Annotated in this window: 30 protein-coding genes and 1 tRNA gene (1 of these 31 cut by a window edge); 9 read left to right on the forward strand and 22 right to left on the reverse strand. The window is 65.7% G+C overall.

Annotated elements, in window-relative coordinates; genetic code table 11:
• Positions 1–58, forward strand: a tRNA-Thr gene (locus tag AC07X6_RS19300); it begins 18 nt to the left of the window's first position.
• A gap of 83 nt (positions 59–141) precedes the next feature.
• On the opposite strand, the gene AC07X6_RS19305 is transcribed toward AC07X6_RS19300, so the two are convergent.
• The 6 genes from AC07X6_RS19305 to AC07X6_RS19330 form a co-directional block, all read right to left on the reverse strand.
• Positions 142–1,947 carry a methyl-accepting chemotaxis protein gene (locus AC07X6_RS19305; protein ID WP_474292609.1) on the reverse strand — a complete coding sequence of 602 codons (1,806 nt, stop codon included), beginning with the start codon at positions 1,945–1,947 and terminating at the stop codon, positions 142–144.
• Positions 1,944–2,219 carry a hypothetical protein gene (locus AC07X6_RS19310; protein ID WP_494792044.1) on the reverse strand — a complete coding sequence of 92 codons (276 nt, stop codon included), beginning with the start codon at positions 2,217–2,219 and terminating at the stop codon, positions 1,944–1,946. Before AC07X6_RS19310 ends, AC07X6_RS19305 begins: the two co-directional genes overlap by 4 nt.
• A 79-nt stretch (positions 2,220–2,298) precedes the next feature.
• Positions 2,299–5,010, reverse strand: a complete 2,712-nt coding sequence (locus AC07X6_RS19315; RefSeq protein WP_494792045.1) for a bifunctional diguanylate cyclase/phosphodiesterase — start codon at positions 5,008–5,010, stop codon at positions 2,299–2,301.
• A 64-nt stretch (positions 5,011–5,074) separates the two neighbouring features.
• Positions 5,075–5,755: a Crp/Fnr family transcriptional regulator gene (locus tag AC07X6_RS19320; RefSeq protein ID WP_494792046.1), complete on the reverse strand. Its 681-nt coding sequence runs from the start codon at positions 5,753–5,755 to the stop codon at positions 5,075–5,077.
• Positions 5,756–5,784: 29 nt separating this feature from the next.
• Positions 5,785–6,927 (reverse strand): GGDEF domain-containing protein, encoded by a 1,143-nt coding sequence (locus AC07X6_RS19325; protein ID WP_494792047.1) that lies wholly within the window; start codon positions 6,925–6,927, stop codon positions 5,785–5,787.
• A 136-nt stretch (positions 6,928–7,063) separates the two neighbouring features.
• A complete protein-coding gene (locus AC07X6_RS19330) occupies positions 7,064–9,655 on the reverse strand; it encodes a winged helix-turn-helix domain-containing protein (protein WP_494792048.1) in 2,592 nt (863 codons plus the stop codon).
• A gap of 217 nt (positions 9,656–9,872) precedes the next feature.
• On the opposite strand from AC07X6_RS19330, the gene AC07X6_RS19335 reads away from it, so the two are divergent.
• A complete protein-coding gene (locus tag AC07X6_RS19335) occupies positions 9,873–10,616 on the forward strand; it encodes a substrate-binding periplasmic protein (RefSeq protein ID WP_494792049.1) in 744 nt (247 codons plus the stop codon).
• A 32-nt stretch (positions 10,617–10,648) separates the two neighbouring features.
• Here AC07X6_RS19335 and AC07X6_RS19340 read toward each other — a convergent pair whose 3' ends face one another.
• Both AC07X6_RS19340 and AC07X6_RS19345 read right to left on the reverse strand, forming a co-directional pair.
• Positions 10,649–13,252: a winged helix-turn-helix domain-containing protein gene (locus AC07X6_RS19340; protein WP_494792050.1), complete on the reverse strand. Its 2,604-nt coding sequence runs from the start codon at positions 13,250–13,252 to the stop codon at positions 10,649–10,651.
• A gap of 503 nt (positions 13,253–13,755) precedes the next feature.
• Positions 13,756–14,097 carry a hypothetical protein gene (locus AC07X6_RS19345; RefSeq protein ID WP_494792069.1) on the reverse strand — a complete coding sequence of 114 codons (342 nt, stop codon included), beginning with the start codon at positions 14,095–14,097 and terminating at the stop codon, positions 13,756–13,758.
• 271 nt (positions 14,098–14,368) lie between these two features.
• On the opposite strand from AC07X6_RS19345, the gene AC07X6_RS19350 reads away from it, so the two are divergent.
• The 5 genes from AC07X6_RS19350 to AC07X6_RS19370 all read left to right on the forward strand — a co-directional run bounded on the left by AC07X6_RS19350 (position 14,369) and on the right by AC07X6_RS19370 (position 22,046).
• Positions 14,369–16,780, forward strand: a complete 2,412-nt coding sequence (locus AC07X6_RS19350) for a catalase (RefSeq protein WP_494792051.1) — start codon at positions 14,369–14,371, stop codon at positions 16,778–16,780.
• Positions 16,781–16,968: 188 nt separating this feature from the next.
• Positions 16,969–18,663: an MFS transporter gene (locus tag AC07X6_RS19355; protein ID WP_494792052.1), complete on the forward strand. Its 1,695-nt coding sequence runs from the start codon at positions 16,969–16,971 to the stop codon at positions 18,661–18,663.
• Positions 18,650–19,819, forward strand: a complete 1,170-nt coding sequence (locus AC07X6_RS19360; protein WP_494792053.1) for an HlyD family secretion protein — start codon at positions 18,650–18,652, stop codon at positions 19,817–19,819. The genes AC07X6_RS19355 and AC07X6_RS19360 overlap by 14 nt, the downstream gene beginning before the upstream one ends.
• Positions 19,816–21,210: an efflux transporter outer membrane subunit gene (locus AC07X6_RS19365; RefSeq protein WP_494792054.1), complete on the forward strand. Its 1,395-nt coding sequence runs from the start codon at positions 19,816–19,818 to the stop codon at positions 21,208–21,210. The genes AC07X6_RS19360 and AC07X6_RS19365 overlap by 4 nt, the downstream gene beginning before the upstream one ends.
• 95 nt (positions 21,211–21,305) lie before the next feature.
• Positions 21,306–22,046 carry a tetratricopeptide repeat protein gene (locus tag AC07X6_RS19370; RefSeq protein WP_494792055.1) on the forward strand — a complete coding sequence of 247 codons (741 nt, stop codon included), beginning with the start codon at positions 21,306–21,308 and terminating at the stop codon, positions 22,044–22,046.
• Between the two features lie 18 nt (positions 22,047–22,064).
• Here the strand turns inward: AC07X6_RS19370 and AC07X6_RS19375 are convergent, their stop codons facing one another.
• The 13 genes from AC07X6_RS19375 to AC07X6_RS19435 form a co-directional block, all read right to left on the reverse strand.
• Entirely contained in the window at positions 22,065–23,024 is a 960-nt protein-coding gene (locus tag AC07X6_RS19375) for a hypothetical protein (RefSeq protein ID WP_494792056.1), read from the reverse strand.
• A gap of 131 nt (positions 23,025–23,155) precedes the next feature.
• On the reverse strand, positions 23,156–26,272 hold the full coding sequence (locus AC07X6_RS19380) for an efflux RND transporter permease subunit (protein ID WP_494792057.1): 3,117 nt from the start codon (positions 26,270–26,272) through the stop codon (positions 23,156–23,158).
• Positions 26,273–26,281: 9 nt separating this feature from the next.
• Positions 26,282–27,439: an efflux RND transporter periplasmic adaptor subunit gene (locus AC07X6_RS19385; protein ID WP_494792058.1), complete on the reverse strand. Its 1,158-nt coding sequence runs from the start codon at positions 27,437–27,439 to the stop codon at positions 26,282–26,284.
• Between the two features lie 13 nt (positions 27,440–27,452).
• Positions 27,453–28,868, reverse strand: a complete 1,416-nt coding sequence (locus AC07X6_RS19390; RefSeq protein ID WP_494792059.1) for an efflux transporter outer membrane subunit — start codon at positions 28,866–28,868, stop codon at positions 27,453–27,455.
• Positions 28,869–28,885: 17 nt separating this feature from the next.
• The gene (locus tag AC07X6_RS19395; protein WP_494792060.1) at positions 28,886–29,593 is read right to left on the reverse strand and encodes a CerR family C-terminal domain-containing protein; all 708 of its coding nucleotides are present in this window, start codon (positions 29,591–29,593) and stop codon (positions 28,886–28,888) included.
• A gap of 261 nt (positions 29,594–29,854) precedes the next feature.
• Positions 29,855–31,216, reverse strand: coding sequence for a hybrid sensor histidine kinase/response regulator (locus AC07X6_RS19400; protein ID WP_230539831.1), 1,362 nt, complete (start codon positions 31,214–31,216; stop codon positions 29,855–29,857).
• Positions 31,217–31,358: 142 nt separating this feature from the next.
• Positions 31,359–32,093: a 2OG-Fe dioxygenase family protein gene (locus AC07X6_RS19405; protein WP_494792061.1), complete on the reverse strand. Its 735-nt coding sequence runs from the start codon at positions 32,091–32,093 to the stop codon at positions 31,359–31,361.
• A gap of 105 nt (positions 32,094–32,198) precedes the next feature.
• Entirely contained in the window at positions 32,199–34,235 is a 2,037-nt protein-coding gene (locus tag AC07X6_RS19410; RefSeq protein WP_494792062.1) for a TonB-dependent receptor, read from the reverse strand.
• Complete coding sequence (locus AC07X6_RS19415) at positions 34,232–34,738, reverse strand: DUF6702 family protein (RefSeq protein WP_230539828.1); 507 nt, start codon at positions 34,736–34,738, stop codon at positions 34,232–34,234. The genes AC07X6_RS19410 and AC07X6_RS19415 overlap by 4 nt, the downstream gene beginning before the upstream one ends.
• Positions 34,735–37,110, reverse strand: coding sequence for a M1 family metallopeptidase (locus AC07X6_RS19420; protein ID WP_494792063.1), 2,376 nt, complete (start codon positions 37,108–37,110; stop codon positions 34,735–34,737). Before AC07X6_RS19420 ends, AC07X6_RS19415 begins: the two co-directional genes overlap by 4 nt.
• 165 nt (positions 37,111–37,275) lie before the next feature.
• Positions 37,276–37,737, reverse strand: coding sequence for a MarR family winged helix-turn-helix transcriptional regulator (locus AC07X6_RS19425; RefSeq protein WP_494792064.1), 462 nt, complete (start codon positions 37,735–37,737; stop codon positions 37,276–37,278).
• A gap of 80 nt (positions 37,738–37,817) precedes the next feature.
• Positions 37,818–38,636, reverse strand: a complete 819-nt coding sequence (locus AC07X6_RS19430; protein WP_494792065.1) for a sugar phosphate isomerase/epimerase family protein — start codon at positions 38,634–38,636, stop codon at positions 37,818–37,820.
• Positions 38,636–39,475, reverse strand: coding sequence for a phytanoyl-CoA dioxygenase family protein (locus AC07X6_RS19435; RefSeq protein WP_494792066.1), 840 nt, complete (start codon positions 39,473–39,475; stop codon positions 38,636–38,638). Before AC07X6_RS19435 ends, AC07X6_RS19430 begins: the two co-directional genes overlap by 1 nt.
• 110 nt (positions 39,476–39,585) lie before the next feature.
• On the opposite strand from AC07X6_RS19435, the gene AC07X6_RS19440 reads away from it, so the two are divergent.
• Entirely contained in the window at positions 39,586–40,545 is a 960-nt protein-coding gene (locus tag AC07X6_RS19440) for a LysR family transcriptional regulator (protein WP_230539823.1), read from the forward strand.
• A gap of 3 nt (positions 40,546–40,548) precedes the next feature.
• Here the strand turns inward: AC07X6_RS19440 and AC07X6_RS19445 are convergent, their stop codons facing one another.
• Positions 40,549–41,619, reverse strand: a complete 1,071-nt coding sequence (locus AC07X6_RS19445; protein ID WP_494792067.1) for a M29 family metallopeptidase — start codon at positions 41,617–41,619, stop codon at positions 40,549–40,551.
• 306 nt (positions 41,620–41,925) lie between these two features.
• On the opposite strand from AC07X6_RS19445, the gene AC07X6_RS19450 reads away from it, so the two are divergent.
• The gene (locus tag AC07X6_RS19450) at positions 41,926–42,345 is read left to right on the forward strand and encodes a hypothetical protein (protein ID WP_494792068.1); all 420 of its coding nucleotides are present in this window, start codon (positions 41,926–41,928) and stop codon (positions 42,343–42,345) included.
• Positions 42,346–42,418: the final 73 nt, after the last annotated feature.

Raw genomic sequence — 42,418 nt, forward strand, 5'->3', positions numbered from 1 at the left:
GTAGAGCAGCACATTCGTAATGTGAAGGTCGCCAGTTCGATTCCGGCCAACGGCACCAAGTTTCATCAGAAAACCCGCTTACCTGCAAAGGTCAGCGGGTTTTTTGTTTGCCGGCCATCGGCACTTCATCGCTGCCGCCGCTTAAAACTCTTCCCAGTCAGGCTCCGTGGTCTTGCGGCGCGTGGCCGGCCTGGCGCTGCTGATACGCGCCACCTGCGTCCCGGGCGTGGTGCCGGGGCGCCGGGCAGGGACGGCGTTCGTTTGCGGCGTGGAGGCAGCAGCGGGCGCCGCCAGGCGGAACACGCTGACGGCCTGCACCAGTTCCCCGGCCTGCTGCTTCAGGCTGATGGCTGCCGCCGCCATCTGTTCCACCAGGGCTGCGTTCTGCTGCGTCACTTCATCCATCTGCGTCACCGCCTCGCCGATCTGTGCAACGCCGGCGCTCTGCTCGACGCTGGCCGAGCTGATTTCGGCCATGATGTCGGTGACGCGGGTGATGCTGTCGACGACCCGCGTCATGGTGCTGCCGGCCTGGTCGACCAGGGTCGTGCCCTGTTCGACGCGGGCCACGCTGTCGTTGATCAGCAACTTGATTTCCTTGGCCGCTTCGGCGCTGCGTCCGGCCAGGCTGCGTACCTCCGTAGCGACGACGGCAAAGCCGCGTCCCTGCTCGCCGGCGCGTGCTGCTTCCACTGCCGCATTGAGCGCCAGGATATTCGTCTGGAAGGCGATGCCGTCGATGACGTTGATGATGTCGGCGATGCGCTTGCTGGCGGCGTGGATGCCGCGCATGGTCTCTACTACCTGGGCGACCACGGCGCCGCCGGCCAGTGCCACCTGCGATGCCTGCTGCGCCAGGGTGTTGGCCTGGCGCGCGTTATCGGCATTCTGGTTGACGGTGGAGCTGAGTTCTTCCATCGAGGCGGCGGTCTGCTCGAGTGCACTGGCCTGGCTTTCGGTGCGGGCGCTTAGGTCCTGGTTGCCAGCGGCGATTTCGGCGCTGCCCAGCGCCACGCTTTCCGAGTTGTGGCGCACCGTCGCGACCACGGCAGTCAGGCTGTCGCGCATGCTGGCCAGTGCCCCCAGCAGCCGGGCCACTTCGGCCGGCCCCTGGCGCCGGATGTCGGCCGACAGGTCGCCCGAAGCCATCACGTCGGACAGGCGTACCGCGTGGTCGAGCGAAACGGCGATCTGGCGATACACATACCAGAGGGCCGCCGCCAGCGTGGCGATCAGCAGCACGGCGACGGCGCTCAGCGCGCCGAACCAGAAGTGCTTGGCCTGCTCCGCTTCTTCAATGGCCTGGCTCGTGCGGCGGTCCAGCATGCCGAGGAACTCGTCGACCGGGCGCATGATGCGGGCCTTGGCTGCATGGTAGGCCGCGTCGTGCATCATGCTGCGCGCCTTGGCCAGGTCGGGGGCATCCTGGCGCGTGAAGGCGCCGCTCTGGTCCGCGTACAGGCCCTTGACCATGTTCATGGCCACCGTTTCAGTGCGTACCAGCTCGTTGGAATTGACTTCCGCTTCCTTGAGCTTGGCGAATTCGGCCTCACTGAAGCCGGCCGCCTTCATCAGGCTCGTCAGCGCGATGGCCTTGTCCGAGCCCTTGCCCGGGTCGATGTCCGCGGCGCGGAAGTCCCAGTAGATTTTTTCGTACTGCGCGGGGCGCGCCTTCTTGCCGCTGCGGATAGCGAGAATTTCCAGGTATTGCTGTTCCCATTTCGGCTCGCCCGACACGACATAGGTACGCGCCAGGCGGGTCAGGTCGTCGGAACTTTGACGCATTTCGTCCGCCAGCAGGTAGGAGGCATAGCGCGAATCGTGGGCGGCGCTGACGGCCGCCGATGCCAGGCTGACGCGGTAGATGCCGAAACCCACCAGGGCAATGACGAGGCCGACGACGGCCAGGGCCGTGGCGAACATGAACTTGATGCTGGACGATTTCATGGTTTTCTTCCTTGTTGTTGTTGTTGTTGTTGTTGTTGTTGTTGTTGTTGTTGTTGAACGGGTGGCGCGCCATACATGCGCGACAGTTTGTCCAGTAGCATGCTGGTGTCTTCCAGCGCGGCGCGGCGCGCCGGCGTATTCTGTTCAAAGTGCATGTCGCGCAGGGTCTGCGCGGCGGTGACCAGCGTGTCGCGCAAGCGCAGCAGATGGCTGATCGTCGCCTCGAGGTCGGTGGGCGGGCCTGGCATGGCCTTCTGCGTATGGTCTGTCAATGCATTCTCCTGTAACGATGGCGCGCATGGCGCTGTGGTATTGCCCAGTCTAAATAGAATTGGGCGTGGTAAAAATCAACTAGTTGAAGTTGGGAATCAATTGCCGCGCGGGCCACTGGGCGATGGGCACTGGTTTGCCGAACAGATAGCCCTGGAAGGCATGGCAGCCTTTTTCCGCGAGGAAGCGGTACTGCGGTTCGGTCTCGACGCCTTCGGCGATCACGTGCAGGCCGAGCGACTGGCTCATGACGATGATGGCGTGGACGATGGCGGCGTCGCTGGCGTTGGCGGTGACGTCGTGCACGAAGGATTGGTCGATTTTCAACTGGTCCAGGGGCAGGCGGCGCAAGTAGGACAGCGAGGAAAAGCCGGTGCCGAAGTCGTCCATCGACATCCTGACGCCGAGCGCGCGGATGTCGTGCATGCGTTCGATGACGTCGTCGACACTGTCGAGCAGCACGCTCTCGGTCAGTTCCAGCTTCAGCAGCGCCGGCCGCACCTGGTACTGCTGCAGCGCCTCGCGCACCTGCTCGACGAAGTCGCGGCGGCGGAACTGGCGTGCGCTGACGTTGATGGACAGGGTCAGTTGCGCGCTGTCCGGCGCGCCGGCCCAGGCTTGCAATTGGGCGCAGGCCGTATGCAGCACCCACAGGCCCAGCGGCACGATCAGGCCGCTTTCCTCGGCCAGCGGAATGAATTGGGCTGGCGACACCGACGGCCGGTCCGGCGGCAGCCAGCGCAGCAGCGCTTCGGCCCCGACCAGGCGGCCGGCCAGGTCCACCTGGGGCTGGTAATACAGCTGGAATTCATCGCGGTGCAGGCCCTTGCCGAGCGCCGCCTCGAGCAGCGCGCGCGATTCGATCTCCGCCAGCATCGCCGTGTTGAAAAAGCAGATGCCATTGCGTCCTCCCTGCTTGGCGTGCGCCAGCGCCGCTTCGCCCTGGCGCAGGATGTCGTCGATGGACAGGCGCTGGCCGCGGTACAGCGTGATGCCGATGCCGGCCGTGGCATGGCAGAACTGGGCGTCGGCGCAGAACTGGTAAGGGTGGCACAGTTCGCCACGGATGCGCTGCGCCACGGCACCGGCCTGTGCGGCAGCGTCCGCTTCGTCGCACGCGAGATTGGCCAGCAGGATGATGAATTCATCGGCGCCCACGCGCGCAACCGTATCGGCCGGGGTGGCGCAGTCGCGCAGACGCTGCGCCACCTCGCACAGCAGGCGGTCGCCGGCGGCGCGCCCCTCGATGTCATTGAGGCTCCTGAAACTGTCGAGGTTGATGACGAGCATGGCGCCGTAGGCCTGCTGATTGACGGCCACGGCCTGGCCCAGGCGCTCCATCATCATGCGCCGGTTCGGCAAATCGGTCAGGCCGTCATAGTAAGCCAGGTGGCGGATGCGTTCTTCGGCCAGCTTGCGCTCGCTGATATCGCGCACGACGGCCTGGACGACCGGCGCGCCTTCCAGTTCTATCGCGCTCAGCAGCACTTCGGCGTGGAAGTCGCGGCCCGTGTCGAGGCGGCGGTAGACCCAGTCGTAGCGCACGACGCGCTGCGCCAGCGCCACCGCGATCTGCGATTCGAACAGGGCCACCGAGCCGCTGCCACATGGCTGCTGCGTGGGCGACAGGTCGCCGGGACTGTTGGCCAGGAAGGCGGGCTTGCTGCCGCAGCCGAAGACGTCCAGAGTGGCGCGGTTGCAGTCGAGCAGGCCGCGTGCGTCGACCAGCCAGACGGCGTCGCTGATCGAGTTGTACAAGGTGCGCAATTTCAATTCGGAGTGCTGCAGCTCTTCCCGGTTGCCGCGCAGCTCGGCCATCGCCGCCAGTTCGGCCTTGCGCCGGCGGTAAGCCTTGCGTCCCTGGATGATGGTCGAGGCGGTGAAGGCGGCGGCCAGCAGCGACAGCACCGCCAGCTGCTGCCACCAGGGCTGCAGATAGTCCTGCGTGGCCAGGCCGACGAAGATGTAGAAGGGCTGGCGCGGACTCTTGCGGTAGGCCATGCGCCGCGCGATGCCGTCCAGCGCGACCACGGTGCGGTAGCTGCCTGCCGCCGGCGCCGCCGCGATGTGGGCGCGCGTGGCCGGCGAAACCGTGCGGCTGCCGATGACCAGCCGATTCCACGCCTGTTCGGGAAAGCGCGCCACCAGCGCCATGTCGGCGCTGCGCAGGGAAATGATGCCGTGGCGGCCGACGTCGAAGGCGGCGATCAGGCGTGCCAGGTAGTCCAGCGGCAGCTCCGCGTAGACGACGCCGGCGAAACTGCCATCGCTGTGGCTCAGGCGCCGCGCCATCAGCACTACGCGCTTGCCGCTGGCGCTGCTGCTGCCCGGCGCGGCGATGATCAGCTGCGACTGCGGGTCGCGCGCGGCGCGCAGGATATCGTCGCGCAGGCGCAGCGGCGGCTGCCCGGCCGGCGCCTGCGGGCCGTACAGGATGGCACCGCTGGCGTCGGCCACGCCGACCGTTTCGACTTCATGGATCTGCGCGCGCTGCTGCAGCATGCTGGCATGCAGTGTCGCGGCGTCGATGCCGTGCGCGGCGAGCTGCTGTTGCGCCTCGCTCTGGATGCCGAGCAGGACGAGGTCGACCTTGCCGAAGACCTCGGCGACGCTCGTTTCGAGCGCGTAGGCGAGGTTTTGCGTGGCGAGGGCGGCCTGTTCTTCGTAGTGCCGTGCGCTGTGGAACAGGGTCAGGGCCGCCAGCGCATAAAACGCAATGTTGCTGAAGGAAACCTTCAGTACCTTGCGCATGTAAGGCGAACCGGTCCAACTGCGCCATTTGTTTGCGTTCATCCTTGTCGTCTCCGTGGAGCCCGGGCGGCGGTTCAGCGCGGTCGCGCTGGCGCGCCGGCGCGCGTCATGCCATCAGCCTGGCCATGGGCCGGATGGGACTGTCTTGCCTGGGTTCATCCTTGCGCCTGCCCTTGTTCAAGAGCTGGGACAGGTATTGCAGCGTGATCTCCAGATACGAGGACAGCGTCTTTTGCGAGATGCGCCTCTCGAGTCCGGGGTAGTCGCGCAGGAACGAGGCAAGCCGGGTTTGCGCCGACGCGCCGTACTGGGCATGGCTGCGCCGCGACTGCTGCTTGAGCATGTATTCGATCACCTTGAGGTGATAAGCGTCGAGCACGCTGTGGCTGGCGCGCAGGGTGACGACCTTGTCCCAATCGAGGCGAAAGGCTTCCACCGCCGTTTCGGCCGTCAGCGAGTGCAGCGCGGGCAAGCCGCTGGCGCCCTGCAGCAGGTCGTGGTAGGGCGTGGCATTGTGGCCTTCGGTGGAAAAGGCCGCCGTAATATCGTCGCCGGAAGGCGTGTTGACGCCGCAGCAGACGATGCCGGAGGTAATCCAGTACACGTGCCTGGCCGGCGAGCCGGCGCGCTGCAGATAGTCGCCCTTGTCCAGCGAGACGGCGACGGCGAGCGGCGCCAGCAGCATGCTGACGGCGGCGTAGGTGGCGGCATCGATGTCGTAGCGGGCAAGCATGTCCGCCTCGAAGCGCTTGCGCTGCGCCAGGAAGGCTTGCTGAGAATTATTCATTGTGTCTCCATGAGAACGGGGGAACGGGCTCAAAAGAGCTCGATGGTGCCGGCTTCGACTTCCGTGAGGATGCCGGCGTCGACCAGGCTGCCGTAGTGGAGTATCCGGTTGCGTCCGGCGCGCTTGGCTTCGTACAGGGTCTGGTCGGCGCGGCTGACGATGGCGTTGGCCAGGACCGCGGAACTGGCCAGGCAAAAGCCGCCACTGATCGTCACGGCACCCACGCGCGGAAAGTTGAATTGCGCAATCGTCAGGCGTGCCCGCTCGAATGCCAGCGTGGCCTGCTCCAGGTCGCTGGCGGCGATGACGGCGATGAATTCCTCGCCGCCGTAGCGGTACAGCAGGTCGCTGCTGCGGAATGCGCCGTCGAGCAGGCGCGCCACCAGCAACAGTACTTCGTCGCCGATCATGTGGCCGTAGTTGTCGTTGATGCGCTTGAAGTGGTCGATGTCAAGCAAGCCCAACCAATAGGTTTCGGGCACCTCGGCGGCGTCGCCCGATTGCGCCGCCAGTTCATCCCACAGGCGTTCCAGGTTCAGTTCCAGCGAATGGCGGTTGCGCAAGCCCGTCAGGCGGTCGCGCTGGCTCGTGTCGAGCAAGGCGTAATAGTTGGAAAACACTTCCAGCACGCCGTGGATGACGGCGTCCTCGACCGGGGTGACGGCGTGGCTGCGCTCGAAGATCAGATAGCCGCACAGTTCGTTGCCTCCATGTAAGGGGTAGCCGATCATCAGGTGCGACTCCAGCGCCCGGCTGCAGGAACGGCCCAACAGGCGCATGTCGGCCAGCAATTGCGCCACGTGCGGCGGCACATGGGCGCCGCTGCGCACCTCTTCGACCTGCTCGGTGATGCGTTCGGTGCCGTCGGTGGTCGGGCCGCTGCTGCGCGAATGGCGCAGCACGCGCACGACGTCGCGGTTTTCGTCGGTGCGGTAGAGCGATGTCTGCAGCACGCCCAGCATCGGCCCGAGCGTGCGCAGCAAGCTCTTCTCGACCAGTTGCATGTCACGGATGGCTGTCATGGTGCCCAGCTTCTTGAGCAGGCCGGGCAGCGGCCGGGCGGCAGGAGGATGCTCCATCTTCGCCGCGTCCGGTGATGGCGGCGCAGCGGCGGCCGGCGGCCGCTGGACGGCACCGGCCGGGCGCGTTTGAATGGTGGTCTTTTTTGACATGTTTCTTTCAGGAACTAAGTGCGATGCGGGGCGGCTGGCGCTGGCCAGCAAGTGATTGAAATCATATTTGTCAGGCGGTAGGGGGTCACCATACTTAAGTATGGATTTGCGCTATCTGTTGCGCGATCCGCAACATCTATTGCATTGGCAACACACCGGTGCGGCGCGCCTTGCAGACGGCCTGGCCGCGGTTGCTGACGCTGAGCTTGCGGAAGATTTGCCCCAGGTGCCATTTCACGGTATTGACGGACAAGTCCAGCAGGTCGGCGATGGCGCCGTTGGTGCGGCCCAGCGCCACCAGGGCCAGCAGGGTGGCTTCGGTGGGCGTGAGCTGTGCCGCAGGCAAGGCGGCGGCGGGGGTGTCGGCGCCGCGCAGCAGCACGTCCAGGTGCGTGGCGGCCTGGGTGCTGAGCAGGCGGCGTGCCTTGCCGCGCATGATGCGCAGCAAGCCGAGCGCATCGCTGCCTTCGTCCAGGAACAGGCGCAGCATGCCGGAAGCGGCCGCCTGTTCCAGCGCCAGGGCCATTTCGGCTTCCGCTTCCCTGGCCTTGTCCAGTTGGGCCAGGGCGATGGCCAGCAGCACGCGCAGCTTGGTGGCGCGCCAGCGGCGCCCGGTGGCCAGTGCATGCGTCAGCAGGCGGCCGATCAGGGCCTCGGCTTCGGGCAAGGGCCCCAGCCGTATCAGCAGGCGCGCCTGGGCGATGCCGGCGCCATCGATTTCCTGACTGGGCAGGATGCAGCGTTCATCGCCGGCCCAGACGGGCTGCAGCAGGATCGAGGCGTGCCAGGAGACGGCATCGTGGTTGCCGGCAAGTAGCGCCATGCGCGACTGTTCGGCTTCGAGCAGCGCGCGTGCGGGGGCCGGCAGCCGTGCGCGCCCCTGGCGGCAGGCGGCTTCCAGCCATTGCCGCGCGGCCGTCTGGCCCTGTTGCAGCGCCAGCATCCGGGCCTGCATCACCAGCATGGCGGCGCGCGCGTCCCAGGGCAGTGCGGCGGCGGGCAGGCTGCGCGCCAGCGCGAGGCGGGCCGTCACCAGGTCGAGGCGGTTGCGTTCGTAAGCGATCAGCAGGGCCAGCCCGACGCTGTAGCCATGGAAGAAGAAGGGGGGAATCTGCTCGGCGTGCTGTTGCGCCAGCGCATCGGCCGCCGTCAGTTGTTGCAGCGCCGCGTCAAAATTGCCGCCGATGGCATCCAGATACGCTTGCAGGAAGCCGACCAAGGCCAAGCCGATGGGCGAGCCGGAAGCGGCGCAATCGCGCCGCGCCGTCACCAGCAGTGCCGCTGCCTCGGCCAGCTCGCCGCGCCACAGGCAGGTATAGACGGCCAGGTGGCGCGGATCGGCCGGGGCGGGCGGCGCCATCGTCGCGTGCGACTTGTGTCCTGCGGCAAGTGCGATGCAGCGGTCGGTGTCGCCGGCCAGAAAGGCCAGCAGCGGAGCGATGCCGTCGAGGCTGGCGGCGTAGCGCGGGTCGGCGCCAATGAGGGCGCTGCGGCGGCGGTAGAAATGCAGCCAGTTTGCCAGTTCGGTGCCTCGCGCCGCGCACAGCAACCCGACCAGCAAGGCGCCCGACAGCGCCGGTCGCTGTTGCAGCATGGCGGTAGGCAACTGTTCGCAGCAGTGCACGATGCGCTCGAACTGGCCGCCGGCGGACAGCGCGGCGATGACGCGCTCGAGTGCGTCTGCCGCCTGCGCGTGGGCGCCGGCCATGAGGAAGCAATCGATGGCTTGCTCGACGTGGCCTTGGCGCGCCAGCCAGGTTCCCGCCCTGGCGTACACGGCACTGGGCACGGGCTGGCGCAGGGCCAGGTGGCCGGCCAGCAGCGGATGGCAGCGCAGCCAGCCGCCCGGCAGTTGCCGCAGGGGCAGGCCGGCCGCTTGCAGCCATGCCATCTGTTGTCCGCCGTCGCCGCTTCCCAGCGCCGCCTCGAGCAGGCTGGCGCAAAAGGTGGCCAGCGGCGCTGCCGTGGTCAGCAGGCGGCGCATCGGCTCGTCCAGCGCGCCCAGCACTTCGCGCTGCAGGTAAGCGTTAAATTCGGGCAAGGCGGAAAGGATGAACCTGTCCGCCCCCTCGTGGCGGCGCAGCTTTTTCCATGCCGGCGCGATCAGTGCAATAGCCGCTGGCCAGCCTTCGCTGACGCGTTGCAAAAGGGCAACATCATCGGGTGGAATATCGATCGTTTGCTGCTGCAGGTAGCTTGCCGTTTCCGCCGGCGAGAACTGCAGATCGTCCATATCGAGCTCGACCAGCGTACCGGCCACCTTCAGCGCGGCGATGCCGCCGTGGTGCAGCGCGCGGGCCGCCAGGTAGATGCGCATCGAGGGCGGCAGGACACACGCAAACAGGGCGAACAGGTCGCGGATGGCCGCGCCGTCGAGATGCTCGACGGCATCAAGGTACAGATGGGTGGCGCTTGAACTGGCCAACAGGGCGTCGTTGTCGGGCGCGAGCACTGGAGCGAGGCGCAGCGCGGCATGCAGGCTGCGGCGCAGCGTGGCCGGATCGTTGTCGGCGTGGTCCAGGTTCAGCCAGGCGACGTGGGCGCCCGCGCGTGCGCGCCGGGCATGGGCGGCGCGCAGCAGCGCCGTCTTGCCGTAGCCGGCGGGGGCGCGCAGCAGCACGAGGCGGAAGGCGCCGTCCGCGGACAGTTCGCGCAATGGTACTTCGCGTTCCATCTGGGGGACGTTGCCGAATGGCGGCGTCAGCTTCAGTAAATGGGGATACGGCAAGGTGTGCGCTCCAGGGAAGCAAGGTGGCGGCAGACAGATGAAAAAGCGACGAATATAGTCAAATGCGGCGTCCTTTGCGCCCTACTAAAGTACGGTTTTTGGCGCGCCTGGCGCCGCGCCGGCCACGCTGCTATCATGGATGCGAGGGCGTGGGCAGTGGCGCAAGCCGGCCTGCGCCGGTCTCTGCCGGCGGCGAGCCGGCGGAAAGGAGGACGCGATGTTGCCGACGTGGCTATTGGCTCCCGTGCTGCTGGCGGCGGCGCTGTGCGGCGCTGCGCGCGCGCAGGCGCTGGAGATACTGACGGCCGAGATTGCGCCCCTGGCCTTCAGCAAGGATGGCAAGGTGACGGGCTTTTGCGTCGAGGTGGTGGCGGAAATCCAGCGCCGCCTCGGCGACCGCTCGCCGATGCGCCTGATGCCGTGGGCGCGCGCCTACCTGATGGCGCAGAGCGGCGCCAACGTGGTGCTGGTGTGCCCCAAGCGCACGGCCGAGCGCGAGCGGCAATTCCAATGGGTGGGGCCGCTGCTGGTGTCGCAAACGAATTTTTATGCCAGGCGCGGCGCGGGCATCCATCTGGGCAGTGTGAACGACGCCAAGGCCCTGTCGGGCGTGATGGCGCCGCGTGCCTTTTATTCCTATAGCTACTTGCAGCAGGCCGGTTTTGCCAACCTGGAAGTGGTGAACAACTCGGCCACCATGCTGGCCATGCTGCTGGCCGGCCGGCACCCGCTGATGGCGCTGGACCAGGAACAGCTGCCGGCCCTGCTGGAGCAGGCGGGCGTGGCCGCCGATGCTGTCGAACTCGCGTACCCGATCTTTTCGATCGGCAGCTATCTCACTTTCCCCCTGTCGACCGATCCTGCCCTGGTGCTGCGCTGGCAGCGCACGCTCGAGCGCATGAAGCGCGACGGCGCCTATGATGTCATCGCGCGGCGCTGGCTCGGCACGGCGGCGAAGTGAGGCGGATGGATTTCCGGGGCAGGGCGGACAGGCTATTGCTGGGGCAGCAGGCCCAGCTGGCGCGCGTTGAAGACGGCCTGGCCCCGGTTGCCGGCGTCCAGCTTGCGGAAGATCTGCCCCAGATGCCACTTCACCGTGCTCACGGAGAGGAACAGGTTGGCGCCGATTTCCTGGTTCGATTTGCCCTGCGCCACCAGTGACAGCAGCGCGTACTCGGTCTGCGTCAGCGTCACCGCCGGCGGCGCGGCGTCGGTGGCCGCGCCGCCCCCCCGCAGCACGGCATCGAGGTGGGCGGCGGCGGCGATGCTGAGCAGGTGGCGCGACTTGGCCTGCATGTGCGCCAGCAGCGGAAGGATGTCGGGGCCTTCGTCGAGAAAGCTGCGCACCATGCCCGAGCGCGCCGCCTGCTCCAGGGCCAGGGCCAGTTCCCGCTGCGCGTCCTTGGGCAAGCCGTTGCGTTGCAAGGCGATCGCCAGCAGCACGCGCAGCTTGGTGGCACGCCACAGGCGCCCGGCCGCCAGCGCATGCGCCAGCAACTGGCCGATGCGCGCCAGCGCTTCGCCGGGCGCCGCATGGATCATCAGGCGCGCCTGGACGATGCCGGCGCCGTCGATCTCCTGGCAGGAAACGATGCAGCGTTCGTGCCCGGGCCAGCTGGCATCGAGCAGCAGGGCGGCGTAGCCGGCCACCGACTCGGGGCGCACCGTCTGGATTGCCATGCGCGACAGTTCGCCCTCGAGCGCCGCGCGCGCGGGCGAGGCGGAGCGCGGATGGCCCTGCATGATCTGCCCTTCCAGCCAGCGCGTCGCGGCGGCGGGATTTTCCTTGATGGCCAGCATGCGCGCCTGCACGATGGAGACGGCGCTCAGAGAGTCCCATGGCAAGCCCAGCGGGATCAGGCTGCGGGCGAAGGTCAGGCGCGAGGCCACCAGGTCGAGGGCGTTGCGCTCATAGTCGATCAGCAGGATCAGGCCCGCGCTGAACGGGTACAGCAGGGCCGGCGAGATCTTGTCGCTGTGGCGCTGGGCCAGCGCGTCGATGGCCGCCAGCTGCTGCAGCGCGGCGTCAAAATTGCCCTGGATCGCATCGAGGTAGGCTTGCAGGAAGTAGACGATGGCCAGGCCGGAAATGGTGCCCGACTCGCGGCAGGCGCGGCGCGCCTCGATGAGCAGCGCGGCTGCCTCGTCGAGCATGCCGCGCCACAGGCAGGTGTAGGCCGCCACGTAGGCCAGGGTGGCGCGGTCGTTCGGATTGGCCTGGCGCTGCTGCGGCCAGTCGCGGTCCGCCAGCGCGATGGTGCGCGCGGTATCTCCGTCGAGAAAGGCCAGCACGGGGTCGAGCGCGCGCAAGCCTTCGCCGTAGAGCGGGTCGGCGTCCGGCTTGCCTGCCTGCTGGCGGAAGTAGTCGAGCCAGCGCGCCAGGTCGTCGCGCCGCGACGAGTACACCATGCCCACCACGAGCGCGCTGGTGAGGGCCGGGCGGCGCTTCAGCAACGCGTCGGGCAACTGGTCGCACCACTGGATGATGCTGGGGAACTGGCCGTGCAGGCGCAGCTGGCCGACGATGCTTTCGAGGGTATCGGCCGCCTGTTCGTATTCGCCGCCCTTGAGGAAGTAATCGATCGCCTCGAAGGCGTAACCATGGCCCGTCAGCCATTCCGCCGCCCGCACATAGATGGCCGGCGGCGGCCGGTGGTGCAGCACGATGTGCTCGGCGAACAGCGGGTGGTAGCGGAACCAGTTGTTTTGCAGCGGCTGGATCGGCAGGCCGGCCGCGCGGATGGCGGCGATCAGGCGCGCGCTGTCGCCGCTTGCGCGCACGCAGTCGGCCAGTTCGGCGTGAAAAGAGCTCAGCGCCGCCGTCGCGATGAGAAATTCCTTGATATCGTCGCTCTGCGCTTCGAACACTTCCTCGGCCAGGTATTCGCCCAGGTCGCGCAGGCCCGGCAATTGCGGCAACGCAACATGGCCGCGGCCTTGCAGCCGTTTCCAGGCTAGGCCGATGAGCTCGACGGCGGCGGGCCAGCCTTCGCTGGTCCGCTGCAGCAGGACCACGTCGGCCGCGGACAGGTCGAACTGGGCGCGCTGCAGGTAGCTGGCCGTCTCGGCCTGGCTGAACTGCAGGTCTTCCATGTCCAGCTCGAGCAGCGCGCCATTGGCTTTCAGCGCCGCTACGCTGTGGCCGCGCAGCGAGCGGGCGCCGATGAACACGCTCATCGGCGCCGGCAGCACGTCGGCGATCAGCGTGAACACGAGGGCGATATTGCTTGTGTCGAGCAGTTCCACGTCGTCGAGGAAGAGGTGGGTGACGCGCGTATCGCCGAGTCGGACATAGTTGTCCTGCGGCGGCTCGGGCGTGACGAGCAGGGCGGCGCGCATGCCCAGCAGCAGGCGGGCGGGATCGTTGTCGCTGCTGTCGAAGGTCAGCCAGGCCACGTTCCCTCCGGCCGCGCTGGCATCGGCGCGGATCATGCGCATCAGCGACGTCTTGCCGTAGCCGGCCGGTGCGCGCAGCAGCACCAGGCGGAAGGCGCCAAGGGAGGAGAGCTTGCGCAACACCTGTTCCCGCTCCATCAGGGGGCGGGCGGTAGAGGGGGGCGCAAGCTTGAGGGTGTTGAGGTCTAACAATTTATTCATGTCCCCCGCTGGCAAGAAAGCGCCTGCAATCGGCCATCCGGGCGGACGGTCAAAGCGGTTTGTATCGTCGCATAGAACTATTCGGACAAGCAATCAAATTGTCGGCAAGGGGGCAGGCACGGGTTTTCCGTGGACGTTTTGCCACAGGACGGAGCACGGCGGGGGAGGCCGGGGACGGTCTTGCCTGCCCCTGCCTTGTCGGCTTATACACGAACTCGCGTCGCACGGCCGGCTTGTGCGCCAGCAGCAGGGACCGCTTTGTCAAGGCATTCGCCCGCCCCGCCAGGCAGGCGGGGATGGTTATTTCCATCAGGAATGTAAGTCTGTGCTTCAAGGTGTGGCACCGCACGGTGGCACCCGGCGGGCGCGGTTAAGGTGGTGGCAACAGCTTGCTGCTGATCCAGCATTTGATATGGCTCAGCCCGGCAGCGTTTAGCCGCTTCTTTTTCCCGGAAGCGAGGAGAATCATGATTCGGTCACGGCATCGAGCATGGTTGATTTATTCACCTTTGAAGGAAACCATCATGAACGCGATTGAAAAAACCAGCTCCGAGATGAACGGCGCCGCCCAGGATACCCGCCAGGAATTGCACCGCGCCATCGACAAGGTGGCGAGCCAGGCCCAGCCCCTGGCCGACAAGGTCGCCACGCGGGCCCATGACGGCGTGGACCAGGTGGGCGAGCGCATCGACCAAGTCAGCGACACGATGTCGAAGGCTTCCGAACGCCTGATGGCGCGCGGCAAGCAATTGGGCGCCGCCTGCCAGCGCGCCGGCGAAACGGGCCGCGGCTATGTGCGCGAACGCCCGGCCGTGTCCTTGCTGATTGCGGCAGCGGCCGGTTATGGCCTGTCGAAGCTGCTGGGTTCGCGTAAATAAGTTTTACGCTTTCCTGGAAGTATTTGTCGTGGGCGCTGTTCCCTTCGCCGTCATGGCGGAGGAAACAGTGCCCACGCGCACAAGGTAGTAGCAGGCAGTAAAGGAGAGTGAAGATGCGCTCCATTTTGTTGTGGTTGATTGGTGTACCTATTCCCATCATTGTTTTGATTGCCCTGTTCGTGCGCTGAATGAGGGAGTTGTAGCGTTCTCCCGGGGCAAACTACTCACAGGAGACGTAATGGCTACCAATAAAAAAACGCCGTCCACGGACGGTGCGGGTTCAGTACTGAGCAGCATGTCCGGCCCATCCGAGAGCGATCCGCCGCACAGCCTGGGCAGCGATAGCGACACCGCGCAGGCGCTGTTGAAAAAGGCTGCCGCCGGACAGGCGCTGGCCGCCGGCATGCCCGACAATCCGAATCTCGCCGGCCAGTATGGCGACGCGGCGCGCGCGCCGGCCGAAGGCGTGCATGTGGCGTCGGGCGAAGCGCTGGCCACGGCCAGCACGACGGGTGAAACGATACCGTCGCCGAAGACGGGCGATGGCCAGCCGGCCTTGGGCGAGAATGCGCGCAATGCCTCGCTCGACGGCGCCCGCAGCGACGACAGCGGCTGCGTGCTGACGACCAACCAGGGCGTGCCCGTGGGCGACAACCAGAACTCGCTGAAGGCGGGCTTGCGCGGCCCCACCCTGATGGAAGATTTTATTTTGCGTGAAAAGCTCACGCATTTCGACCATGAGCGCATCCCCGAGCGCGTCGTGCATGCGCGCGGTTCCGCCGCCCACGGCTATTTCGAATGCTACAAGGAGCAAAGCAAGCTGACGCGCGCCGCGCCTTTCGCCAAGGCGGGCAAGCGCACGCCCGTCTTCGTGCGCTTTTCCACGGTGGCCGGCGAGCGCGGCTCGACCGACACGGCGCGCGACGTGCGCGGCTTCGCCGTGAAGTTTTATACGGACGAGGGCAACTGGGACCTGGTCGGCAACAACATCCCCGTCTTCTTCATCCAGGATGCGATGAAGTTCCCCGACCTGATCCACTCCGTCAAGCCCGAACCCAATAACGGCATTCCGCAGGCGGCCAGCGCGCACGACACCTTCTGGGATTTCGCCTCGCTGTCGCCGGAAATCACGCACATGCTGATGTGGGTCATGTCCGACCGCGCCATCCCGCGCAGTTTTCGCATGATGCAGGGCTTCGGCGTGCACACCTTCCGCCTCGTGAACGCCAAGGGACAATCCGTGTTCTGCAAATTTCACTGGTCGCCCATGGCCGGCACGCACTCGCTGGTGTGGGACGAAGCCGTCAAGCTCAGCGGCGCCGATTCCGACTTCCACCGGCGCGACCTGTGGGAAGCCATCGAGTGCGGCGAGTATCCCGAATACGAGCTGTCCTTCCAGGTATTCACGGAAGCGCAGGCCGAGGCGTTTGCCTTCGACGTGCTCGACCCCACCAAGCTGATCCCCGAAGAACTGGTGCCGCTGGTCCCCGTCGGGAAAATGGTCTTGAACCGCAATCCCGACAATTTCTTTGCCGAGACGGAGCAGGTGGCCTTTTGCACGGCGCACATCGTCCCCGGCATCGATTTTTCCAACGACCCGCTGCTGCAGGGCCGCATCCACTCGTACGTGGACACGCAGATCACGCGCCTGGGCGGCGCCAACTTCCATGAAATCCCCATCAACTCTCCGCTGGCGCCCCTGCACAACAACCAGCGCGATGGCATTCACCGCCAGGCCATCAACCGGGGCCGGGTCGCGTACGAGCCCAATTCGCTGGCGGGCGGCTGTCCGTTCCAGGCGGGCGCGAAGGGCTTCAACAGTTTTCCCGCGCCGACCGAAGGCGACAAGGTGCGCGGCAAGCCCGAGAAATTCGCCGAGCACTTTGGCCAGGCGCGGCTGTTCTGGATCAGCCAGACGCCCGTCGAACAAGACCATATCGTGCATGCGTTCCGCTTTGAACTGAGCAAGGTGCAGACGGTGGCCATCCGCAAGCGCATCGTCGCCATGCTGCGCAACGTCGACGAGACCCTGGCGCAGCGCCTGGCCGACGCGCTGGGCCTGGCGCTGCCGCCCGTCATGCCGCCCGTGTCCATGCTGCCGATTCCCACGTATCCGCCGTCGCCGGCGCTGTCGCTCTTTTTCCGCCCTGGAAAGACGGGCATCCACACCCTGCGCGTGGCCATCCTCGTGGGGCCGGGCAGCGATGGCGCGCAGGTGCGCAGCATCTATGCCTCGCTGCTGGCGGACGGCGCCGTGCCGCGCCTGGTGGGCAGCAACCTGGGGAAAGTCGACACGAGCGGCGGCGCGCCGCTGGCCGTGGAAATCTCGCTGGAAACGGGGCCTTCCGTGGTGTTCGACGCCGTCGTGGTGCCGGACGGCCAGGGCGCCGTGCAGCAGCTGGGCAGCGACGCCAATGCGCTCGACTTCCTGCGCCTGCAATACCGCCACTGCAAGCCGCTACTGGCCATCGGCGCGGGCAAGGGCTTGCTGGACAAGGCCGGCGTGCCGGTGACCCTGCCTGACGGCAAGCCCGATCCCGCCGTCATCGTCGTGCCTTCGAGCGATGTGCTGAAAGGCGTGGCGGCCTTTAAAAAGGCACTGGCCGCGCACCGGGCGTTTGCGCGCGAGACGGACCCTCCGCGCATATGATGTCCGTATGAGCGTCAGGGGGGCAGGCCAGGCTTGCCCCGCTGGCGTCACCGTGTGCGACGGTGCGCAACAATGTAAACAATAAAAACGTCCTGCGATGATATGCTGCTGACTAGAACTGTTCATTTGCAACTATTTCTATCACTGCAGCAAAGAACGGCTTCAGCAAACCGGATCGCGATTACCGCATGGACAAGTACACACCTCGCACCTGGGGGCCGGGCGAACGCCCGACCTTGCCCGGGTCGCCATCGATGCCCGAGCATTCGACGCCCAAGCGTGTCGCGTATTTCATCGTCGGGCTGATCGTCGCGCTGACGGGGGGGCTCGGCAACGGCCTGGTGACGGCCAATTTGCTGAACCTGCAAGGTTCGCTGGCCGCCTATGCCTACCAGATGCAGTGGCTGCCGGCCGCCTACGTGATGACCATCGTGTCCATGAATCTGCTGCTGGTGAAGTTCCGCCAGCAGTTTGGCCTGCGCCTGTTTACGGAAGCGTTCCTGGTGCTGTATGCGCTCGTCACCTTCGCCCACCTGTATGCCAATACCTTGCCGTCGGCGATCGCCGTGCGCGCCGCGCATGGCATGGTGGGCGGCGCGCTGGGGGTGCTGGGGCTGTACTACACCTTGCAGGCGTTTCCCGCGCGGCACCGGCTGAAGGGAGTGGTGCTGGGCCTCGGTTTTGCCCAGCTGGCGCTACCGCTGGCGCGCATCTTCACCTCCGAACTGCTGCAGATCGGCGAATGGCATGGCCTGTACCTGTTCGAGCTGGGACTGGCCCTGCTGGCGCTGGGCTGCGTGCTGGCCCTGAAACTGCCGCCCGGCGACAGGGTGCAAACGTTCGAGCCGCTCGATTTCCTCACCTTTATTTTGTTCGCGCCCGGCGTGGCCCTGCTGTGCGCCGTGCTGGCGCAGGGACGCACGGCGTGGTGGATGGAATCGGAGTGGGTGGGCGTGTGCCTGGCGGCTTCCATCGTGCTGATCGCCGCCTCGCTGGCCATCGAGCATAACCGCGCGCGCCCGCTGCTCAACACGCGCTGGCTCACCACGGGCAAGATCGCCAAGCTGTTTTTATCGGTGCTGCTGTTTCGCATCGTGCTGTCCGAGTCGACGGGGGCCGTGGGCTTCCTGCAGGCGCTGGGCCTGAACACGGACCAGATGCAGAACCTGTTCATCGTGGTCCTGCTGGGCAGCGTGGCAGGTTTGGTGGTCAGCGCGCTGACGATCAATCCGGCCACCCTCAATCGCTCGCTGATGTTCGCGCTGCTGCTGATCGCTGCCGGCGCCCTGATCGACGCGCACGCCACCAGCCAGACGCGCCCCGTCAACATGTATGTCAGCCAGTTCCTGCTGGCCTTTGGCGGCACGTATTTCCTCGGCCCCACCATGGTGGCCGGCATGGGCGCCGTGATCGCCGAACCGCGCAACCTGGTGAGTTTTTCCGTGATGTTTACCATGACGCAGAACCTCGGTGGACTCCTTGGTTCGGCCATTGTCGGCACCATCCAGACGGCGCGTGAAAAATACCATTCCAGCTACCTGGTCGAGCACCTGACCATGCTCGACCCGCAGGTGGCCGCGCGCGTGCAGTCCGGCGCCGCAAGCTACGGCGGCGTGCTGATGGACCCGGCCCTGCGCAGCGCCCAGGGCGTGGCGCGCCTGGGCGCCGTCGCCACGCGCGAAGCCAATGTGCTGGCCTATAACGATGTCTTTTTGATGATCGCCGGCGTCGCCATCGCCACCCTGATCTGGATGCTGGTCAGCCAGTCCTGGACCCGCATCACCACCGGCGCGCGTCGCCTGGTCGGCCCCGTGCGCGATGCGCAGACGGCCATGGCCATCGTCCCCATTACCAATTCGGAACCGAACAATGACAGAAAATAACACCCCGCCACCAGTACCTCCCACCGCACCCGCACCGGCCGCTCCTTCCATGGCGCAGCCGGACCGGCGCCACCAGTGGCTGTCCGCGCTGGCCTTTGCCGCCGTGGCCCTGGTGGGCGTGCTGATCGTGCTGTATGCATGGCGTTTGCCGCCGTTCACCAGCCCCATCGTGACGACGGAAAACGCCACCGTGCGCGGGCAGGTGACCATCATCGGCACGCAGCTGTCGGGCTATGTGGTGGAAGTGACGGTGCAGGATTTCATGGACGTCAAGGAGGGCCAGCTGCTGGTGCGCATCGACGACCGCATCTACCAGCAGCGCTACGAGCAGGCGCAGGCCCAATTGGCCGCGCAGCAGGCGGCCCTGTCGAACTGGGCGCAGCAGAAGGCCAGCGCGCAGGCGGGCATTTCCGTCAGCGAGGCGGCGCTGGCCAACGCGGAAGCGCAGGCGCGCAAGGCCAGCGCCGATTTGAATCGCGTGGAGCAGCTGGTGGCTGACGGTTCGCTGTCGCAGCGCGAACACGACCAGTCGCGCGCCACGCAGGCGCAGATGGCGGCCGCCCTGGCGCAAGCCAGGGCCAATCTCGACATCGCCCAGCAAAGCGTGCATTCGGTGGTGGTCAACAAGCAGGCGCTGGAGGCTGCCGTGGCCAATGCGCAGGCGGCCGTCAAGGCGGCGAAGATCGACCTCGATAACACGCGCATCGTGGCGCCCTCGGATGGCCAACTGGGCCAGGTGACGGTGCGCCAGGGCGCGTACGTGAATTCGGGCGCGCAGCTGATGGCGCTGGTGCCGCGCCAGATGTGGGTGATCGCCAATTTCAAGGAAACGCAGATGAACGGCGTGCAGGAAGGGCAAAGCGCCACCTTCCACGTCGACGCGCTCGACGGCGCCGTGCTGACGGGCCAGGTGGAGCGCATTTCGCCGGCCACGGGATCCGAGTTTTCCGTGCTGCCGGCCGATAACGCGACGGGCAACTACCTCAAGATTGCCCAGCGCATTCCCGTGCGCATCCGCATCGACCCGGGCCAGGCGAATGCGCGCCGGCTCGTGCCCGGCATGTCGGTGGTGGTCAGCGTCGACACGTCGGCCGTGCTGAACGACTCGGCGGAGAATCCGGCGCCCCCGCCGCCGCCGAAGAAGGCCAAGCCATGAAGCGCCGTGTATGGCTGATGGCCGGCGTGCTGGCGCTGGCCGGCTGCGCCGCCAAGGCGCCGCCGCAGCCCGTATCGGCACTGCAGCTGCCGTCCGGCTGGCGCGCGCAAGCGATCGGCGCACCTGCGGCGGCTGACGCCCATGTCGAGCAGCTGTGGTGGCAAGCCTTCGGCGACCCGGTGCTGAGCGACCTGGTGGGCGAAGCGCTGGCGCGCAATGGCGACTTGCGCGTGGCGCGCGCCCGCGTGCAGGAGTACCGCGCGCGCCTGGCGCAGGCCGACGCGAACCGCGCGCCCAACCTGGCCTTCGACGGTTCGCCCACGCGCACGCGCACCCTGGCCTCCAGCGGCAAGCCGTACGTGACGAATGTCTTCCAGGCGGAACTGCAGGCCAGCTATGAAATCGACGTATGGGGCCGGCTGGCCAGTCTGAGCGATGCGGCCGCCGAGAGCTACCGCGCCGAGCAGGCCAGCCTCGATGCGGCGGCCCTGTCGATCGCCGCCAGCGTGGCGACCGCTTACCTGAACCTGCGGGGACTCGACGCGCAGTTGGCGCTGACGCAATCGACCCTGCAGCTGCGCGAACAGTCGCGCGAACTGGCGCGCAAGCAGTTCGAGGTGGGCTACAGCTCGCGCCTGGAATGGCTGCAGGCGCAATCGGAATACCATGCGGCGGCCGAGCAGGTGCCGCAGCTGCAGCGGCAGATCTTTGAACAGGAAAATGCGTTGGCCGTCCTCGTCGGCGGCAATCCCGGCCCCATCGCGCGCGGCTTGCCGCTGGCCGAGCTGGCCGCGCCTGGCGTGCCGGCCGGCCTGCCGTCCGAACTGCTGCGCCGGCGGCCCGACATCGCGCGCGCGGAACACAATCTGGCGACCGCCAACGCCAGCCTGGCCGCCACGCGCGACCAGCTGCTGCCCTCGTTCAAGCTGACGGCGGCGGGCGGCGGGCAGGCCACGACCCTGACCGATTTCCTGCATGCGCCGACCGCCCTGTGGCGCCTGACGGCCTTGGCGGCCGCGCCCCTGTTCGATGGCGGCCGCGTGCAGGCGCAGACGGAGGCCGCCGGCGCGCAGCGCGACCAGCTCGTGTACGCGTATGAAAACGTGGTGCGCAACGCCTTCGCCGAAACGGAGAACAGCCTGGGCGCCCTCTACCGGCTGCAGCAGCAAGCCGTGGAAAACGACGCGCGCCGCGCCGCGGCGGCGGACACCCTGCGCATCGCGCATAACCGCTACCGCAATGGCTACGCCTCGTACCTGGAAGAACTCGACGCCCAGCGTACCCTGTACAGCGCCGACGTGGGACTGCTGCAGCTGAAGACGCGCATCCTCGTCGCCTCGGTCGACCTGTACCGCGCCATGGGCGGCGGCTGGTCGGCCAAGGCGCAATAGGGGCGTGTGCACGGCGCGGCCAGTGTAATATTCTCACCAGGAAAAGCGGTGGCATGGTGCCAGCCGCTTCCTTCACGAACGAACGAGGTCGCAGTATGACGATTTTTGGCATAGGCATCCACATCCTGATCGCGGTATTCTTTGCGATTCACGTGGTGCGCAACGGGCAGCAGCTGTACTGGCTGCTCATTTTATTCATGTTCCCGCTGCTGGGCAGCGTGGTGTATTTCTTCGCCATCTACCTGCCCAATTCGCGCCTGCCGCAAGGCGCGCGCAAGGTCGCTTCGGTGGCCGTGCAGGTGCTCGATCCGAACCGCGAATTGCGCGAGGCGAAGGCCGCCTTCGAGTACACGCCGACGGCGCAAAATCAGATGCGTCTGGCCAGCGCGCAGCTGGAAGCGGGCGATGCGCAGGAAGCGGCAGCGACGTACGAAGCCTGCCTGCGGGGAGCGTTTTCATCGGACCTGGAAATTCGCCTGGGCGCGGCGCGCGCCTATCTGGAGTGCGGGCGCGGCGCCGAAGCGCTGACGCACCTGGAATTCATCCGCCGCACGGATATCCATTTCCGTCCCGAGATGGTGTCCCTGCTGACGGCGCGCGCGCTGGCGCAAAGCGGGCGCCAGGTGGAAGCGAAGGCGGAATTTGACGATGCGCTGACGCGCTACAACAGTTTCGAGTGCCGCGCCGAGTGCGCGATCTGGGCGCTGCAGCAGGGCGACAAGGTGTTGTCGGAACGCCTGCTGCTCGATATCGACAGCGCCATGGCCCGCTGGAGCAGCCATACGCGTTCGATGTATGCGCCGCTGCTGGCGCGCCTGGAGGCGGCACGCCGCTGATGGATTGCCGGTGCCGGCTTACACGCCAGGCACTGGATTCATCCCTTCAACTAATTTATACCCCTTGCCATCGAAGCCATAGCGCGCGTGGCCGTTCAGGGGCGTGGCGATGCGCGGCGGGTCTTCGTCCGGCTTGACCGTGACGCCCGGCTTGATCTTTTCGGACGCGCCCTTGAAATCGATCAGCAAGTCATCGTAGGCGCCGCCATTGCGCGCCGGCGCGAAGCGCCAGTTTCCCTTGACCATCCAGCACTCGTCCATTTCAGGCCCGCAGGCGCCCATATTGTCCGAGTACAGGTCGATGGCGCCATCGAGCGAGCTGACCTTGCCGTCGCCGATTTCAAACAGGGCCAGTTGCGTGATGGTGTAGCCCTGGCCCGTATAGCCGTGGCGGATCGCCAGTCCCGGCTTGTTCGCGCCCAGCATGACCCAGTGGACTTCGCCGAGCTGCCCCGACGAGCCCAGGGCGGCGATGTTTTCCAGGCGTTTCACGACTTGCCACTGGCCGTCTTCCGGCGCGCCCTTTGGCGCCAGGAAAAAGACATTCAGCAGTCCCGGCGAGGCATGCGCCGATTCGGCCGTGCCTTCCGTGTTGGCCGTTTCCGCATTCGCCACCAGGATGGCGCCGCCATCGGGCAGCAGCTTGTGGCTGACGGCGCTGACGACGTAACTGAGCTTGTCGACGTGGTTGTCCGGATCGGGCAGGTCGGCCAGCGCGTCGTCGCTGTCGCCGCGGTAGGCCTTGCCGAAGACGGCGCGCATCATGGCCGCTTCGTGTTCGCGTGCCTGCGGCGTGTTCATTTCGTCGGTCTTGGGCGCGGTGGCGGCAGGCGGCGGCACGATGTCGGCCGGCGCCGGTTCGACGGCTGCTGCCGGCGCGTCGGCGGCTTCCTGTGCCTTGGCGGGCGCGGTTTTTTCCGAGCAGGCGCCCAGCAGGGAGCATATCAACAGCAGGGCCAGCGGAGTGGGGTAATTCATAGGCAGGGCAGATTGCGTTCATGGAGAATGGGCGCAGTATGCCAGATAGATGAAAGCGGGGGAGCGCGGCCTGGTGGCCGGTCCCCCGCTTCCTTGCCCGCAGGGGGCGTTTTTGCAATCAGCCGTGGCGCTTATTTTTCCAGCGCCACCCTGTCATCGCGCCGCAGCGGCGCCTGCTGGCGGCGCAGTTTCGCCATGCCGCGCTTGAGCAGGTGCTCCAGGTCGTCGATATAGGTGAACACGGCCGGCACCACCAGCAGGCTCAATAACGTCGAGGTGATCAGGCCGCCGATGACGGTAATCGCCATCGGCGAACGGAAGCTGGGATCGGCGCCCCAGCCCAGCGCCAGCGGCATCATGCCGGCGCCCATGGCGATCGTTGTCATCAGGATGGGGCGGCTGCGCTTGTGGCAGGCGTCGACCAGCGCATCGAAGCGGTTCATGCCGGCCTGGCGCGCCAGGATCGCATAGTCGACCAGCAGGATGGAGTTTTTCGTGACGATCCCCATCAGCATGATCAGGCCGATCATCGACGGCATCGACAGGGCGCTGCCCGTGATCAGGAGTGCCACGAAGGCGCCGCCGATCGACAGCGGCAGCGCCGCCAGGATGGTCACCGGCTGCATGAAGTCCTTGAACAGCAGCACCAGCACGCAATAGATGCACAGCACGCCGATCAGCATGGCCAGGCCGAAGCTGGCGAACAGCGACGCCATTTCCTGCGCGTCGCCCAGTTCGGCGATCTTCACGGACGGCGGCAGATTCTTCATCGACGGCAGCGCGCGCGCTTCTTCATTCAGTTCGCCGAGCGTGCGCGAACCGAGTTCCACGTCGAGCGTGACGTTGCGGCTGCGGTTCAAGCGGTCGATCTGCGCCGGGCCGCTTTCCATCGTCACCGTGGCCACGTTCGCCAGGCGCACGGGGCCATTCTTGCCGGGCACGGTCAGGCGCTCGATGGCGGCCAGGTCGGCGCGCACGCTGTTGGGCAGCTTGACGCGGATCGGCACCTGCCGCTCGGGCAAGTTCATTTTCGTCAGGTCCGTGTCGTAGTCGCCGGCCGTGGCCACGCGCACGGTCTCGCCGATGGCTGCCGCCGTCACGCCCAGGTCGGCCGCCCTGGCGAAATCGGGGCGCACGATGATTTCCGGACGCACCAGCGAGGCGCTGGAATTGACGTTGCCGATGCCTTTCAGGCCGCGCAGCTCGCGCTCGACCTTTTGCGCCGCCGCCATCAACGCCACCGGGTCTTCCGAGCGCAGCACCAGTTGCATCTTGACGCCCGTGTCGGGCGGCCCCACCGTGAAGCGGGCGCCGGGGATCGTATCGAGCTTGTGGCGCAGCTGCGTTTCCAGGTCCGACATCGATTCCTTGCGCTCCGTGCGGTGCACGGTGGTCAGGGTCAGCACGGCGCGGCGCGCCTCGGCCGCCGCGCCGGGGGCGAAGGCGTCGCCGCTGGAGCCCCCGCCAATCGAACTGAAGACGCCCTGGATGCCTTGTGTGCGCATGGCCGCGTCGCGCGCCAGCGCTGCCACGGCCTGCGTTTCCGCCAGGGTGGAGCCGGGCGGCAGTTCCAGGTTGATCTGCGTCTGTGCGCGGTCGGCAGCCGGCACGAAACCGGTCGGCAGCAGCGGCACGAGCGCGATGGCGCCGACAAAGAACAGGGCCGCGGCGATGGCCGTGATGCCGCGGTGGTTCAGGCACCAGCGCATGACCGTCAGGTAGCGCGTCATCAGCCAGCCATCCTGTTCTTCCTTGTGCGGCAGCGGTTTCAATATGTAGGCCGCCATCATTGGCGTGAGCAGCCGCGCCACCACCAGCGAGGCCAGCACGGCCAGCACGGCCGTCCAGCCGAACTGCTTGAAGAACAGGCCGGGAATGCCGCTCATGAAGGCCGTCGGCAGGAACACGGCCACCAGGGCGAAGGTGGTGGCGATCACCGCCATGCCGATTTCGTCGGCCGCTTCCATGGCCGCTTCCATCGGTGACTTGCCCATGCGCAGATGGCGCTCGATGTTTTCGATTTCCACGATGGCGTCGTCGACCAGCACGCCGACGACCAGCGCCAGCGACAACAGGGTGACGGTATTGAGCGTGTAGCCGAACCAGTAGATGCCGAGAAAGGCCGGCATCACGGACAGGGGCAGGGCGGCGGCGGCCACCAGGGTGGCGCGCCAGTCGCGCAGGAACCACCACACCACCAGCACGGCCAGCAGCGCGCCTTCGTACAGCAGCTCCATCGAACCGTCGAAGTTTTCCTCGACGGGGAAGGCATTGTCGATCGACTGCTGCAGCACCACGCTGGGGTTTTCCTTCTGCAGGTCGGCGATGGCGGCGCGCGCGCCGTTGGCGACGGCCACTTCGCTGGCGCCCTTGGTGCGGAACACCTCGAAGGCGACGACGGTCTTGCCATCCTGCTCGGCCAGTGCGCGCGGCTCGGCGATGGTGTCGCGCACGCTGGCCACCTGGTCCAGGCGCACATGGCGTCCGTCCGGCAGCGGCACTTCCACGCGCGACAGTTCATCGGCCGTTTTCACGGTGGCGATGGTGCGCACCGACTGCTCGGCACCGCTGACGTCGCCCCGGCCGCCCGGCGCTTCGCGCTGCACCAGGCGCAGCTGCCGCGAGACGTCGAGCGCCGACACTTTCAGCGCCGCCATGCGCGCCTCGTCGAGTTCCACCTGGATCTCGCGGTAGACGCCGCCCACGCGGGTGACGGCACCCACGCCGGGCACGGTCAAGAGGCGCTTGGCCACCGTGTTGTCGACGTACCAGGACAGGTCGGGAGAGTCGAGCGGGTTGTCCACGCCGGGTTTTGCCGTGGCGATAAAGGTCAGCACCACGCGCCCTGCCGTGGATGCCTTGGTGACGGTGGGGTCGCGCAGTTCTGCCGGCATGTCCGCCTTGACCCTTGCGACGGCGTCGCGCACGTCGTTGACGGCTTCGGCGATCTGCTTTTCCAGGATGAATTCGACGGTCACCGTGACGACACCATCGAGCACCTTGGTGTAGATGTTTTTCACGCCTTGCAGGGTGGCGACGGAGTCTTCGATCTTGCGCGCCACTTCCGTTTCCAGCTGCGCCGGCGCGGCGCCGGGCAGCACCGCGCTGACGGTGACGATGGGCAGTTCGATGTCGGGGAAATCCTGCACCGGATTGGCCTTGTAGGCCAGCAGGCCGGCCAGGGTCAAGAGCGCGAACAGCATGATGGCCGGGATCGGATTCTTGATCGAGAGGGAGGAAAAATTCATGGCCTCTCCTTACTTTTTCGCTGCGGCCGGCTTGGCTGCTGTTGGCGTCGCCACATTCCGTACCAGGTCTCCGTCATTGAGGAAGCCGGCGCCGCTGACGACAATCGTCGTGTCGGCCGTGATACCGCCTACAATCTCGATGCGGTCGCTCAGGCGCCGTCCGGTCTGCACCTTGATCTGGCTGACACGCTGGTCGGGATTGAGGCGGAAGACATAACTAAAACCGTCGCGCACGGCGATGGCCTGCTGCGGCACCGTCAGCGCGCCCGAGGTGCCCAGTTCAAATTCGCCGCTGGCGTACATGCCGGCCTTGAATGGCGCATTGTTGCCGCTGCTGGCCGGCAGGTCCACATACACGAGGGCGGAACGCGTCTGCGGATCGACGGTAGGGGCGATCATGCGCACCTTGCCCGTCAAAACGCTGCCATTGGCCGCCTTCACCTGCGCCAGCGTGCCGGGTTTTAAATTCAGCAGCTCGGTGGCCGTCACTTCGGCGCGCCATTCGAGGCGGCCCTGGCGGATCATGCGGAACAGCTCCGTGCCGGCGCCCACGACGGAACCGACGGTGGCCGAGCGCGAGGAGATGATGCCGCTGTCGGGCGCCACCACCTGCGTGTATTTCAGGCGCAGCTGCTGCGACGCCAGCTGCGCCTTGGCCGACGCAATGCGCGCGTTGGCCGTCTGTTCGGCCGTCAGGTACTGGCTGATCTGCTGCGCGCTGATGGCGCCCGTGCTTTGCAGCGAGCGGGCGCGCTGGGCGTTGGCGGCTGCTTCGGCCGCATTCGCTTCCGCTTCCAGCACGGCGGCCCTGGCCTGCGCCACGTCGGCGTTCACCGTGTCGTTGGAGAACACGGCCAGCACCTGGCCGGCGCGCACCACGTCGCCGACATTCACGCGTACGTCGGTGAGGCGCAAACCGTTCGATTCGCTGCCGATGATGGCTTCCTGCCAGGCGGCCACGCTGCCGTTGGCCTTCAGCTTGATGGGCAGGCTGGCCGTTTGCGGCTTGGCCGTGGTGACGGTGAGGGCAGGCTTTGGCGCCGCGTTTTTATCCTTGGCGTCGTCGGCCGCCGTGGAGGAAGGGGAGTACAGGGCCACGCCGGCGCCCAGCACCACGCAAAGGGCGGCCAGCGTGAGCGCCATCGGTTTCAAGGTCAGTTTTTTCATGTTGTCGTATCCGTCAGGGGGCATTGTTGGCGATGGCGTTGCTACTGTTCCAGCCGCCGCCGGCGGCGCGGTACAGCGCCACCCAGGCGGCGCTGCGTTCGCGCTCGAGGTTGACCACCGTGTTTTCGGCGGCCAGGCGCGTGCGGCGCGCGTCTTCCAGTTCGATCAGGCTGGCCAGGCCATTCTTGTAGCGGTCTTCGGTGGCGACGAACGACACGCGGTAGCCTTCCAGGGCCGTTTTCGCGTGGCCGCTGCGCTCGTCCGTGCTGGCCAGGTTGACCAGCGCCTCTTCCACTTCGCGCACGGCCTGGCGCACGCCGGCGCGGTACTTCACCACCGCTTCGTCGTAGCGCGCCGTGGCGGCATCGACCTGGGCGCGGCGGGTGCCGCCGTCGAAGATGGGCAGGCTGACGGCCAGCGGACCGATGCTCCAGGTGCTGGCCGTGATGCTGGTGCCGCCAGCGCGGATATTGCCCTTGCCAATGGAGCCGGCCAGGCTCAGACGCGGGTAGCGCTGCGCTTGGGCGCCGCGCACTTCGAAGCTGGCGGCCGCCACTTCGCGTTCGGCGCTGTAAATGTCGGGACGCTGGCCCAGGGTTTGCGCCGGCAGTTGCGCAATCGCCACGGGCGAGGGCGCAACAAAGGGGCTGGCCGCCAGCTTCTGGCGCAGCGAGTCTTCCGGCATCGCCGACAGGGCTACCAGCGCCTTGACGTTCACGTCGCAGGCGGCGCGCTGTTCGATGGCGCGGCTGGCGCCTTCGGCGGCGCTGGCACGGGCCAGGGCGGCATTGGCGGGCGGCTGGAAGCCGGCGCCGGCGCTCAATGCCGTCAGGCGCGCCGAGTCGCTTCGCGAGACGGCATCCTGTTCGGCCACGGCCTGCAATTGCTGGCAGGTGCGCAAGGCGTAGTACTGGTTTGCCACTTCTGCGGCCACCGAGACGCGGGCTTCATGCCAGCCGGCGCGGGCGCTGTTGTAGCGCTCTTGCGCCGCATCGCGCGTGGCGCGGTTGGCCCCAAACACATCGATTTCCCACGACGCCTGCAAGGCCGCCTGCGAGGTGGTGCCGCCGGGCTGCGCCGATTGCTGGCTGGTGCGCACCACGTTGCCTGTCGCATCGAGCGTGGGCGCCAGCGCGGCGCCGCTGCCGATGCTGTCCGCGCGCGCCTGCACGATGCGCGTGCCGGCGGCGGCGATGGTGGGGCTGGCCTGCTGCGCATCGGTGATCAATTCCACCAGCAGGCTGTCGCCCTGGCCCTGCCACCAGCTGGCCAGGTCGGTCAGTTTGCCGTTATGCGGCAGCGGCGCCTGCCATTGCGCGGGTGCGCTGGCGGCCACCGCGGCGGGCGGTCCCTGCAGGGCGCAGCCGCCCAGCGCCAGCGCGATGCTGGCGGCCAGGGCGCGTTGAACGGTGCATCGAATAGTCGTCATGCTGGTCCTTCTGCTTGTCATTGAGCGGTAGGGGGAAAGGGAGGCGTGGCCAGGCGCCGGCGCTCCACGTCGGCCATGGCCAGCGCGTAGTCGGTCATGCGCGCCAGCCAGGTATCGATGGCGTGCGCCGATTCCATCAGTTGCGGACGCAGGGTGTGCAGCACCTCGGCGCCGACCATGTGCTGCAGGGCGAGCGAGGCGATGGAAAACGCCAGGCGGTGCATGTCGTCGCTGTCGTCGGGGGCGCCCAGGTGGCGCGCCAGCACGCGCGTGAGCGCTTCGTGTTCGGCACGGATGTTCTGGTCGACCTCGCGCGCCCACAGGCCCGTCGGTTCGAGCATCTCGCGGCACCACAGGCGCATGCAATCGCGCGCGATTTCTCCCTGCTGCATGGGGGCGAGCAATTGCGCATAAAAGCCTTCCAGACTTTGGCGCAGGGTGAAATGGGGTTGCTCGTACAGGGCGATATTGTCTTGTGGATTCGATAGTTGATGGGAGAAGGCGGCGCGGTACAGGCCCGCCTTGTCGCCAAAATAATAGCGGATGGCCGCCGCGTTGGTGCCGGCCGCCTGTGCCAGTTCGCGCGTGGAGGTCTTGGCGTAGCCCTGCTCGGCAAACAGGCGGATGGCGCTGTGCAGCAGGCGCTCGCGCGACTGCTCGCCATCGGAGCGGGGCTTGCGCCCGTCGTCGGCGCTTGGTGTTGGGGAAATGTTTTTTTCAATCATGTCGGAGATTTAATCATATATCTCAAACGATTGATATAACTAAATCGCTTGATTTAGTTAAGGAAAGATGAAGATCATGGAAAACGCAGGCAAAAAAAAGCCCGCGAACTGGCGCGGGCTGAATCCAATGTTCGGAGAACGAATTGGAGGAGACAGGTTCACTATAGCGCTGAATATGTTGCAGTGCAATACCGTAGAACTACTGTATCCATCTCTCCAGGATGGCAAACATCACAATGGCATGTTGCGGTGCATCGCAGTTCAGGTTTTGCTGCGCAGGGCCAGGGTGAACGTGCTGCCCGAGCCGTAGTCGCTGTTGAAGAACAGGGCGCCGCCGATGGCGTTGGCCAGGTTCTGACACAGGTACAGGCCCAGTCCCGCGCCTTCCACGTGGCGCGTGGAGGTGGAATCGAGCTGCGAGAAGGCCTGGAACAGCTTGGCCTGGTCTTCTTCCTTGATGCCGGCGCCGCTGTCGGCGATGCTCATTTCCGTCACCAGCACGCCGTCTTCCTCGCGCTGGGCCAGGCTGATGCGCACCGTGCCCTGTTCCGTGAACTTGATGGCGTTGTTGAGCAGGTTGATGAGGATTTGCGTCAGCGCGCGGCGATCCGTGTCGATGATGGCGGGCGGCTGGCCCGCTTCGCCCAGCGCCATCTCCAGCGCCAGGCCCTTTTGCTGGGCCAGGGGGCGCAGGGTGTCGGCCACTTCGGCCATCAGGTCCTGGCAGTGCACCGGCTCGATCGACAGGGTCAGCTTGCCCGCTTCGATCTTGGCCACGTCGAGGATGTCGTTGATCAAGGAGAGCAGATGGCGCGCGCTGGCGCGGATGGTATTGAGCTGCTTGTCCTGGTCCGACGTCAGGGGGCCGGGCAGTTTCATCAGCAGTGCGCCCGTGAATCCGATGATGGCGTTCAGCGGCGTGCGCAATTCATGCGACATGTTGGCGATGAAGGCGGACTTCATGCGGCTCGCCTCGGCCAGTTCCAGGTTTTTCAGGGCGATTTCGCGGTTGATGGTTTCCAGTTCGGCCGCATGGTGCGCCAGGCGCATGTTCAGCTCGATCACCTGGCGTTCGCGCGCCTGCAGTTCGCCGTTGACCTGCACCGCCTGTTCATACGTGGAGATCAGCAGGTCGAGGATTTGCTGGCGCTCCGCATTGATGAAGTGCTTCTGGTCGCCCAGGTACAGGGCGATGCCAATTTCCACGTTCTGGTTCTTGCGCAGCTTCTGGTTCATCAGCATGTGGCTGATGCGGTTGAGCAGGTAGTCTTCCGCATACGGCTTGCGGATGAAATTGTCGGCGCCGCACTCGATGCCGCGGATGATGTCCTTCGGGTCGTTGAGCGAGGTGACGAGGATGACGGGAATGTCGCGCAGGGTCGGATCGGACTTGATGGCGCGGCACAGGTCGTAGCCATTCATTTCAGGCATGACGATATCGGACAGCACCAGGTGCGGCTTGCGCTCGCGGATGGCGGCCAGGGCCAGCTGGCCATTCGCCGCCACGCGCGCGTTGTAGTGCAGCGACTGGATCAGGCGGCGCAAGCGCTCCGCCTGGGTCGGGCTGTCCTCGACGATCAGGATCTCGATTTCGTCAGGCTTGATTTGGTTGTTGGAGTCCACAGACCTCTCCTAGGATTTCAGTGTGGTGATGCTGGGCGCGTTGAGCGCGCAAGATCGACATCCTGTGACTATATCGGATTTAGGTCTGTAAAAGTAACTTCCAAGTAACTATTTTGGCCCATGGGAATGCTGTGGCCGCCTATCAGTTTTCGCCCTGGAACTGGCCGGCGCGATAGGTCAGCACGAGGGTGTCGCGGTGGCCATGTTCGCCGACGGGCTGGATCGGCGTCGATTCATGGATGACGGCCGCATCGTCGAGCAGCAGCAGCGACCACGGCTCGGTCAGGGTAAAGCGTTTGCCGTTGGGACCGTCCGCTTCAAAGATGCGCGTCTCGCCGCCCTTGACCTGTTCGCGCCCGATCAGCAGCACGGCGACGAAGTCGACGCCGTCGCGGTGCGCGCCTTCCGGCGTGGGGCGGCCGATGCCATCGGTCGTATCGATGCGGAACTGGTGCGCCTCGATGAACCACGGCTGGCGGCCCTTGACCTGCGAGCAGGCGTCCCCCAGCGCGCGGATCAGCTGCTGCCAGGCCGCTTGCGCAACGATAGCCGGTTCGACCGGTTCGAACAGGCGGTGCATGCCGCCGTGCAGAGCGTTGTATTCCACCGGTTGCCAGTGCGGACGGTGCGCCGTCTGCGTCAGGCGCTCGCCATCCTGCACGAAGCACGAGTGGCGCCGGCGCCGATAGCGGCCGCCATCCTTCAGGTAATTGTCCAGCGCCAGCGTATTCCAGCTTGGTTCCAGCGCGCGCAGCGCGTCGAGCGGGCAGCCGGCCAGCGCGGCCACGTCCTGCGGGCGCAGGACGGCATAGCCGTCATCGCGCAAGGCGTCCTTGACGTGGGACGGGTCGGTAAAGATCGGTGCGGAAGTGCTCATGGCGGTGCCGGCCGGAACGCGGCCTGTATCAGTTTATCCAGCCTGGCATTCTACGACTTCGCGGCGATTCCTGTGCAGTGTGCGATACGAATTATTCTTGTTGAGTTAAAAATTCTTTACCAGGGTCAGGCGCAGCGAGCGCGATTCCACCGGATGGAAGTGGATATCGTCGACCGGCTGCGCTTCGCCGGGCAGGCGCGAGGCATAGTAGTAGTCGATGGCCGAGTCGCGCCGGTTGGCCAGGTTGTAGCCCTCCAGTTCCATGCGCAAGGTCTTGCCGATCTGGTAGGCGATACGCCCGTTCAAGCCCACGCTGGCAGCGGAACGCACGCTGTTGTCCTCGATCAGGGGGCGCGGGCCGAAGTAGCGCAGGCGTAAGGACCCTGACCATGGCCCCTGCGGTGTCAGCGTCATGGCCAGCTGGGCCACGCCTTCGATGGCGCCGGGGATGAAGTCGCCCGCCGGGTCGCTGCCGCGCGAGCGTGCCCGCGCATACGCCAGGTCCAGGTCCAGCGACAGCCAGCTGGCCGCCTTGTAGTAGCTGGAAAACTCGATGCCGTAGCGGCGGCTGGGACGGCCCGCCTCGGTGGCGCCGGCGTCGCCGATGAACAGCAGCTCGGAATCGAAGTCCAGGCGGTACAGCGACAGCGACGTTTGCAGGCCGGCGATGGCGGCGCTGCGCAAGCCCAGTTCCAGGCCGCGCGAGCGCACCAATGGCGTGACCTTGCCGGCCGCCTCGCCCGTCTTCGGATCGACCGTGATGGTCGTGCCGCGTGCGTCGTTGCTGTGAAAACCATTGCCAATGTTGAAATACGCTTCCGTCTCGCGCCACGGACCGGCGATCACGCTCAGGCTGGGGCTGAACAAATGGTCGCTGGCCGTGCCCGCATTGGCGGCGCGGTCGCTGCGCACGTCGAAGCGGTAGGCGTCCGCGCGCAGGCCGGCCACGGTGCGCAGCGATCGCGACCAGCGCGTGCTGTTTTCGCCATACACGCCGATGCTCGTTTCGACGATATGGTCTTGCCGCGTGGTCGACAGGATCTGGCGCCGGCGCGTGTTGTACAGGCCATTGTGGATATTGTCGTTCTGTAGCTGCAGGCCGATGGTGGTGTCGCTGCTGCCCCTGTCCGTGTGGCGGTGCCAGGTGTGGCTGGCATTGACGCCGGCCGTCACGCGCCGGTCGGGCTGGGCGAACTGGTCGCCGTTGAGCGGGTCGTCCAGCGCATACGTAAAATTCGAGAACAGGGCCAGGCGGTTGGCGATCGCATACGCGCTGACCCTGGACGACGCGTCGTCCGTCGTCTGGCGCCAGGCGCCCGACAGGCTGTAGCGCTGCGCCTTGCCGCCATCGCTGGCATCGATGGCGTCGAAGCGGCCCAAGCTGCCGTCCTGCACGGCGCGCAGCGGAATCTGGTCGGTGGCGTTCCAGCTGGCGTCATACGCCATGGCCGTGACGTTGAAGCCGTTGTTGGCATAGCCTTCGCTGTAGCGCAGCACGCCATTGCGCTTGCGGTAGCGGTCCGGCTGGGTGAACGGGCCGTCGTTGTGCTGCGCTTCGAGCGCGTACAGCAGGCTGCCGTCGCCCGCGTCAAACGAATCGGCCAGCAGGGCGCGGCGAAAGCCGTTTTGCCCGATGCCCGCGCTGGCGATGCCCTGCGTCAGGCGGTTCGCGTAGATGACGGACGCCGCGCCCGCCGAGGAAAAATCGCCTTGCGCCGCCGAATACGGCCCCTTTTTGTAATCGAGGCGCATGGCCAGTTCGGGGATCAAAAAGTTCAGGTCCGTCCAGCCCTGGCCGTGGCCATGGCTGCGCTGGTTGACGGGCATCTCGTCGACGGTGGTGCGCAAGTCGGTGCCGTGATCGAGGTTGAAGCCGCGCAAGTAGAACTGGTTGGCCTTGCCCTCGCCGCTATGCTGGCTGGCGATCAAGCCCGGTACTGCTTCGAGCAATTCGCCGGGCCGGTAGCTGGTGCGCGCGTCGAGCTGCTGTTGCGTGACGCTGCCCGCGTTGGCCGAATCGGCCACGCCCAGCTGGTTCAGGCGGGAGCCGTCGACCAGCACGCGCTGGAAGATGTCGTCGGCATGGGCGGCGGTGGCGGAAAACAGGGCGGCGAGGAAGAGGGGCAGATAGCGTGGCGTCATGGGTGTACTGGGGCTTGGCGGATCGGCAATTCCGTGTTCTGGCGGTCGAAGATAAGCGTCTGGATGCTGCCGCTGTCCTGCACGTTGAGGGTATTGCGCTGGCTGGGCAGGAAGTCGATCAGCAACTGGTTGTGGATGCGCGTGGCGGGGACCAGGCGCGTGTGCTCGATTTCCTGGAAGATCACCACGTTGTCGGCATTGACCTTCATGCCGACCCAGTTCAGGCGCAATCGCTTGCCGTCCGGTCCCACGAGGTAAAACTGTTTTTCGACATAACGGCGCAGGGCCGCTTCGCTGTCTTCCTGGCCCAGGTCGAACTGGCGCTGGTACAGGTTCGTCAGCAGCGCCTCGACGTCGTGGCCCGTGTAGGTGTGCACCACTTCCGTGCTGCCGCTGGCCCCGTTGTAGCTGATGTCGGCGATGCCCATGTGGAAATTATGCGCGCCGGCCGCCATGCTGGCGCAGGCCAGCAGGCTTGCCGCGAGGAGGCGCCAGCGCTTCACGCCTCGTCGCCCTTGGCCGCGCCGCCGTTCTGGCCTTTCAACGGCGTATGAAAATCGCGCATCAGGTTCTCCCTGGGCGACTTCTCGCTCTTGAACAGTTCCAGGCGCGAGGGCGTGATTTTTCTCGGCCAGCTATTGTTGCTGGTGTCGATGTCGGCCGTTTCCCAGTACGGGTCCTGCACCAGGCCCACCATCGGTTCATCCGTGATGACGACCTTGGTGATTTTCTTCGGCGAGTAGCGCCATACTTCGGCCGGCACGCGCTCCACGTACTTCTTGCCGCTTTTTAGCTCGATCTCGAGGATCAGGGGCATGACCATGCCGCCCACGTTCGACAGGTCGACCAGGTACAGGTGCTTGCCCTGTTTCAGCAAATCCTTCTCCCACGGTTCCAGGCCGGCCAGCGCTTCGGCGTAGGCGTTGCGATCCTTGTTGGTCACCGTGAAATCGTCGTGCTGGTTGTAGAAATCCTTCAGTTCCGGATGCGCGTCGACGCGGCGCGGCATGCCCTTGTTGGCGCGGCTCGTGACGGATTCCGGCTGGGCGTCCTTTTGCGCCTTTTTCCAGGCTTTTTCCGTTGCCGGATCTTTCGAGCTCACGCCGTATTCGCTGATGCCGTCGATGCTGATGTCGACCGGGTCGGTCGTATAAAACCAGCCGCGCCAGAACCAGTCCAGGTCCGTGCCGGAGGCGTCTTCCATGGTGCGGAAGAAGTCGGCGGGCGTGGGGCGCTTGAATTTCCAGCGCTGCGCATATTCCTTGAAGGCGTAGTCGAACAGCTCGCGCCCGAGAATGGTTTCGCGCAGGATGTTCAGGCCCGCCGCCGGCTTGGCGTAGGCGTTGTTGCCGAACTGCAGCAGGGACTCGGAATTGGTCATGATGGGCACCTGGTCGCGGCTACGCATGTAGTCGACGATTTCGCGCGGTTCGCCGCGCGAGGCCGGGTAATTTTCTTCCCACGCCTGCTGCGCCAGGTATTGCACGAAGGTGTTGAGGCCTTCGTCCATCCATGTCCACTGGCGTTCGTCCGAGTTGATGATCATCGGGTAGTAATTGTGGCCCACCTCGTGGATGATCACGCCGATCAAGCCATACTTGGTGCGTTTCGAATACGTCAGCTCGCCCGTCTTCTTGTCCTTCACGGGACGCGGGCCGTTGAACGAGATCATCGGATACTCCATGCCGCCCACGGGGCCGTTGACGGAGATGGCCGTCGGATACGGATAGTCGATGCTGTACTTGTTGTACTGTTCAATCGTGTGCACGATGGCTTGCGTGCTGTATTTTTCCCACAGCGGATTGCCCTCTTTCGGATAGTAGGACATGGCCATCACGTCGCTGCCGCCCTTTTTGTAGCCCTGCGCATCCCAGATGAACTTGCGGCTCGAGGCCCAGGCGAAGTCGCGCACATTGGCCGCCTTGAAGTGCCACGTCTTTTGCGCGCGGTTCACCGTTTTCTCGGCCGCTTCCGCTTCCTTCTGCGTGACGATGACGACGGGCTTGTCGCTGCGGCGGGCCTTTTCCAGGCGTTCGCGCTGTGCGGCGGACAGCACCTCCTGCGGATTTTGCAACTCGCCCGTGGAAGCGACGATATGGTCGGCGGGAACCGTCAGCTGCACGTCGTAGTCGCCGAATTCCAGCGTGAATTCGCCCGAGCCCAGGAACTGCTTGTGCTGCCAGCCGGCCGCGTCGTAATAGGCGGCCATGCGGGGGAACCACTGCGCCACTTCGAACAGCGCGTTCTTGTCGTCGAAGACTTCATAGCCGGCGCGCCCGCCCAGCACCTTCTGTTCGTTGATGCGGTAATCCCAGTCGACCTGGAAGACGAAGTCCTGGCCCGGCTTCAGGGGCTGCGGCAAGTCGATGCGCATCATGGTGCGGTTCACTACATACTTCAAAGGCTGGCCGTCAGCGCCCTTCAAGGCACGGATATTGAAGCCGCCCTGGAAGTCGCCGCGCGCCAGCATGCCGCGCAAGCCTTCGAACTTCATCGTGTCTTCGCCCGCCGTCTTGGCCCACGCCTGGCGCGAGGGCGCCGTGGTCATGCGGCGCGCATCGGAATCGGGCTTGTAGATATTCTGATCCAGCTGCAGCCACAGGTAGCCGAGGGTATCGGGCGACTGGTTATGGTAGGTGATGCTGCCGCTGCCGGCGATTTCGCGCTTGGCCTCGTCCAGGGTGGCGCGGATCGTGTAGTCGGCGCGCTGCTGCCAGTAGGCGTGGCCAGGGGCGCCGGACGCGGTGCGGTAGGTATTCGGGGTGGGCAGCACCTCTTCGAGCTGGCGGAACTTGTCGTCGAATGGTTCGGCAGCGAAGGCCGACACGGTAAAGCAGAGAGCCAACGAGGCAACGGAGCCGAAAGGTATGCGCATATTCACCCTGATGTTGTTGTAAGGAAATAGTGGCAACTATTCTATACGCAGGGTGGGGCCATCCTTGTATCGATTTGTAATAAAGAAAGGCGGATTGTGCGCCAGCTTTTGTCTGGCGCTGTCAGGGGGATATTTCGCCTTATTTTGCTCGGAAAAGCAGTGCGTTTACTCACTTTTCATCAGGCTGTCGCGCAACTGGTTCAGCTGTTGTTTCATGTCCACAACTTGTTCCACGCTGCAATGGCTGGCCGTCAGGATGGCTTCGGGCAGCAGGGCCGCTGCGTGGCGCAGCTGGCCGCCTTGCTCTGTGAGCGAAATGATGACCTGGCGCTCGTCGCTGGCGGCGCGCGTGCGCGTCAGCAGGCCCGATTGCTCCATGCGCTTGAGCAGGGGCGTCAGGGTGGCCGAGTCGAGGAACAGGCGCTCGCCCACTTCCGACACCGTCAGGCCGTCGCGCTCCCACAGCACCATCATCACCAGGTATTGCGAATAGGTGAGACCGAGCTTGCGCAGCAGCTTGCGGTACAGCTTGTTCATGGCGAGCGAGGTCGAGTACAGCGCAAAGCACAGCTGGCTGTCCAGGCGCGGCACCTGGTGCAAGGAGTTGGGAGGGGTGGTGGTATCCATGGGCACAGTATATATAGTGCGCTATTTAATTGCAATGCGCGGCGCCGGACCTGGCGATCCGGCGCCGGGACGCGGGCGCTTTACCCGGCGTACCGCGCGCGCAGCAGGGCGAGCATGGCCACGTTCTGTTCCCACGCATCGCTCACCGGTTGCTGCGTCCAGGGCAGCGTTTGCGTGTACGGCGCGGGGCCGAATTCCGGCGTAAACGTCATGCGTTCGGCGCCAGAGGCGCGGCGCAGGGCGACGATGGCGTCCCACCACGCCAGGTGGGCGTCCAGCGCCGGCTTGGCTTCCGGCGCGCGGAAGTCGGCCACCTGCGGCCCTTGCGCATGGCCCACGCGCGCATGCACGTGGTGTACCAGCGGCAGCACCTGCGCCAGGGTCTGCGGCTGGTCTTCCAGCAGCGATTCGCAGGCGCAGCACCAGTGCGACAGGTCGGCCGTCAAGGGGAGTTGCGGATACTGCTGCAGATACGGCAGCAGCAGCATCGGGTGGCCGGAAAAGCGGCTGCGGTGGATCTCATGCACGATGGGCACGCCGTGCTTTTCCGAGATGGCGGCGGCCAGGTCGATCAGTTCCCCGTTCTGCGCCGGCGTATAAAAATCCTTGCCCGTGTGCGTGTTGACCAGCACGGGGCGCGCCAGGCAGGCGTTTTCCAGCAATTCCGCCAGGGCCGCGCGGTGCAGCTCGAATTCAGCGTGGAACACGGTTTCCCACTGCGCGGCGATCAGCTGCAGGCCAGCCTTGGCGATGCGGTCCGTCCATTCCTCGCGCAGGGCGGCGTCCAGCGGCAGCGACATCTCGATTCCGTCGAAGCCGGCCGTCAGTACTTTGTCGATGAAGACCTCGGGCGCCAGGTCGTTATTGCCCCAGTGGGCGGCGAAAACCTGGATGCGCATCAGACGAAGCCCCGCACGGGAAACGCCGCGTCGCGCTGTATCCAGTTATGCGCCGCGTATTCGGTCTGGCCGTCCGTCGCATGCAAGGTGTAGGCGTGGCGCGAGACAGGCGAGCGGTTCGGCGCGCTGTAGTGAGGCAGCAAGCCGTGGAAGCAGACGAGGGCGCCGGCCTTCACTTCGAGCGGCACGGCCGTGCTGTCGTCGGGCCAGGGCATGGCATCGAGTTTTTCCACGCGCACCTGGTCGCCGTTGCGGATGAAGCGCTCGCGCAGGGGGCCGCGGTGGCCGCCCGGCTCGGCCCACAGGCAGCCGTTGTCCAGGGTCGCGTCTTCCAGCGCGAACCAGAAGGTGGTCACGCTGATCGGCGTCGTCTCGAAATACGTGGCGTCCTGGTGCCAGCGCACTTCGCCGCCGATGCCGGGCTGTTTAAATATGTACATCGATTGCCAGACCTGGGCTTGCGCCAGGCCCAGGTCGCGCGCCACGTCGGCCAGTTTCGGGTCGGCCGAAAAGGCACGGAAGACGGGGTCCAGGTCATGCATGGCGTGGCCGATCTTGTTGATCGACAGCGATTTGTCCTGTTTCAACTGGCCGTCCGGGCCGAACGCCTCTTCCTCGAAGAAGCAGCGGATGGTGTTGTCGGAGGCGAGGAAATAATCGTTGGTGTTCTTCGCCTGGTCGCGCGTGGTGAAGATCGACTGGCTGACGCTGGGATCGAATTCGTTGACAATCTGCTCGGCGCGCGCGCGCAGGGCGGCGATTTCATCCGCGCCCTTGAAGCCGGGCAGGATGATATAGCCGTCGCGTTTGTATTGTTCTTGTTGTTCTGTTGTCAGCATGGCGGCGGCTCCGGAAGGTCAGTGGAAAGCGCCATTGTAGGATGGACGAGGGTGGCAAACAATCGTCCTCTGGTTGACAGATTGTCGCCAAAACGCAGACAATCTTTGACATGGATCAACTAAAAGCGATGGAAATCTTTGTCGAAGTGGCGCGCCTGCGCAGCTTCACGGCGGCGGGACAGCGCCTGGGCCTGACGCGCGCCATGGTCAGCAAGACCATCATGCAGCTGGAAGAGCGCCTCAATGCGCGCCTGCTGCACCGCTCCACGCGCGAAGTGAGCCTGACGGATGCGGGCCGCGCCTACCTGGCGCCGTGCATGGCCACCGTCAGCCAGGCGCAGGAAGCGGCGCGCATGGTGGCGCACGTGGCGCAGGCGGGAGCGGGGGCGGAGCTGGCCGGGCCGCTGCGCATCCAGGCGCCATCGAGTTTCGGCAGCGCGTGGCTGGCCGATGCCGTCGCCCGTTTCAGCCTGCTGCACCCGCAGGTGCGGGCCGAGCTGTTTGTCGACGATGCCCTGCTCGACCCGATACGCCACGGTTTCGACTTGACCATCCGCGTGGGCGGCATCCCGGACAGCAGCGCGCTGGCCATGCGGCCTTTGGCGCCGTGCCGCGCCGTGCTGTGCGCCAGTCCCGCCTACCTGGCGCAATGGGGCGTGCCGCAGTCGCCGCAGGATTTATTGCAGCACCAGTGCCTGCATTTCAGCCACCTGACCGATGGCACGAACTGGCATTTCCAGCGGGGAGAAGGGGAACAGCGCGAGGAAGTGAGCGTGCGCGTGCAGGCGGGCTTTACGGCCAATAATGGCCTGGTGCTGCATCAGGCGGCGCAGCGGGGACTGGGCATCGTCTACAGCACCACGTTCCTCGCCTGGCGCAATCTGCTCGATGGCAGCCTGCTGCCCGTGCTGTCCGGCTGGGCGCTGCCGCTGAATCACTTGAGCGCCCTGTATCCGGCCAGCCGGCAAATGTCGCCCAAGGTGCGCGCGCTGATCGATTTCCTGGTGGCCGAATACCAGCCCGTGCCGCCGTGGGACCGCGAGCTGGACGCCGCCGGATTTTTCAGCTGACGATCAATTGAACGCGACGGCTTCCAGCGTCCACGCGCCATCGGCGTACACGCGCTCGTCGTCCAGATAAACGGCTTCGGTGACGGCGAAGATGTCGACGTGGTAGCGCGCATCCTTGCGCTTGAACTGCGGTTTTGTATACACGCCGTGCTTGGCGCCCAGCGACAGGTGGATGCCGCACATGCGTTCATACGTGCCGATGTCGTTGACCAGCTGTTCGCGCGAAAAGGCGCGGTTCATGCCGAAGCCCAGTTCGCGCACCCACACTTCGCCTTCATGCGCGCGGATGATCTCGAGCATGGCGGTAAATTCCGGCGTGGCGTTTTCCGTGCCTGTGACTCGGCCCTTGTCGATGATCAGGGTAATCGGCGTGTCGGGGCGGTTGACCATGAAGTGCGTGTCGCCGAAGACGAAGATGCGCACGCGCCCGTTCACCGCTTCCAGGTCCTGCGCTTCCGTAAACACTTCACCGAGCGGGAACTGGCCGCCGATGTTGTTCATGCCGCTGTAGTCGCCGATATTCAGTTTGGCCGCTTCGAACGGGGAAGCGAAGACCAGTTGCTCGCCGCCGCTGTCGACCATGCCGTGGCGGGCGCCGTCGATGCGCGCCTTCAGCGCGTGGCCCACGCCCCGGTAGTAGGCGGGATCGTAGGCCAGCGAAGCGATGTAGTGCAGTCCCTGCACGCCGGGCATGCGCGACAAATGCACGTGTTCGATGACTTTCAGGCCCCGCTTGAACAGCTCGATGCGGATGCGGAACGCTTCCAGACGGAAGCTGGTCGACTGGATCAGCACGACGAGGCTGCCGGCGGGCAGATCGGCAAACGCGGCCAGCACGGCGTCCGGCGTGACCTCGTCGAAATCGATGAAGGTGGCGTCCGGCAAGGCCTGGCGGTACGCCTCCGTCAGCACGACATTGAGCCAGCTGCGCTTGTCGCAGACGATCAGGGATGGTTCGTCCGGGCGGTGGCAGATGGCCATGGCCAGCAGGTCGGCCACGTTTTGCGCGGCCACTTCGGTGGCGGCGGCGCTGATGGCGTCGAGCCGGCTGGTGTCATTCTCGGGAAGCGTCATGGTGCGAAGGTGGGGGCGTGAAGTAATCGCAGCATTATAAGGCGATTGCTGCGGTGCACACCATTCCCCATCCGGCGGAGGACATGGGGGCGCCGCGGCCCTGATTATCTTGTGTAGTGCTTTACAGCAATGTATTATTTGAAAAATGGTATGACAGGCTATGGCAGCGAGCCTGGAAGCGGCCAGTCGCAGCGGCCCCGTCCGCGTGCGTACGACATGCTTTCAAAAACTAGATACAAATACAACAGGCCAACAGGCGATTACAAAGAGTGTGATGTGATGAGCATAATCGGACAAGATATTCCCATGGAGCGGCCAGATACGGATGGGCGCGCTGCCGTCTTTGTTCCCGTCACGGGCGTCAAGGAAGATGTCCTGTTGACCATACGCAAGGGTGCGGCCATCGTCGGCTTTGCCAACCACGACCGCACCATCACCGTGTATTTTGAAAGCAACCGCTTCGACGACCCCGTGCTGGCCAAGTGGGAGCACAAGGCGCGCAAGGCCTACGACCGCCTGGTGGACAATGCGCCCACCGTGTCGAAGTTGACTACCAACCCCGCCTATTTCGAGCAGATCGGCTACATTAACGGCAAGGGCATCACCATCCGCCGCATGGAAAGCCTGCAGCGCTGGCTCGCGTATTCGGATGCGATGGAGACGTGTCCGGTTACGGATATCATCCCGCGCACCGTGATTGCAAAAGTTGACGCCGTCAAAGTCTAAGAGGGTGTAGACAAAATCAACAACGAAGTTGTGGCATGCTATCTCGATGTGGGAGGAGCATGCCATGGCAGCA

Source organism: Janthinobacterium sp. GW460-12-1-14-LB5, assembly GCF_059423585.1.

Bases quoted from the DNA above. Each gene is read 5' to 3' on its own strand.
- AC07X6_RS19440 (WP_230539823.1), top strand. From the start codon at position 39,586: ATGGATCAACTAAAAGCGATGGAAATCTTTGTCGAAGTGGCGCGCCTG.
- AC07X6_RS19380 (WP_494792057.1), bottom strand. From the start codon at position 26,272: ATGAATTTTTCCTCCCTCTCGATCAAGAATCCGATCCCGGCCATCATG.
- AC07X6_RS19450 (WP_494792068.1), top strand. From the start codon at position 41,926: ATGGAGCGGCCAGATACGGATGGGCGCGCTGCCGTCTTTGTTCCCGTC.
- AC07X6_RS19430 (WP_494792065.1), bottom strand. From the start codon at position 38,636: ATGCGCATCCAGGTTTTCGCCGCCCACTGGGGCAATAACGACCTGGCG.
- AC07X6_RS19350 (WP_494792051.1), top strand. From the start codon at position 14,369: ATGGCTACCAATAAAAAAACGCCGTCCACGGACGGTGCGGGTTCAGTA.
- AC07X6_RS19445 (WP_494792067.1), bottom strand. From the start codon at position 41,619: ATGACGCTTCCCGAGAATGACACCAGCCGGCTCGACGCCATCAGCGCC.
- AC07X6_RS19420 (WP_494792063.1), bottom strand. From the start codon at position 37,110: ATGCGCATACCTTTCGGCTCCGTTGCCTCGTTGGCTCTCTGCTTTACC.
- AC07X6_RS19365 (WP_494792054.1), top strand. From the start codon at position 19,816: ATGAAGCGCCGTGTATGGCTGATGGCCGGCGTGCTGGCGCTGGCCGGC.
- AC07X6_RS19370 (WP_494792055.1), top strand. From the start codon at position 21,306: ATGACGATTTTTGGCATAGGCATCCACATCCTGATCGCGGTATTCTTT.
- AC07X6_RS19325 (WP_494792047.1), bottom strand. From the start codon at position 6,927: ATGTCAAAAAAGACCACCATTCAAACGCGCCCGGCCGGTGCCGTCCAG.
- AC07X6_RS19390 (WP_494792059.1), bottom strand. From the start codon at position 28,868: ATGACGACTATTCGATGCACCGTTCAACGCGCCCTGGCCGCCAGCATC.
- AC07X6_RS19375 (WP_494792056.1), bottom strand. From the start codon at position 23,024: ATGAATTACCCCACTCCGCTGGCCCTGCTGTTGATATGCTCCCTGCTG.
- AC07X6_RS19435 (WP_494792066.1), bottom strand. From the start codon at position 39,475: ATGCTGACAACAGAACAACAAGAACAATACAAACGCGACGGCTATATC.
- AC07X6_RS19425 (WP_494792064.1), bottom strand. From the start codon at position 37,737: ATGGATACCACCACCCCTCCCAACTCCTTGCACCAGGTGCCGCGCCTG.
- AC07X6_RS19335 (WP_494792049.1), top strand. From the start codon at position 9,873: ATGTTGCCGACGTGGCTATTGGCTCCCGTGCTGCTGGCGGCGGCGCTG.
- AC07X6_RS19320 (WP_494792046.1), bottom strand. From the start codon at position 5,755: ATGAATAATTCTCAGCAAGCCTTCCTGGCGCAGCGCAAGCGCTTCGAG.
- AC07X6_RS19360 (WP_494792053.1), top strand. From the start codon at position 18,650: ATGACAGAAAATAACACCCCGCCACCAGTACCTCCCACCGCACCCGCA.
- AC07X6_RS19305 (WP_474292609.1), bottom strand. From the start codon at position 1,947: ATGAAATCGTCCAGCATCAAGTTCATGTTCGCCACGGCCCTGGCCGTC.
- AC07X6_RS19355 (WP_494792052.1), top strand. From the start codon at position 16,969: ATGGACAAGTACACACCTCGCACCTGGGGGCCGGGCGAACGCCCGACC.
- AC07X6_RS19315 (WP_494792045.1), bottom strand. From the start codon at position 5,010: ATGAACGCAAACAAATGGCGCAGTTGGACCGGTTCGCCTTACATGCGC.
- AC07X6_RS19385 (WP_494792058.1), bottom strand. From the start codon at position 27,439: ATGAAAAAACTGACCTTGAAACCGATGGCGCTCACGCTGGCCGCCCTT.
- AC07X6_RS19340 (WP_494792050.1), bottom strand. From the start codon at position 13,252: ATGAATAAATTGTTAGACCTCAACACCCTCAAGCTTGCGCCCCCCTCT.
- AC07X6_RS19410 (WP_494792062.1), bottom strand. From the start codon at position 34,235: ATGACGCCACGCTATCTGCCCCTCTTCCTCGCCGCCCTGTTTTCCGCC.
- AC07X6_RS19405 (WP_494792061.1), bottom strand. From the start codon at position 32,093: ATGAGCACTTCCGCACCGATCTTTACCGACCCGTCCCACGTCAAGGAC.
- AC07X6_RS19395 (WP_494792060.1), bottom strand. From the start codon at position 29,593: ATGATTGAAAAAAACATTTCCCCAACACCAAGCGCCGACGACGGGCGC.